Source organism: Rhodococcus sp. NPDC057529, assembly GCF_042802055.1.
In the GTDB taxonomy this organism is placed as follows: Bacteria; Actinomycetota; Actinomycetes; order Mycobacteriales; family Mycobacteriaceae; genus Rhodococcus_F.
Map to the genome: position 1 here is coordinate 204942 of NZ_JBHVEY010000002.1, position 57301 is coordinate 262242.

The following is a 57301-nucleotide window of genomic DNA, read 5'->3' on the forward strand; positions in this document are numbered from 1 at the left end:
AGTCGCCGGTGGCGCTGATCCAGGGATGCTCCTCGTGGGCGACGGGCGGCCATCGCTGCCCGTCATCAACCGATGTCATATCCGAACCATACTATTGGTTAGTAATTTATCCGATGGTATGGGTGGGTTGCTCGTGGAGAAACGGATCATGATGAACAGACGCGAACCGACGATTCCCCGCACCCATCCCCAATTCCGCGCTCACCGCACACGTCGACCAGCTCGAACGCGCTCTCATCACGGGACTGCTGATCAACCAGCCACTCCATGACCGAAGCACTCCACACCGACGACCGCCCCGATGATCCGAAGGCATTGCAGAAAGTCATAGACGTCGTCAACCACACCCAGGGTCCCAACACCATCAGCGAACTCACCCACATCTCCGGAGTCGTTGTGCGCCAACTACAGAACCTCTTCCGCGACCACTACGAGATGAGCCCGTCGGCCTACGTACGCAATGTTCGCCTGGAACGCGTCCGATCCGAGCTATTCACCGCCACCAGTGACGCCACGACTGTCAGCGACGTTGCATACCGGTGGGGCTTCAACAACCTCGGACGCTTCGCCAAGGCCTACCAACAGAAGTTCGGCGAACCGCCATCTCACACACTGCGCCGATGAACCCCAACCACCAGGGTGGCGTGGTGGTGCCAGCCGAGCCAGGAATGGCCCTCGAAATGATTTAGTCCGAGACCGGTTTTCAGTTCTCGGTAGTCGTGCTCGACGCGCCAGCGGACCTTCGCCAGGCGCACAAGTTCGGGCAGCGGAGTGTCCTCGGGAGCGTGGCGAGCCAGTAGTCGGTGGGCTCGTCCGCTCCGGTCGGCCATTCCGCGAGCAACCAGACCGCGGGCAGGGTGCCGTCCTCGGCGCGCGGGATGTCCCGGTTCGCCGGGCGGATCCGCAGCGCGGCGAACTGCGAGCGCATCACCGCAGTGGGGTTGTTCGGGCTGGTTTTGCCGTCCGTAGCGGGGTGTCGGCGGCCGCCCGCGTCCGGTGTACGCCGCGGTCTCAGGGACCGCGTCGTACGGATGGGTCGCTGGTGGCGCCCTTGACGGCGACAACCTAGTCGATGCCCCGGTCGGTCAGTGCGAGCCGGAAGGCGGTGGTGTCGCCGTAGCCGGCATCCGCGACCACCGCCGGCGGGATCCGGCCCCACTCGATCAGCTCGTCGATCATCTCGATCGCCATTTCCCATTTGGGACGGATGCCGCGTCGGTGGCGGCGTGCACGCTGACCGCGATCTGGCAGTTGCCGACCTTGCCGAGGGTGCCCGAGTAATGCTGGGCCACGCCCGGCGCCGGTGGGGCCACAGCACAACGCGGCTGTGCGATCGGGTACCCCGCCGTCCGGTGGCACGGCCCGTCCCGGCCGCTGGACCACGACGAACGCTGGAAGCACGCCACACGGCTGCGGGAGAACCCTACCGCCGACGCTCACCGCAGTTCCCGCGCGATCGCTCTGGCCGCGCGGCGAGCCTGCTTCGCCGCGAACCCGATCTGCGACGGCCTGGGCACGAACCCGATGAAACGCAACCTCTCGGCGGCCGGCTTTTCACCGGTGGAGTGCGGCCAACCTCGCTCGTCCAGTACGCCGAGGTGCCCGACCAGCTTGTCGAGTTCCTGGCGGAACCCCGTCGCGCAGACCATCGCCTCCGGGTCGATTCGCACACCGTCCACCAGCCACACGCTGTCCGCGTCGAGTGACTCGACTCCGCGAACGACCTCGATGGACCTGTCCCGGATCGCGGCGATGAGCTCCTTGTCGACGATCGCCGGTGCCACGCCGAGGCGGGCGCTGCGGGCGAAGATCCCCTCGTCGGGGATCGGCAATCCGAACTCGCGCAGGTCGCCGATGCTCCTCTCCCGGCCGAACCGTGCGATTGCGTCCGCGATAGGGACCGGGGCATGGTAGAGCGGCGTCGCGATGAAGTCTCCCGGTATGCCACCAGGTCCCTGGCGGAGCATGATGTTCGGCGGCGTGCGAGCCGAAAGCCAGACCTTTGCCGCGCCTCCGGTGGCGAGGTCGTAGGCAATTTCCATGCCCGAGCAGCCCGCTCCCACCACGAGGACCCGTTTCCCGTTGTACTGTAGGGGATTCCGGTACTGCGAGGAATGGACCAGTGCACCCCGCCAGTCCCCGCGTCCGGGCCAGTCCGGGACGAAGGGTTCATGATCGAAGCCGGTCGCGACCACCACCTCGGCAGCGTCGACGGAACCGGCAGCGGTGGTCAACCGCCAGTGCCCGCCGGTGAGGTCGAGTCGTTCCACCGGGCAGCCCAGGCGCAGCTCGATCCCGTCCCCGCGCGCGTGCCGCTCGAGATGCTCGATCACCTGTTGCCTCGTGGGAAAGGTCGGTGTGCCCTTGGGGTAGGGGCGGTTCGGTAGGTGGGAGAACTGCCTACCGGTGTTCAGTCGCAGCCGGTCGTAACGAGAGTGCCACGACGAACCGACTTGGTCGGCTCGGTCGATCAGCAACGGGTTGATGCCACGGTCGGCGAGGGCCACCGCCGCCGCGACCCCGGAGGTGCCGGCACCGACGATTGCGACTTGATGCTCGCTCATCGTGTGCTCCTTGGATGTCGTCTTGTTTCATGCGGTTTCGGCGACAATGACGCTCATCGGGCCGGTGAGCGAGCGATGGTCGCGGTAGCGCCAGCCAGTGTCCTGCAGCCAGGCAATGCCTTCTCCGACGCTGTAGACGTCGCCGTGTTCGAGGTGGACCGCGAATTCCCCCGCCATCAAGGCGGCCGCGACCGGCTGGGTGTGGGTGGGGTCGGTCCAGAAGTCGGCAATCAACAGTGTGGCGCCGGGTGCGGCGACGTCGCGAATGCGTTGTAGCAGCACACGATTCTGCTCCGTCGACCAGCAGTGCACCAGGTTCGCGACCAGGAAGGCGTCGTATCCGGCGGGCAGCGGGTCGGCCATCGCGTCGCCGGCGCATACGTCGATTCGCCCCTCCAGCCCGACCGACGCGATGCGGTCCTGCGTGGTCTGGGCAACCGCCGGCAGCTCGAACACGGTCGCGCTCAGTTGCGGGCAGCGGCGCGCCACCGCGATGGACCAGGAGCCGGTGCCGCCGCCGATGTCGAGGAGTCGCTGACTGCCGGACAGATCGACCGTGTCCGGCAGGGCGAGCGAGGGGCCCGCCGAAAACGCCTCGATACCGATCGAGGCGAGGGGTTGCAGGGCGGCGTCGAGGTCGAAGATCTCGCGTTTCGGCCCGCGGGCGAGTGCGCCGGCCAGGTCTTCCCACGCCGGGAAGCTGATCTTGTCCCAGAACCGCAGCAGCGGACGCAGGTCGGCGGGCGATCCGCCGGCGAGGAACATGGCCGCCGTCTCGGTATTGACATACCGTTCGCCTCGGCGTTCGAGCAGACCGAGCGCGACCATGGCGTCGGCGCTGATCCGGGTGGCTCGGACAGTCAGCCCTGTGCGGGCGGCCAGGCCACGCAGGTCGGTGGGGCCCTCGCCCAACGCCTCGAACAAACCGAGTTCGCTGGCGGCGAAGAGGTGTTTGGCGGCCATGAACCCGGACGCCAGCTGCATGATTGGCTCCGGGTTGGGCAGGTCGTGGTCGGTTTCGGCGGAGGTATGGGCTGTCATCGTCATGAAACCAGCGTCGTCGTTGTCGGTTCTGCGTCATATCCCTGAATCCTGGGGAATTCACCCAGATTTCTGGGGTAGGCAGCCCTAACCTGCTGCGATACACTTCGGACATGGCGCAGAGCTTGCTGCCACGCGTCCGCGATCAAATCTCGCGTGCCGCCGCCGACCAGCTGGACTGGGTGGGGTACAGCGCGCGAATGAGCGAGGCCCTGCGCACGGTGATCCCACATGAGCGCTGCTGCTGGCACACCGTCGACCCGGGCACCATCTTGTTCACCGGCAGCGTCAACCGGAACGTTGGGTGTTCCGGATCCTGGTTGGCGCACTACGAATACGAGGTCGAGGACGTCGACAAGTGGGCGTTTCTTGCGCACAGTGGCCGCCTGGCGGGTGCACTGAGTCTCGATACCCACGGAGATTTGTCCCGCAGCGCACGGCACCGTTCGCACGAGGCGTACGGCATCGGCGACGAGCTGCGGGTCTCCCTGGTGTCGGACGGGGTCTATTGGGGTGCAGCGGCATTCCTGCGCGATGCGGGCGCACCGTGGTACACCGCCGAGCACGTCCGCGCACTCGCCGCGCTGGCGCCCGCGCTAGCGACCGGTCTGCGACGGTCGATGCTTCACGAGGTCGAGGCCGCCGTGACGACCGTGGACTACGGCCCCGGCGTGGTGGTCTTCGACGCCGCGGGCAACCCGGAATCGGTCTCACCCGCCGCGGAACGCTGGATCGACGAAATTGTCGAGGTCCCGGCGCCGTCGACGCCGTTCGAATCGAAGGTCGTGCAGGCCATCGCGGCCCGGGCGCGGGCGATCGAACCGGGCACCGATCCGCTGGAACTTGCCGCGCGCTCGCGGGTACGCACGCGATCCGGCGCCTGGCTGTTGCTGTACGGGACCAGGCTTTCCGGCGTCGAAGACGGACGCACCGCCGTCATCATCCAACCCGCGACACCGCATGAGATCGCGCCCGTCATTGCCATGGCCTACGGACTGTCCCAACGCGAATGCCATCTCACTGCGCTGTGCATCCAAGGGCGATCGACAAAGGAGATGGCGCACGCAATGTCGTTATCCGTCTACACAATTCAAGACCACATGAAGTCGATCTTCGACAAGACCGGGGTGCGCAGCCGCGGGGAACTGGTGGGGCAGATATTCCTCGAGCACTACGCGCCGCGCTGGGAGCTTGCGGCATCCCCGCCATCCGGATGGTGGGCGAAGGGCATCAACTGAATTCGCCGAACTCTCAGTTGTGCGTATCTGCTTCACGGCCAATGGTGCGCCAACCAAGAAGGTTCACCGCCCGAACCATTTCCTACATCAGGGCGCACAGCACCACGACGAAGCACAACGGCAGGGTGGCGAAGCGATACGAGGTCGTCTGGTCCGAGCTGGTACGAGACGAACGCCGCTTGTCGGTGCCGTTGGACCCGGCCAAGCCCGAAGATCGCAAGAAGCAGCGCAGCCGCCAGCAGTCGTTCGCCACACGTGAAGCGGCGGAGGCTCGCCGCGACGAGCTGAACGCCGAGCGCAGGCAACCGGGGTGGCATCGTGGTGCCGCGCGACCAGCTATTCGCTCACGCGGCGGAGGCATGGCTGGCCAGCCGCACCGACTTGAAGCCCCGTACTCGCGGTGAGTACGAGAACCTGCTGAAGCCGAAGGCTCGCGCCCGCAAAGACTGCAAGGGCAACAGCACTGCTGAGCTAACTTCGTCGTGCGGATGGTGCTGGCGCAGGCCGTGGTGGACGGCCACCTACACGACAACCCCGCCGACTGCGTGAAGCTCCCGAGTGAGCACAGCGCCCACGGGGGAGCACCGGGCGTCGTGGACGACCCGGACATGTTCCTCACGGCCGAGCAAGTGGGCGCGCTGCGAGCGGCGACGCCTTGGCCGTACTCCAGGATCTCTCTGAGTTGTCCCGCATGATGGGTATCAGCGTCACGCTGTACCTGCCATTCGGGGCAGCATCCGCCTATTGGCTGAGGTGGAGGTACCGAGGAGGTACTGGCTACAGTTGCGGCTACAGCGGCCGAGCGCGAGAACCGCTCTACCTGCGGTAATGGTGGAGCCGATGACGGGAATCGAACCCGCGTATTCAGCTTGGGAAGCTGATGTTCTGCCATTGAACTACATCGGCGCGCACGATATTGGGCGCCCGTAGGCAGGCCCAACACCCTGCGGCGGAAACATTATCAGATGGTGATCCGGACTACGCGCGCACACGCGCGGAGTGTCATACGAGGGGTTTGCCGGTCCGCATTCTGCGTCGGAGGTCGCGCATGAGCAGGATGTAGGGGAGTTCGCGGATGGTGACGGGGATGCGTCGGCTGACGGCGCCGATGGTGCTCATGGTCCGGTCGAAGCGTCGCTGATCCTTGGCGGTCCAGGTGAGGTGCATCTGGTCGCGGAAGAGTGGTGGCAGGAAGCCGGTGGTGAAGAACAGGTTGAGCCGGCCGAACAGTCGGGATACGACGGTGGGCATGAATTCGACCTTGGCGAGGGAGACGAGGTATTCGCGGATGGTGTCGTCGATCGACACGTTGGCGAGCGCTTTCTCCCAGTAGTCGTCGAAGGCGGCCCGGGTGTCGGGCCACATCTCTTTCGGCACCTGGAGGGTGGTGCCGAAGGTGGCGCCCTGCTGGTAGAAGTATTCGCTTTCGGTGGCGGTGAGTTCGCCGTGCATGGAGCGGTGGACGTCTTCGAATCCGCGGTAGATACAGGCGGCGACCCACAGCTGCAGTTCGGGGTCGAACGCGTTGTACTGCACGGGGCTGTCTGGTCCCGACCGCACCTTGGCGTGGGCGCGGTTGACGCCCTTGCGGAACTGGGCTTTTTCTTCCTCGGTGCCGCGTGCGGCGACGACGAGGTAGGTGAGGGTGGTCCGGGTTCGTTTGATGGGGTGCCGGAAGATCTGTCCGCTTTCGACGCGGCTTTCCACGACGCCGTATCCGACGGCGGGGTGGGAGAGCTGCATGATCACGTTTGCTGCGCCGGCGAGCAGGCCGGCGCCGTCCATGACGAGTTCGAGTCGGTCCGGCACCTCGAGAGATGTCGACATGTGCACTCCTGTCGCAAGCGGTGAATTCCTATCTGAATACGACCGTACTCACATATATGTGGCGAGTCCAGAGGCAAGTGCGAAGATGTTTCCATGGCAATCGCGTCGGACAGGGTGTACGGCGGCCAAGAGGGTGACCAGCGTCGATCGGAACGACGCGGCCAGCTCATCGAGGCCGGACTCGACCTGCTCGGCAGCGCGGACGGCGACCACGCCCTGACCGTGCGTGGAGTCTGCAAACAGGCCGGACTCGCCACCCGCTACTTCTACGAGAGCTTCCCCGACCGCGACGCGCTCACCGTCGCCGTCTACGACCACGTCGTGGAACGCATCGCGACCAGCACCTTGGACGCCGTGACGAACGCCGGGCCGGGGGAGCGGGACATCGTCCGGGCCGGGGTCCGCAACATCGTGCGGGAGGTCGCCGAGGATCCGCGGCACGGCCGGCTGATGTTCTCGGTGGCGCAGTCGAGCGCGGTGCTGGCCCAGCGTCGCCTCGACAGCTCGCGACTGTTCGCCGGCCTGGTCACGAAGCAGACGGTCGGGTATTACGAGGTGGCCGAGAGCCCGCGCCTCGACCTCGCCGCGCACTTCATGGTCGGCGGCCTCGCCCAGACCCTGACGGCATGGCTGAACGGGACCGTGACGCTCCCCGAGGAGGAGCTGGTGGATACCTGCACCGAACTGCTGCTCTCGATGGCCATCCACACCCGTTAACCTCTACCTGTGCTCCTCTCCGATCGCGATCTCCGTACCGCAATTTCCACTGGACGTCTGGGCATCGACCCGTTCGACGATTCGATGGTCCAGCCCTCGAGCGTGGATGTGCGCCTCGACAGCCTGTTCCGGGTGTTCAACAACACCCGCTACACGCACATCGACCCAGCTCAGCGGCAGGACGAGCTGACGACGCTGGTCGAGCCGGCGGAGGGGGAGCCGTTCGTTCTGCACCCCGGCGAGTTCGTCCTCGGTTCCACGCTGGAAGTGTGCTCGCTGCCCGACGACCTGGCGGGACGCCTCGAGGGCAAGTCCTCGCTCGGCCGCCTCGGACTGCTCACGCACTCGACGGCCGGATTCATCGACCCGGGTTTCAACGGGCACATCACGCTGGAACTCTCCAACGTCGCCAACCTGCCCATCACGTTGTGGCCGGGGATGAAGATCGGCCAGCTGTGCCTGCTGCGGCTGTCGAGCGCGGCGGAGCACCCGTACGGCAGCTCGGCCGTCGGCTCCAAGTACCAGGGGCAGCGCGGCCCGACGCCGTCGAAGGCCTACCTGAACTTCGCGCAGCGCTGAGCGTCGGCGGCCCGCCGAAAAACTGCAAACCGAGTGGTCCGCTACTCGTGTGAATTGCGGCGAGGAAGAGAAGACTGGGATTCGAAGCCGCCCTCTCCTGGGCGTTCGATCCCGGAGGCCGCCATGAAAGACGTCGTCGTGTTGTTGCCCGGCATCGGCGGGTCGGTCCTCGCCCGTGACGGCAAGGACGTGTGGGCACCGACACCGGGCGTTGCGCTGGCGAGTGTGCTGTCACTGGGCAGGAACATCAAAACACTGAAACTCGACGGCGACGACCCGGACGTCGACGACCTCGGCGACGGCGTCGTGGCCACCCGGCTGGTGCCGGACTTCCACTTCGTTCCCGGGCTGGACTGGAAGATCGACGGCTACACGAAGTTCCGCGACGACCTGGTCCGCCGATTCGAAGCCGTTCCCGGCGACAACTATTTCGAACTGCCCTACGACTGGCGGCGCGACAACCGAGTGGCGGCCCGCACGCTGGCCCGGCGATCCCACGACTGGCTGGCGCGGTGGCGCGAGAAGTCGGGCAACGCGGACGCGAAGCTCGTCCTGGTGTGCCACTCCATGGGCGGAATCGTCGCCCGACTGTTCCTCGAACTGATGGACGGGTGGCGCGACACCCGCACCCTCGTCACGTTCGGCACCCCGTATTCGGGTGCGGTCAACGCGCTCGATTTCCTCGTCAACGGTTTCCGTAAGGGCTGGGGTCCGTTCACCGTCGACCTCGGCGCACTGATCGGGTCGTTCACGTCCGCCTACCAGTTGCTGCCGTCGTATCGGTGCATGGCGGGCGACGACGGGTCGTGGCGCGCGCTCGACGACGGGAAGCTCGACTGGTCGGGCACGGGTCTCGACGCCGGCCGGATGGGGGCCGCGGTGCGCCTGCACCGGGACCTGCGCGACGCCGTCGACGCGCGGCTGAAGTCGGGACCCGAGGGCTACGACATCCGTCCGGTGATCGGCGACTTCCAGCCCACCAAGTGGGCCGCCCGGCTCGCCGGGTCGAAGGTCGAGACGATGACCGTCCGCGGGCCCGGCGAGAGCGGCGGGGACGGTACGGTGCCGAAGCTGTCGGCCACCCCGCACGAACTCATGACGGGGTGGAAGAACGCGGCGTTCTTCAGTCAGCGGCACGGATCCCTGCAGAACGACGACCCGGTGCTCGACCACGTGGGCGGGATTCTGACCACCGCAGTTCTCGCGCCCCCGAACGTGTTTCCGGCGGTGAGCGAATCGGTCGCGCTCGAGGTCGACGACGTCACGACGGCCGAGCCGCTGGTGATCCGCGCGCGAACCGGTGCCGGGGGCGCGCGGCTGGTCGCGTCGGTCGAGCCCGTCGCAGGCGGTCCGGGCAGGCAGCACCCGTTGTCGCCGGCCGTCGACGGCTGGCAGCAGGCAGTCCTCGGCGGGCTACCCGCCCAGGACTACCGGATCACCGTGCGCGCTCCCGGTGTGCACCCGGTCACCGACGTCGCGAGTGTCGTCGACCTCGACGAGATCGCCCGGTCCGTCGACGCCTAGGAGTGCGGAAACATGAGACCCGCAACCAGTTTCGAGGAACTGGAGATCAGTGTCCTCCGGGCGGGCGACCACGTGTGGCTGTCGGCGCAGTCCTGGATGGGCTCGGTGTTCGCGGTGCGGCGCGAGATCCCGGAATGGAAACTGCCGAACGACGTCACGGGAAAGACGATCGACGCGCCGTCCGGATGGCTGACCGACACCGTCCGGCACGCGCGCCCCGACGCCGCGGCCCACGCGCTCGACGTCGGGAAAGTGCTGACGGACCTGGTGTTCGGGATCCCCGACATCGAAACGCTGCTGCAGCAGAGCCGGGGAATCGCCGGGAGGGCGGGAACTCAGCTCCTCGTGCGGATCCTCGCCGCGCCGCAGGAAGTGTGCGCGTGGCCGTGGGAATTGCTGCTGGATCCGCAACGCCCCGACCAGTTCCTCGCCATGGCACGCGACGTCCACGTGGTGCGGTCCGGCCGGTCGCGCACCTACCCGATCCGGCACACGCCGATCGAGCCGCCGCTCAATCTCCTGCTGGTGATGTCGAGTCCGCTGCGGGAGGGCCCCGAGGATTCCGAGGCCCCGTTCGACCTGTATGCCGAGAAACGCAGCCTGCTGTCGGAACTGCGGCCCCTGGTCGACCGTGGTCTGCTCCGGGTGGTGGTCGAGGACCGGCCGTCCGTCGAACGTCTCCGCAGTCGAATGGGCATGCAGAGACGAGGGTTTCACCTCTTCCACTACCTCGGTCACGCCAATCCGGACGGTCTGAAGGTGGAGCGGCGCAACGGCCGCGGGATGCTGCTGCCGAGCCAGGAGTTCGCGTTGCTGTTGCAGCAGCTGCCGGACCTCCGGCTGGCCGTGTTCGCGGGTTGCGAGACGGCCCGCGCGCCGGACGGCGCCACCGACGACGACCCGTGGCCGGGACCGCTGTCCTCGGCCGACATCTGCGTGCGTGATGCGTGTCCGATGGTGATCGGCATGCAGGCGGTGCTGCCGTTCCGGACGGAGCGACTGCTGACGCGCTTCTTCTACGAGGCGCTGACCGCCGGCCAGCCCGTCGCGGAGGCGTTGCGGCTGGCGCGGCTCGCGATCAAGGGCGACGAGAACAGCGGCGACCCCCTGCTCGACTGGGCGGTGCCCTGCCTGTTCGTCGGCGGCAGCGAGCCCGGCGCGATCGTCGACCCGGACGCGAAGGCGCGGCCGGAACCGTCGCCCCGGCGGATCTCGCGGCGGATCGGGATCCGGCAGGGCGAACTCCGCTTCATCTCCCGCCTCGCGGAACTGCGGGAGGGGGTGGACGTGCTGTCGGGGCGGACGTCCGCCCGGTTGCTGCACGTGGTCGGGATGCCCTCCACCGGAAAGACCGCCCTCCTGGACCGCGTGCTCGAGGAACTCGAACCGCAGATCGCGCACCTGTTCGTCAGCGCGAAACGGTTGCTCGCGAAACCCGACCCGCTCCGCGAACTGTCCCGGATCGTCGCCGAGTTGATGGACGACGCCGGGGTCCGTACCGCCCGGCCCGGCCGGCTCGGCGCCGGTGACTGGTGGGAGCGGCTACTCGACGACCTCACCGAAGTTCCCACCGCGATCGTCGTCGACGACGGCGACCTGCTGGTCGGCGACGCCCCCGGCGCCTCGGACCTCCTCGACGCCCTGGTCCTGCTGACACAGCGTCGGGGCGACGCGCGGCTCGCCGTGGCGACCACCGGGGAACTCGCAGGACTGACCGAGTCGCTCCGCGCCGCGGAAGTGCGCACGATCCGCCTCGACGCTCTGTCCTGGCCCGAAGTGTGGCAATGGATCCGGCGCAACCTGCCCACGCTGACGCGCTACCCGGAGCAGGACCTCTCCCGGCTCTACACCGACGTGCGGCACCTGGAACTGTGGGAGCAGCTGGCGGATCTCGCCGCCCAGGACGGCACGTTCGAACCGCGGGACCTGCCGCTGCTCGTCCGGCAACTGGGTGTCGGTGCCGCGAAGCCGGCACCGCCGGCGTCGAACGGGTCCGACTTCTTCGGCGCCGGCTCCGGGGCACCCGAGGCCGAGGCGGCCGCCGCAGCGCCGGTGCGGCACGCACTGCGGTTGGCGGTGGCGGGACCGTTCACCGCCGGTCGTCGTGAGGAGATCGCGGTGGCCGTCACGCAGTGCGCCATCCGGCACGACGTTCCGGGCCGGGTGGTGGCCGGCGAGACGGGGCAGGGCGAATCGGCGCTGGCCGAACTCCTGCCCCAGGAGATGGCCTTCGCGCACGGTGCCCCGTCCGAACGCGACGTCTGCCGGTGGATGGAGGACGCCGCCCTCGCCGACGCGGACATCCTGGTTTTCGATTACGGCAACGCGGTCCCGTCCGACGCGCAGAACGCCGTCATCGCACGACTGGTCGGCGACGGACGACTCGTGATCGTCTCGGGTGACCACTCCGACGAACCGGAGTATCCCGCGTGGAGTGCGGAGGCGTTCGCCGTCGGTGCCGTCGAGGACGACGGCACCCTCACCCACGAAACCCCGTACTTCCCCGACGCGGGCAAACCCGACGTCTACGCGCCGCGGACGATCACCGGGACGACGTGCGAGCGGCTGGTCGACCGGCCGGAGATGGAGGGCACGACCTTCGCCGCGCTGTACGTGGCGGTCGCGGCGATGCTGGTGTGGGCGACCGACCGCGACCTGGCCGCGCGGGACGTCCGGGCGCTGCTGGTCGAGACGGCGACACCGATATCGACTTCGGGGGGTGACACGGCGAAACAACTCGACGTCGACGCGGCACTGGACTGCGCGCGGCGGGAGGTCGTCGTCGGAGCACTCGGATCGGACGCACTCGAACTCGGGCAGTTGCTCGCGGAAATCCCGATCCGCCCGGAATTGGCGGTTCCGCTGCTCGACGCCCTGGTGGCCGACGGCACCCGCATTCGGCGGGTCGTCCGGAACGGCGTCGAACAGTACGAACGCGCCGGCGCCGCGGCCGGACCGAGAAACGAGTAGTCGGCTACGCAAGACCGGTCCGGCCGCTGCGCGAAGGCTGGCAGGCACAGCACCGAGCCGCCGCCTACGTGAGGACCGAGTCATGACCATCGTCGACAACATCGGAGACGGGCAGTCGCAGCGCGCGACGCACGCGGGAACGTTCGAGGCGGAACGGCAACGACAACACGATGCGGCAGAACTGCGCGCGCGGGAACGGGCACCCCAGCGCGGCGAGCACGTGGAGGCACTCAACGGTCCCGGCGGGGTTGCCGCGGCGGATACGCCCGAACGGATCGCGAAGCGGGTGGACCGGCTCGGTCGCTACTACGGCGAAGACGGCTGGACGTCGGACTCTCTCCCGGATCGGGTGCTCGAGAAGATCCTGGGCACAGCCGATTTCGTCGGCGCCCGCTACCTCGATGCCGGCGTCGCCGCCGCCCGGTCCATCGGACGGGTGAACATCCGCGATGCCCGGGGCACCCTGCAGGGCTACGGCACCGGCTTCCTCGTCTCACCGGCCCTGCTGCTGACCAACCACCACGTGCTGCCGGACGCCGACACCGCCCGCAGCAGCGTGATCGAGTTCGACTACCAGGATGGCGTCGACGGAAAACCGCGTCCCGTGCAGATGTTTCCGTTCGATCCGGATCGGTTCTACCTCGCCGACCGGGAACGCGATTTCGCGCTGGTCGCGGTCGGGGCCGAGCCCGGAACGCTCGCACAGTTCGGTTTCAGCCCGTTGATCCAGGCGGAGGGCAAGGCCGTGATCGGTGAGTTCGTGACCATCGTGCAGCATCCCCGCGGCGAGAAGAAGCAGATCGCGCTGCGGGAGAACCGCATCGTCGACATTCCCGAACGGTTCCTGCACTACTCGGCCGACACCGAACCCGGATCGTCGGGTTCACCGGTGTTCAACGACCAGTGGGAGGTGGTCGCCCTGCACCACGCGAGTGTGCGGGCGCCGCAGCACACCGAGTTCGGTGGAGTCCTCAACGAGGGGGTGCGGATCAGCCGCATACTCGAATACGTGCGTGCGCAGAACCTGACCCCGCGGTGGCGGGGCCTCGTCGACGAGGTCCTCGGCGCCGAGCGGGCGGTGCCGGCGGTCCGCCCGGTGCTCGAACAGGAACGGGAGGTGACCGTCCGGGTTTCCCTCGAGATCACGGTGCGCCTCGGATCCGTCGACTCAGCGGCCGCGGCGCCCGAAGCGATCTCGATCGATCCGAACTACGGCACCCGGGGTGGGTACGACGCGAACTTCCTGCAGGTGCCGCTACCACTGCCGCGGCCCGAGGTGCCTGCGGTGGCGTCTCCGGAGTTGAAGTATCACCACTTCAGCGTCGTGATGCACCGCGAGCGGGCGCTGGCCTGGTTCACCGCCGTGAACATCGACGGACGGCAGTCGCAGAGCCCCCGGCGCGACAGCGACAGATGGATACTCGACCCGAGGCTTCCCGCCGATCAGCAGACGGGGGAGGACGTGTACCGCGACAATCCGCTCGACCGAGGGCACCTGGTGCGGCGTCTCGACCCGGCCTGGGGCCCGCTGGCGAAAGCGGCGAACGACGACACGTTCCACTTCACGAATTGCACTCCGCAACACCACAGCTTCAACGCGGGACAGACGCTGTGGCTGGGACTCGAGGACTACGTCCTGAAGAACGCGGACAACGCCGATCTCGCCGTCACCGTCGTGACCGGGCCCGTTCTCGCACCGGACGACCCGAAGTATCGCGGCGTGGCGCTGCCACGGCAGTTCTGGAAGACGGTCGCCATGGTCAAGCAGGACGGCAGCCTCTCGGCCACCGGATACCTGCTCAGCCAGGCCGCCCTGCTCGACGAGTTCGCCGAGGGGGAGGAAGCGTTCTCCTACGGCGCGTACCGCACGTTCCAGGTACCCGTCCGGCGGATCGCCCGGTTGACCGGACTGGGCCTGGACCCCTACATCGCGGCCGACCCGCTCGAACGGATCGAGGCGAGCAGCCTGCCCCGCGAACTGATCCGCCCCCAGGACCTGATCCTCTGAAACCGGAAGGAAACCCGACGTCATGAGCACCAGCGAATCATCTGCCGATCTGCCGACCCGCCGCACGTGCGGGGCGATGGACGTGCACCGCCGGTTGCTGACCGAGTCGGAGTCGTACCGCATCGCCCGCTCGGAGATCGAGAACCAGAGCATCGAACTGGAGCCGTTGCAGTCGATCGCCGCCCGCGGGCCGGTGCGGATTCCGGTGGTCGTGCACGTCGTGTCGAACACCGCGGCGCAGAACATCTCCGACGCACAGGTGGAGAGCCAGATCGCGGTGCTCAACAAGGACTTCCGCGCCGCCAACGACGACATCGACACCGTTCCGCCCGTGTTCGAGCACCTGATCGGCGACGCCGGAATCGAGTTCTTCCTCGCCGACACCGACCCGGCCGGACGGCCGTCGAACGGAATCACCCGCACCACAACCGAAGTCGACTCGTTCGGCCAGAACGACGGCGTGAAGTCCGCGGAGACCGGCGGCGCGGACCCGTGGCCGACGCAGAGATATCTCAACATCTGGGTCTGCGCGCTCGGCGGTGGCCTGCTCGGCTACGCGCAGTTCCCCGGCGGTCCTGTCTCCACCGACGGCGTCGTGATCACCTACACCGCGTTCGGCACGACGGGCACCGCGCGGGCACCGTTCGACCTCGGGCGCACCGCGACCCACGAGATCGGGCACTATTTCAACCTCTTCCACATCTGGGGCGACGACGGCACCGGATGCCGGGGCTCCGACGAGGTCGCCGACACCCCCAATCAGGGCGGGCAGAACGTCGGGATGCCACGATTCCCGCACATCAGTTGCAGGAACGGCCCGCACGGCGACCTGTTCATGGATTACATGGACTACACGGACGACGCGGGAATGGTGATGTTCACCAAGGGCCAGGGCGCCCGGATGGGGGCGTGCCTGGACGGCGTCCGGAAGGCGCTGTGGACCGGGCGGGCCGCGAGTCCGGCCGTCTCCGCACTGGTCGCCCCGGGCGCCGCAGGACGCTGGCAGCATTCCTTCGAGGAAGACCACGACGGCGTCCGGGTGTACCGGCCCGCCGGATTCGACTTCCCGCGCGCGAGGGGGCGGGGCGGGATCGAATTCCGGCCGGACGGCTCGTTCGTCGACTGGGCGATCGGCCGGGGCGACGCCGACGAGCCACGGGAAGGTACCTGGGTGCCCGCGGACGACGACGGACGGCTCGAGGTGACCACGGCGGCGGGCGACACCCGCACTGTTCGGGTGGTCCGGTTCGACGAGGACCGGCTCGAATTGGACGTCGGTGACGCGTCCTGACCCTAGCGGCCGGAGGTACCTGCGGAGATATAATTCTCGGACCTGGTATTCACACTCAGTGACGCGGTTCCGCCGTACTCGGGGAGACGGATTGGCGCGCCCCGAAAGGAATTCCGATGTCTACTCGAAAAGTGCTGGGACGGCTGGGAGCAGTGATCGCCGTCGCGGGCGCACTGTCCTTCGCGGTGCCTGGTGCCGCCTCCGCCGCGCCGTTCGTCCCCGCCTCGATGTCGACGTGCGCTCCCGGAGCCTGGCTCACGTTCAATGCGGAACGCGTCGGACCCGACCGGATCCGGTACACCACCGCCGCGCCGTTTGCGCAGTGGAACGGCGCCGTCGTGCAGTTCACGAACCTCACCACCGGGTTCCGCGGTATCGCGTTCGTCAACGACCCGGTACCGGCCGCGGTGGGATTCGGGCCGGTGCTGAGTGAGATCGCCGGCCTGCTGCCGTGCTTCGTCAGCGCGGGCGTCACCATGTCGTAGCCGCCCTCAGCTGGGGTCGGAGCCGCGGATCGCCGCCCACCACACGGCGACGGCCGCGGCCACACACGTCGCGCCGGCGAACGCCGGAAGCCCGCCGCCCGCGACGTACACCCACAGTGCCCCGGAGAACGGCGCCGCCACCGCGAACTGGGCGTCGAGGAGAAGTCTGCGGGCGGGCCGGACCGCCACCCGGGCGCGCACCGGACCCTCCGGATCCGGACGGGACGGGTTGTCGATCAACCGGCCGGGCGGTTCCGAACGACGCGCTCGTCCGGACGGGAGCAGGCGACGGCCGTCCGACACCACCACGGTGCGGCGGCCCGCGTCGTGCACCGTCGCCGCGGTCGGCGTCGGCAGGGTGATCAGGGCGGGATCGAAGAACACCGGAATCCACAGTGACCCCGGTTTCTCGCGGACCTCGATCCAGGACCTGCTGGTCAGCCGGTGCTGCTGGCGCACCCGGTGCACCGTGGCCGGCCGACCCGGCCCGGAGAGCGCACGGGTGGCCGCGAACCACGTGTAACCGGTGACCCCGAGCACCGCCGCCGCCACGACGACCAGCGCGCTGAGCTGATCGGCGTCGGCGACGACGGCGAACCCGCCGCACACCAGCAGGGCGCCCACGGCGACGGCCACCGGATAGCGCACGGCCGCGAACCCGCTAATTCAGGAAGCCGATCTTGGTGTAGTCGTAGGACGCGAGACCGGCGGCACCGAAGTTCGCCAGGTTGTCGCGCACCGCGACGTTGCCCGGCGCCTGCATCAGCGGCAGCGAGAACCCCTCCTCGAACACTGCGGTGTCGACCTCGTTGGCCAGTTCGATGGCCTTCTGCGGGTCGAGTTCCGAGATGGTCCGCTCGATCAGCGCATTCAGTTCGGGCGAACCGATCCGGCCGTAATTGCCCTGCAGGTCGTCGGGGTTGTACGCGTAGATCTGCGGGAGGCCGCTGAGCGGGAACGGATCACCCACCCAGGAGAATTGGGCGAGGTCGAAGTCGCCGGGCTGGATGACGTCGGTGAAGAACCCGGTGCCGCCGCGGGTGTCGATGTTCAGCTTGGCGCCGATCTGCGCGAGGTTCTGCTGAACGATCTGCGCGATCTGGACCCAGGTGGTCGACTGGTACATCACGTCGCGGATCTCGAGCCGGCGACCGTCCTTCTCCCGGAACTCGCCGTTGAGTTTCCAGCCGAGTTCGTCGAGTCGCCGGGCGGCCTCCTCCGGGTCGTAGGCGACGGCCGCGCTGTTGTCCTGGTAGCCCTGCTGACCGCTGAGGTAGACGTGGTTGTTCAGCGGCTTCGGGTCGTCGACCAGACCGTTCTGGATCGCGGTCGCGATGCCCTGCCGGTCGATGCCCTTCGACAGCGCCACCCGCAATTGCGGATCGGCGAGGATCGATCCGTCCGCGCCGTTGAACGTGATGTGCGAGAACTGGGTTCCCGGCGCCCGGCGGATCGCGATGCCGTCCGATCCCTCCGCCGTCTTCACCTCGTCGATCGTGCCCAGCCCGGACGCGTCGATCTCGTTGTTCTGCAGCGCGGGAATGCGCGCGGAGTCGTCGAGCACGCTGTACGTGATGGTGTCGAGTTTCGGGGTGTTACCCCACCACGCGGGGTTGCGGCCCAACGTGATCCGGTTCTGCGCCCGGTCGATCGACGCGATCGCGAACGGTCCCGACGTCACCGAGATCCCGTCGCGCAGACTCGTGTTGAACGCCTCCGGGGTCGCGGTGGCCGACTTCGGGTAGAGCATCGAATTGCCCGCGAACTGGCCCCGCCATTCGGCGTACGGCTCGGCGAACGTGATCACCGCCTGACGGTCGTCGACGCCGCGCTCGACCCGGTCCACCCGCTCGAACCCGGACGTGTTCGCGATCAGGAATTCCTTGTTCTTCCCACTGAGCGCCGCGGCCTGGGACTGGATGTCCTCCCACGTGATCGGGGTGCCGTCGGACCACACCGCCTTCGGCTCGATCGTGTACGTGACCTGCTGGGGGTCGGTGCCGGTGAGCGCGACGTCGACGAAGTAGTCGTGGTTCACCGACAGCGCTCCCGCGGCGTCGGTGCCGAACGCGCGGGGCATCATCGGCTTCAGCATGCCGCCGATCTCGGAGTCGTTGCCGTCGTTGGACAGCGTGTTGAAGTTCGGGGGGAAACCCGACAACGCCAACCGCAGGTTTCCGCCGTCGCGCAGTTCGCTGGGGTCGTGCGGGTTGATGTCGTTGGTGGTGCCGAGCGACCCGGATCCGGTCCCGGTGCCGCCGGTGTCCGAACCCCCGCAGCCGGCGAGAACGAGGCCGACGGCCAGGAACGATACCGCGAGGCGGGTGCGCGCCGAACGAATCCTCATGGATGTGCCCTTCCTCGAAGTTCGCTGACCCTAGTGTGCCAAATCGGTCGGATCCGGAACGGGGATTGCCGCGAGCAGTGCCCGGGTGTATTCGTGCTGCGGATCCTCGAAAATCGTCTGCGCGGCCCCCGACTCGACGATCCTGCCCCGGTACATCACCGCGACGTCGTGCGCGATGTTGCGGACCACGGACAGGTCGTGGGAGACGAACAGGTACGACATGCCCCGCTGCTCCTGCAGGTCGCGCAGGAGGTTGAGTATCCCGGCCTGGATGGAGACGTCGAGCGAAGACACCGGTTCGTCCAGGAACAGCAGTTCCGGATCGAGGGCGAGCGCCCGGGCGATGCTGATCCGCTGCTTCTGGCCGCCCGAGAAGTCGGCCGGATACCGGTCGGCGTGCTCGCGTCGCAACCCGACCAGGTCGAGCAGTTCCGGTACCCGGCGGCCGATCTCCTCGCGCCCGCGGCCGTCCAGCCGCAGCGGCTCGGCGAGCACGTCGAACACCGGCAGCCGGGGGTCCAGGGACGCCGTCGGATCCTGGAAGACAACGGCCATCTTCCGCCGGAGAGCGCGCCTGCGATGGGCGCTCAGCGCCGCCACGTCGGCACCCAGCACCTCGATCGACCCGGATTCCGGCGCGGACAGGTCGAGGACCTGCGTCAACGTCGTCGACTTGCCCGAGCCGGATTCGCCCACCAACGCCAGCGTGCGGCCGGCACGAATGTCGAACGTGATGCCGTCGACCGCCCGGATCTCGCCGCGCTTGCGGCGGAACACCAGACCGCTGGTGATCGGATACGTCTTCACCAGGTCGGTCACCCGCAGCACCACCCGGTCGTCGGGCGTCCTCGCGGGAGGGGTAGGGGTAGACCGGTCTCGCCGGTACGCCGTGAACAGGTCGCGGGTGCCGGCCTCGTCGACGCGGATGCACGCCGCCCGGTGCGCCGGTCCGGTCGCGACGAGTTCCGGTTCGGCGAGCAGGCAGGCGTCCACGGCGAGCGGGCAGCGCGGCGCGAACGCGCAACCCGGTGGCAGCGAATGCGGTGCCGGCGGGGCGCCGGCGATCGAGACCAGGCGGCTCCGGATCGGCGCGTCCATCCGCGGTACGGACACGAGTAGTCCTGCGGTGTAGGGCATCCGGGGTTCGGCGAACAGTTCCCGCACCGGCGCCGATTCCACCACCCGGCCCGCGTACATCACCACCACGCGGTCGGCGAGGGTCGCCGCGATGCCCATGTCGTGGGTGATCATCACGACGCCGGCGCCGGTGAGATCACGGGCCTTGCGGAGCAGGTTGAGGATCTGCGCCTGCACGGTCACGTCGAGGGCGGTGGTCGGTTCGTCGCAGATGATCAGCGCGGGATCGTTGGCGATCGCGATGGCGATCACCACGCGCTGTCGCATGCCGCCGGAGAACTCGTGGGGAAAGGCCCTGGCGCGCACCGCTGGATCGGGGATCCCGACCAGATCGAGGAGGTCGACGGCGCGCTGCTCGGCGTCCTTCCTGTTGCTCGCCCGGCCGTGGACCAGCAGCGCCTCGGCGATCTGGTCACCGACCCGGTACACCGGCGTCAACGCGGACAGCGGGTCCTGGAACACCATGCTGACCGTCTTCCCGCGCAGCGCCGAGAGTTCCCGGTCTCCCATGCCCAGCAACTCACGGCCCTGCAACCGGATCGAGCCGGTGACGCGCGCGTGCTCGGGCAGCAGACCCATCACGGCGAGGGACGCCACCGACTTGCCCGAGCCCGACTCACCCACGATGGCGAGCACCTCGCCGTCGGAGACGGTGTAGCTGACGTCGCGGACCGCCTCGATCCGGCCTTCCTCGCTGGGAAAGCTGACCCGCAGGTTCTCGATGTCGAGCAGCGGTTGCCCGGTCACCGCTTCGCCTTCCTGCTCTTGCGGGACCGGGCCCGCTTCGAGGTGGGGTCGACTGCATCGCGGAGACCGTCGCCCACCAGGTTGGCAGACAGCACGGTGATCACCAGCAGTCCGCCCGCGAACATGAACAGCCACGGGTAGGTGAGGGCGGATTCGGTGCCGTCGGCGATCAGCGACCCGAGGGAGATGTCCGGTTTCTGCACGCCGAACCCGAGGAAACTGAGCCCGGTCTCGGCGAGGATCGCGGCGCCGACGTTCAGGGTCGCGTCGATGATCAGGATCGACGCGATGTTCGGGACGACGTGGCTGGTGATGATCTTGTGCGTCGGTGCCCCCATGTACCGGGCGGCCTGCACGAATTCCCGCTCGCGCAGACTCAGCGTCATCCCGCGGACCATCCGGGCGGTGATCATCCAGCCGAACACCGCCAGCAGCAGGATCAGCAGGACGATCGAACTCGACGACTTCAGCCGGGGAGTGAACACGGCGATGATGATGAAGCTGGGAACGACGAGCAGCAGATCGACCAGCCACATGATCACCCGATCCGGCCAACCGCCGACATACCCGGCCAGCGCACCGACGAGCGCCGCGATGGCGGTGGAGAAGAGCGCGACGCAGATGCCGATGATCAGCGACTTCTGCAGCCCGCGCAACGTCTGTGCGAGAACGTCCTGCCCGATCTGGTTGGTGCCGAACGGGTGTTCGGCGCTCGGCGGCTGCAGCAGCGCCGTGTAGTCCAGTTGCTGATAGTCGTAGGGGAGCAGGTACGGTCCGACGAAACTGGCGACGAACAGCAACAGCAGGACGCACACCCCGGCGATGGCGGGCTTGTTCCGGAGAAACCGCCGGAACAGCAGGGTCCGGCGACCGACGGCCGACACCGCCGCATCGGTGGACGCGATCTGGATCTCGGTCACCCGACACGCACCCTCGGGTCCAGCGCCGCGTACACGACGTCCGAGAGCAGCCCTGACAACAGCACGATCAGCCCGGTGAACGACGTGATCGCGACGACGATGTTGGTGTCCTGATTGTCGATGCCGATCACGATCCACTCGCCGATGCCGTGCCAGCCGAAGATCTTCTCGGTGAACGTGGCCCCGACGACCAGCGCCCCGAACCCGTAGGCGAACAAGGTCGCCATCGGGATCAGCGCCGTCCGGAGTCCGTGCTTGAGCAGTGCCGCCCGCCGGGTCAGGCCCTTCGCCCGCGCGGTCCGGATGAAGTCGCTCCCCAGGACGTCGAGCATCGCGTTGCGTTGATATCGGCTGTACCCGGCGATGCTGCCCAACGCCAGCGCGATGGTCGGCAGCACCAGATGCTGCACCCGGTCGACGAACTGCGGCCAGAACCCGGTGATCGTGCTGGCCGAGGATTCCCCGGTGTACAGGAAGATCTGGCTGCCGGTGGCCGAGTTGATCTGGAGAGCACCGTATTTCAGCAACGTTGCCACGAGGAACACGGGCGCGCTGAGAATCAGCAGCGACACGACGGTGCTGAAGTAGTCGCTGAACTTGTACTGCCGGATCGCACCGGCGGCACCGATCAACACACCCAGCACCGCCCCGATGACGGAACCGAGGATCAGCAATCGCATGCTCACCAGGATCCGGCGGCCCAACTCGTCCGACACCGGCTGACCCGTGACGGTGGTGCCGAAATCGCCGTGCACGACGCCGCCCAGCCAGTTCGCGTACCGCACCGGGATCGGGTCGTCCAGATGCAGTTCCGCGGCCTTCGCGTCGATCACCGATTGCGGCGGCCGGGGGTTGCGTTGTTCCAGGCTGTCGAGCGGGCGGAAGGTGAGGGAGGTGAGGCTGAACGTCAGGAACGACGCCAGCAGCAACAGCACCACGTAATTGAGCGCTCGTCGTAGCAGGAAGCCGGCCATCGGTCCCCCTCGCAACTAGGGCTCAACGCTACGAAGTATAGGAGCGCGCCGACGGCGGTCGGCCCGACTCGGCGAAACGGGTGCCGGGCCCGAATTCCCCGCCACGCACGTCGCGTCGTCGCTTGTTAGCGTGGGCGGTGTGACAATTCGTGCCGGCGCCGTCGAACCGGTGACGCGGCGCACGGCACACCTCACCGGGTACGACGAACACGCCGTGACGGTCCCGCGGTCCGGCGATCGTGCGGTCGTCGCGGTGCCGCGCGGGGCGACACCGTCGGCGGTCGCGTACTACCTGCACGGGCGGACGGGGGACGAGAGGTCGATCGACGACCGCGCCGGACTGCGGGACGGACTGCTGGACGCCGGATACGTGGTCGCGAGCCCGTACCTGCACGGCGACCTCTGGGGTAACCGGTCGGCGCAGGACGCCGTGGTGGCGCTGGACGCGTGGGTGTCCCGGCGGTGGCCGGTGACAGTGCGGTTCCTGATCGGCGAGTCGATGGGCGGCAACGCCGCCGCGAACGCCGTGCGCCTGCGCGAGGCGCCGTGGGACGGTGCGGTGTTCATCGCCCCGTCGCTGTCGCTGCGCGCGGTGTGGGAACGAGGTGAGCACGGACGCGACACCGTGCGGGACGCGTTCGACCTGTCCGCGGACGGGCACGACCTGGAATCGAAGACCGAGCACTGGGACGCCGTCCGGCACCGGCCGGGAGATTATGTGGGAATACCCATTCGGGTGTACGCCTCGCGGGAGGACGAGGTCGCGAACATCGCCGGGGTCACGGGACCGTGGGTCGAGATGATCCGCCGCGGCTCGGACGCCGTCGAGTTCGTCGAGGTGAGCGGCCCGCACGTGTCGGACGACCACTTCCGGGCCGCGGAGATCGTGGAGTTCTTCGGGACGCTCCGGTGAACGCGGGGAGACCTTCGCGGCGAAGGCCTCCCCGCCCGTTCACGCCTCGGTGCGGTGCGTGGTGTCGAGGCGGAAGATGTTGGTGAAGAAATCCTTGACGGCCTGGATCTTCTCGTTGGTCAGGTCGATGGCGTGGCGACGCGATTCTTCGAGCGCGGTGGGCATGGAGGCTTCCTTTCGTCGAGGGGGCACAGCATGGCGATCGACAGTCTGCCCCAACATGCTGACGCCCGCATGACGAACTGGTGTCGCGCATGCAACTCGAACAGCAAGCGAGGGAGCGTGTTCGGTTAACCTGGCACGATGACGACGAGCAGCGCGGACGGCCGGGTCGCGATCACCTACTGCACCCAGTGCCAATGGTTGTTGCGTGCAGCATGGATGGCGCAGGAACTACTCGGAACGTTCGGTCAGGAACTCGGCGAGGTCGCACTCGTCCCCGGCACCGGAGGGATCTTCCGCATCACCGTCGACGACGACCTGATCTGGGACCGCAAAGAGCAGGGCGGCTTCCCGGACATCGTCGTCCTCAAGCAGCTGGTCCGCGACCGGGTCGCGCCCGACCGCCACCTCGGGCACAGCGACCGGAAGACCCCCTGACGTCAGATCCCGACAGCCCGCTCCAGCACGCGCAGCTCGTGTCCGAGCCGGGCCGGGATCGACTTCAGGTCGGGCACGGCGCTGCGGCAACCGGTGACACCGAACGAGATGATGTCGTCGTTGCTGGTGCACGTGATGTTCAGTCCCTGGCCGTCGACCGGAACCGACAGCGGGTAGATGGCGTCGAGCCGCGCACCGTTCCAGTACAGCGGTGAGCTGGGGCCGGGAACGTTGGAGATGATGAGGTTGAACGGCGGGCGCACCCGCGAGTTGTGCCCGAACAGCATGCTCGCGCCGATCGGTGCCGCCCCGAGCGCGCTCATCGCGAGGATCTGCGTGGCGGTCATCGAGCCATAGGCTTCCTTACCCTCGCGCATGGAGGTCCGGATGGTCTCGAGCCGATCCGCCGGCTCGCGCAGGTGGGTGCCGAGGTTGCACATGAGCACCCCGATGTTGTTGCCGGTCGCCGCCTCACGCTGACTCTTCAGCGACACCGGCACCATCGCGATCAACGGCTCGGCGGGCAGGGCGTTCTGATCCTCGAGGTAGCTGCGGAGCGCCCCCGACGACATCGCGAGCACGACGTCGTTGATGGTGCTGTCGGACAGCTTGGCGACCAGGCGGAGACGTTCGAGCGGCCACGACTGCGCCGCGAACTGGCGGGCGCCGGTGATCGGCACGTTGAACGGGGTCTTCGGTGCGGACAGGGCGAGCGGACCGCCCTGGTCGCGGAAGGCGCGGGAAACGGTGCCGGCGAGTGCGGGCACGAGACCGGCGACCTCACCGACCGTCTCACGGGCGGTGCGGATGGTGGAACCGGCGAGACCCGACAGGCTGAACCCCTTCGACGGCGTCCGCTGCGGGCGGGGACCGCGCGGCTGCCACGGAGCGGGCACGTCCCGATCGTCGGAATTCTCGCTGAGCGCGTTGCGCAGCATCTTCATCGCGGTGACGCCGTCGGCGACCGCATGGTGGATCTTGGTGTAGACGGCGAACCGTCCGTCGCTCAGTCCCTCGATCAGGTGCATCTCCCACAGCGGGCGGCTGCGGTCGAGCAGCGATCCGTGCAGCCGTGAGCACAGGGCCATCAGCTCGGCCTCGCCGCCGGGGGCGGGCAGTGCGTCGTGCCGGATGTGATGGCCGAGGTCGATGTCGTCGACGGTCTCCCAGCTCCACTGACCCAGAGACGAGAAGGACCGGCGGGCCCGCTTGGCGAGCCGGGGTGTGACGATGCCGTCGCCCTCGGCGAGCGCGCGGTCGAGCATCGCGCGCATGTCGTAGGTGTCGGCGCCTTCCGGAAGCTGGAAGATCTCCACGCCACCGACATGCATCGGGTGCTCTCGGGACTCGCCGAGAAGGAACATCGAGTCGAGGGGGGACATGGGGAGCGGCATCTATTGCCCTTTCCATCCCGAAGACGACTTCCCGGATCGCAGGAGGGCTCGTCTGTGGTCTGAGGTAACGGGAGATGGTGACGTTCCGTTTGTCAGGGACCACCACCGGATAACTAATTGATATGGGACAGGTCACGAAAGCGTGACGCTCGTATTTCTACAGGTTTCCCGTGAGCCATGCCACTAGACAAGCGTCCAGTTCGGCTGCTGTCATTCGGCCGATGTACACCGAAAGTGAACTCCGTGTGAACATCCCAATTTTGTGCACTCAGTGCGGAATTCGCGTTTCCGAAACTGCCTAGGGCCGAAAGTCCCTACTCGGTAGCCAATGTGGCGTGAACAAGCCGTGTGTAGTTGTAAAGCGCGTGTCGTTCAAAGGACCGGCTCTCGTCGGAACTCTGCTGGCGGAGAGTGGTTTTCGCTCCGGCGAGTCCCGCACTTACCGAGCGTTCGAACCGCCGGCCGCTCGGCCTCGTGGTGATGGGCGGTCCGACGGGGCGCCGTCGACGACGTTACCCACCCGCAACCTCCGGGAGAGCGAAACTTCATCAAAAAAATTTCGGACGCCGGTCTCCCGGTGCTCGGGATCTGCCACGGCGCGCAACTTCTCGCCGCCTCCTTCGGCGGCGCGATCCGGTGCCGTCGGCGCCGTGGTGCGGAACCTGATCGGTTCGATCCTCGACCTCGCCGAGAGCTGACAGAATCGGGCGCGCGGTCGCCGATGAGTTTTGCGCACCGCCGTGGTCTGTATCGATGACTTCCGCACTGGGCGGAACCCGAGAAGGAGAATCACATGTCCCGGATGCTCTTCGTGAACCTGCCGATCAAGAACCTCGACGCGACCAAGCAGTTCTTCGGCGGACTCGGCTTCGAGTTCAACGCCACGTTCAGCGACGACTCCTGCACCGCCATGGTGATCAACGAGTCCACGTCGGTGATGCTCCTCGTCGAGTCCCGGTTCAAGGACTTCATCGAAGGCGGCATCTGCGACACCTCGAAGGCCGTCGAGGCGCTGCTGTGTATCTCGGCCGACAGCCGCGAGGAGGTCGACAGCCTCGTCGACAAGGCCCTCGCCTCCGGTGGCTCGGCGTGGGGCAAGCTCCAGGACGAGGGCTTCATGTACGGCCGCGCGTTCCGTGACCTGGACGGCCACGTCTGGGAGGTCATGTGGATGGATCCGGCCGCCGTGCCGGCGTAGGAGTCAGGCGGGCGGGGTCTCCGGCAGTCCGAACTTCTCGAACAGATCGACGTCGAAGAAGCAGACGACGTGGGAGACCCCGCCGGCCGTCACGTCCAGAACGTGCAGCTGAAACGGACGATGGACCCCGTCCTCCCCGCGCATGTACAGGCCGAGCGCCGGCTGTCCGTTGGCCACCGTCGGCACCAGTCGCATGTCGCCTCCAGCCTTGGCCGGGCACTTCTCGCTGACCAGGGTGCCGATCGCGGTCCCGCCGCGGTACCAGCCCTCGAACGGCGGCATCTCCCAGACGGCGTCCTTGGTGAACAGTTCGACGATCCCGTCGATGTCGTAGTTCTCGAACGCGGCCACGTAGCGGTCGAGCAGTTCGCGTTCCTCGGGGGACTCCGGTTCGACGAGCGTGTCCGCCGACGGCGTGGCCAGTTCGAGTTGCGTCCGGGCACGCTGCAGCAGGCTGTTGACCGCCGTCGTGGTGGTACCGAGGGCCGTCGCGACCTCCGACGCCTTCCACTGCAACACGTCGCGCAGGACGAGAACGGCGCGCTGACGTGCAGGAAGATGCTGAAGGGCCGCGATGAACGCCAACCGCACCGACTCGCGCGACGTCACGACGGTGGCGGGATCACCGGCGTCGTCGTCGATGAGGCGGTTGGGGAGCGGCCCGAGCCACGGCACCTCGTGTCGCTCGACGAGTTCGGCGGTCGGATCGGAGTCGGGAGCGCCCAGACCGCTCGGCAGCGGACGCTTCGACCTGTTCTGCAACGCCGTCAGGCAGGTGTTGGTGGCGATCTTGTACAGCCACGTCCGCAGCGATGCCTGCTGCTGGTAGCCCTCGTATCCGCGCCACGCCCGGATGAACGTCTCCTGCATCTGGTCTTCGGCGTCGTGAAGTGAGCCCATCATGCGATAACAATGGGCGAGCAACTCGCGCCGGTAAGGGTCGGCGAGTGCGAGGAATTCCCCGTCGAGCGACTGCGCAGCCGTCATGGTTGGAGCTTACTGCGACCGTCTGACAGATGTCGGGCCCTCACGCTCGCCGACCCGGTGTTCAGCCCCAGTTCACCATCGGCTGACCCGTCTCGAGCAGCGTCTTCATTCCGCTCAGCACCTCGTTCCAGCCGCCGCCGGCGCCCTCGGGTTCGTGCCTGCCCGCGACCATCTCCGCCAGGCCCGGCGCATTGGTGAGGTCGTGTGTGACAGTCAGTTTCGCGACTCCGGGCCTGCTCGACTGCACGATCTCGTAGGTCAGCGTGGTGAAACCCTCCACGTTGTCGGCGTCCATCAGCATCCGCCACGTCTGGACCAGCTTCTTCGGCGGATCGGATTCGATCACCTCGCCGTCGACGATCACGTCCGGAACGCCGGGGTATTCCTTCATCGCGTCGTCCGCGCGCGTGCGGAACGACCCGCCCGCGCGGAGGTCGTAGTCGACGAGGCCGCCGTACCCGTACTGCTGCGACCACTCGGGTTTCGTGATGGCCTCCCAGATGGCCTCCGGGGTCGCCTTGATGTAGACGGCGTAGATCTGGATCGTGTCGGCGGTAGTCATTTCTCTTCCTCCAGTTCGGATTTCAGCTGAGCGAGCGCCGAGGTGTGACGCTCGGTGTACTTGTCGATCCACCGGTTGTGGATCAGCTGTATCGGCACAGGATTGAGGTAGTGAAGTTTCTCCCGGCCGGAGCGGCGCGTGACGACGAGTCCCGCGTCTTCGAGCACACGCAGATGCTTCATGACACCGAATCGCGTCATTTCGACGTGCGACTCGAGTTCGGTGAGCGTCTGACCGTCCTGGGCGAACAATCGGTCGAGTATCAGGCGGCGGGTCGGATCGGCCAGCGCCTTGAAGACGTGATCGTCGTCCATGGATCGAGAATAGGTGACCATTTAGTCACATGTCAACGGTTGTGCGGCTTCGCCACCTGTGAGTACTTGTTAACCGCGGGCGGTTAACAAGTACTCACAGGGGAAGTTCGCACGTGGTTCACGCGCCCGCCACGGTGCGTCCACGAAGCCGGGCACCGCGGTACCTACCGTCCTGAGGATCCGGTTCGTCACCATGGAGGTTTCAGACAGTGTCCACTGCACCACTCAACCGCCGCGGATTCCTCGGTCGCACCGCGCTCACCGGACTCGGTGTGGCACTCGCCGGAAGCGTCGACGCCCTCGTCCGGCCGGCGTTCGCGTCCGCGGCACCGGGACAGGCGATCGGCTACGGACCGCTCGTGCCGGACCCGAACCGCATTCTGTCGCTCCCGGTGGGCTTTTCGTACACCATCGTCGCCCGGTCGGGCGAGATGCAGTTGGACGGTGGCGTGCCCGTGCCGAGCGATCCCGACGCCATCGGGGTGTTCGCGCGACCCGGCGGTTCCACGCTCGTCACCAATCACGAGATCGGCAGCGACGAACCGTTCGGCGTGCCCGCTCTCGACGGATTGACGTACGACACGGGCGCGCGCGGCGGCACGACCACGACCGCGGTCGGCGCCGACGGCGCACGGCAGGGCCAGTACGTCAGCGTCGCGGGCACCGTGAACAACTGCGCGGGCGGCATCACCCCGTGGGGAACGTGGTTGACCTGCGAGGAGACGGAGGCTCGCGCGGGGGAGGGTGGGTTCCTGCTCGACCACGGTTACGTCTTCGAGGTCGACCCCGCGAGCCAGGAGGCAAACAGGGACAAAAGTCCTGTGCCGCTGAAGTTTCTGGGCCGGTACGCGCACGAGGCGGTGGCGGTGGATCCGGCGTCGAGCACCATCTATCTGACGGAGGACGCGTCGGGGCCGAACGGACTGTACTACCGGTGGACGCCGCCGCACGGCTTCCGGGGCGGGCCGAACGCGCTGCGCGAACTCGCCCAGTCCCCGGGCGGCGACACCGCAGGCGCACTCCAGGCGATGGCCTGCTTCCAGGGCGGAACGCACGTCCCCGACCTGTCGCAGGCCACCGAGCCGGGCACCGTGTACTCCGTGCAGTGGGTCGGTGTGCCGGACCGCGACGCGACGAGCACGTCGGTGCGTAAGCAGTTCGGGGACGATGTCGTCACCCGGAGCCGCAAGCTGGAGGGGCAGTGGTGGGGCGACGGCGGCGCCTACTTCGTCGCGAGCTACGCACGGACCAGCGACGGCAGCGTCGCCGAGCACGACGGCCAGGTGTGGTTCTTCGACCCGGCGAAACAGACGGTCACCTTGAAGATCCTGTTCGGGGTCAATCCCGATCCCGCCGTCGACACCGGGAACTACGACGGGCCCGACAACATCACGGTCTCGCCGTACGGCGGTGTGATTCTCGCGGAGGACGGCGAAGGAATCAGCCACCTCGTCGGTGTCACGGCGGAGGGGGAGCCGTTCGCGATGGCCCGGAACGAGTTGAACGACAGCGAATTCTGCGGTCCGGCATTCAGCGCCGACGGGAGGACCCTGTTTGTGAACATTCAGTCACCGGGGCTGACACTGGCGATCACCGGTCCGTGGCACCGCCCCCTGCTGTGAGTACTTGTTAACCGCCCGCGGTTAACAAGTACTCACAGGCCGGAGGCAAAAACCCAGCCGCGGAGGGCGAGGAACCGCAGGCCGCCGACCACGGCGCTGACGGCGACGACGAGCGCGACCTGCACGAGGCCGTCGGCGCCGGGGAAGAGCGTGTGCAGGACGGCGAGCGCGAGGGAACTGACGGCCAGCCCGATCAGCGCGAGCGTTCCGCCCTCCCACTGTGCGACGAACCAGCGGACGCGATCCGCGGCGCGGAACGTGAGCCGCCGGTGGAGTTCGTTGGCCAACATCGAACTGGTCACCACGCCGACCAGGTTGGCGACGAACGACCCGTACACGTCGAGGGTGAAGAACGCGAGAGCGTAGAGCACATTGCTCGACGTGCCCACCAGGGTGAACCGGGTCAACTGAGCGAACACGCCGCCGGCCCGCCCACGTAGAGGGGGATACGTGGGCGAGCCGACGGCGTCGTGGAACTGAACGATCATCTCATTCAGCGGATGAGGGCACCGTTGCCGGTGTCCGTCACGTGGCCGCCACCGAGGACGCCGGCCACTTGCTCTTCACTCAGTCCCAGCTCGCGCAGGCGATCCCAGACCTCGTCGAATTCGACGAGCTTCGCATTGAGATCGTTACGCAGCCGGTTGACCTCGTCGCGGATCTTCTCCGCTTCGTCGATCGCTTCCAGCGTCCGCTCCGGCTGGGGCAGGAGCATGGACAGGAGACGGTCCCGGGCGTCGGCGCTCAGCCCGGCGAAGGGCTGATGCTGATCGGCGGGAGCCTCGTGCCTGCCGCCGCGGACGTCGGACGACGGGATCGGCGCCGTGTCGGATTCGAGTGCGTACTCCGGGACGGGGGCGTACTCGGGTTCCTGGACGGGCTCCTGCTCGCTCGACAGGTCGATGGTGCGACGCAGCGGGCGGTTGGGGATCAGGATGACGGCGATCAGGGTGACGACGGCGACGACGGCGGCGATCAGGAAGATCCGCCCCGTCGCGTCGCCGTATGCGGCGCGGATGACTTCCAGGACGGGGGCGGGCATGGACGTCAGGTCCAGGCTTCCGCCGCTGCTCGATCCGGTCGGGATGCCGAGCTTGGCGAAACCGTCGGCCGACAGGTCGGCGACGCGGGTGGCCAGCACCGAACCGAGAACCGAGACGCCGATCGCGCCACCGAAGGTCCGGAAGAAGGCGACCGAGCTGGATGCCGCACCGATGTTCTGGACGCTGACGGTGTTCTGCACCGCGAGGACCAGGTTCTGCATCAGCATGCCCATGCCGAGACCGACGATCGCGATGTACGTGCCGACGAGGGTCAGGTTGGTTTCGTGATCGATGGTGCCGAGCAGTCCGAAGCCTGCGATCATCAGGACGGCGCCGCCGACGACGAACGGCTTCCACTTGCCGAAGCGGGTGATGAGCTGTCCGGATCCGACCGTGCCGAGGAGCATGCCTGCGACCATCGGGATGGTGAGCACTCCGGCCATGGTGGGGGTGTAGCCCCGCGAGGTCTGGAAGTACTGGCCGAGGAACGTGGTGGAGCCGAACATTCCGACACCGACGGCGACGGACGCGATGATCGCGAGTCCGGTGGTCTTCTCCGTGACGATCTTGAGCGGGATGATCGGCGACTTGGCCTTGGCCTCGACGAGGATCGTCGCGGCCAGCAGCAGCACACCGGATCCGACGTACAGTGCCGTCTCCCGGGAGAACCACTCGTAGTAGCCCGCCTTGCCGGCGAACGAGACCCAGATCAGCAGGATGGACACACCGGCGGTCAGCAGGAGGGCGCCGAGCCAGTCGATGGAGACGTCGTCCTTCTTCTCGGTCGCGAGGTGCAGCGTGCGCTGCAGCAGGAACAGTGCGATGACGGCGAGCGGGACGCACACGAAGAAGCACCAGCGCCAGCCGAGGGGGCTGTCGACGATGACGCCGCCGAGGATCGGGCCACCCGACATGGACACGGCCATGACGGCGCCCATGTAGCCGGAGTACCGGCCGCGTTCACGGGGCGAGACGATGGTGCCGATGATGGCGACGACGAGTGCCGTCAGGCCACCCATGCCGATGCCCTGGATGACACGCGCGGTCAGCAGGATCGGCACGTTGTGGGCGAATCCTGCGATCACCGAGCCGATGACGAAGATGACGATCGCGCTCTGGACCAGGACCTTCTTGTTGAACAGGTCGGCGAGCTTGCCCCAGATGGGGGTCGAGGCGGCATTTGCGAGCAGTGCGCTGGTGATGACCCAGGCGTACGCGGTCTGGGTGCCCTTGAGGTCGCCGATGATCGTCGGGAGTGCGGTGGCGACGATCGTGCTGCTCAGCAGTGCGGTGAACAGTGCTGCGAGCAGGCCTGTGAGGGCTTCGAGGATTTGGCGGTGCGTCATGGCCGTCGTTTCTTCAACCGGCGGCCGAGTCTGTGTTTCGGTCATACGCTTTGTGTTCCAATCGGGTTCGAGCTCGTGACGATCCGGTGTTCTGGATCGAAGAGTGTTTCCTTCAGGTGCCGGATGGATTCGAGTGCGGTTGCTGCCTCGGTTTCGTTCCACCCCGTCAACAATTTCTGCATTCGCGCGGCACGTTGCGTTCTCACGTGCTTGACGTACGCCATTCCCTCCTCCGAGACGCGTATTCGGAATGCGCGCCCGTCGGCGGGGTCCGGGTGGCGGCTGACGTAGCCGGCCTCCACCAGGTCGGTGATCTGGCGACTGAGTGACGACTGGCCGACGCACAACTCGGTGGCGAGTTCGTTCTGCCGGCATTCCCCCCGGGCCGCGAGGACGAGGAGGACCCCCGTGAGCGCGCGTGGAATGTGGCCGTCGGCTTCCGACATCAGGGCGTCGCGAAGCACTCGGCCGAAGAGGAAGACCTCGTCGATGAGTGCTTCGGTGGTGCCCAGGGATACGGAAGGCACTGACGTGACGGACATGGCAACCCCTGAAGGACGACTTACTTGATGCAAGCAACTATATACATCGTTAGTGCAAGCAAGTAAGTCTTTTCGGTGTCTGGTGCATCACAACCTCGAGTGACCTATTATCTGCGTATGAATGCAGATAAGCGCGTTTGCCGGCGCAGACTCGACGACGACCAGGTCGGGCTGGTGGTCGAGGTATTCCGCATGCTGGCCGACGCCACCCGGGTGCAGGTGCTGTGGCAGCTGGTGGGCGGCGAACTGTCGGTGAACGAGCTGGCCGAACGGGTCGGAAAGCCGGCGCCGTCCGTCTCGCAGCACCTCGCGAAACTCCGGATGGCCCGCCTCGTGCACACCCGGCGGGAGGGCACGTCCATCTACTACAGCGTCGCCAACGAGCACGTGCAGCAGCTGGTGACCGACGCCGTGTTCAACGCCGAGCACGCAGGCCCCGGCATCCCCGGGCACCATCGCGCGTCGGGGGATCTGCAGGTCCTCCACGACGGTGCCGATCTGGCCGCAGAGGAAGGTGCGTCGTGAAAGGCCACGGCCACGGACACGGACACGGCCACGGGCATTCGGGCGGCGTCCGCGGGGCGATCCGCGAGATCTTCGCCCCGCACAGTCACGACTCCGCGGACAGCGTCGACGACGCGCTCGAGGCCAGCGAGATCGGCATCCGGGCGGTGAAGATCAGCCTGGTGGTGCTGGGCGTCACCGCGCTGGCCCAGATGGTCGTGGTGGTGCTGTCCGGTTCGGTCGCGCTCGCCGCCGACACGATCCACAACTTCTCGGACGCGCTGACGGCGGTCCCGCTGTGGATCGCGTTCGCCCTCGGACGGCGGGCGGCCACGCGGCGGTTCACGTACGGCTACGGCCGGGCCGAAGACCTCGCCGGGTTGTTCGTCGTGGTGATGATCGCGTTGTCCGCGGTCGTCGCGGGTGTGGAGGCCACCCGGCGCCTGCTCGATTCCGTGCCCATCCAGCATCTCGGGTGGGTGGCGCTCGCCGGGATCATCGGTTTCGCCGGCAACGAGTGGGTGGCGCTGTATCGCATCCGGATCGGCCGCCGGATCGGTTCCGCGGCCCTCGTGGCGGACGGACTGCACGCGCGGACCGACGGATTCACCTCTCTCGCCGTGGTATTGGGCGCAGGCGGTGTCGCAGCCGGGATTCCCCTCGCCGATCCACTGGTGGGTCTGGTGATCACGGCCGCGATCCTGCTGGTGCTGCGGACCGCCGCCCGCGACGTGTTCCGGCGACTGATGGACGGCGTCGACCCCGGGTTGGTCGACGCCGCCGAACGGGCCCTCGCGGCCGAACCGGGAGTGGTCGGGGTGCGGAGCGTGAAGATGCGCTGGATCGGGCACCGCCTGCACGCGGACGCCGAACTCGACGTCGACCCCTCGACCAGCCTCGGCGACGCGCACCGCGTCGCGCACACCGCGGAACACACGCTCACCCACGCGGTCCCGAAGCTGAGCACCGCCCTCATCCACGCCTACCCGGCGCACGACGTGGAGGCGGCAGGCCGGGCGGGGTGACCCGCCGCTACCGCGGGTCGGGGCCGGTGGCGACGGGACGTCCGGGATCGGACGACCACTGCGACCACGACCCCGGGTACAGGGCGGCATCGATGCCGGCGAGGGCGAGCGCCGCGACCTGATGGGCCGCCGTCACACCCGATCCGCAGTAGACGCCGACCGGACGTCCGGGCTCGGCGCCGACCGCGGCGAACCGTGCGCGCAGCGCGTCCGCCGGCGCGAACCGTCCGTCGGGTCCGAGGTTCTCGGCCGTCGGGGCGCTGTGGGCGCCGGGAATGTGCCCGGCGCGGGGGTCGACAGGTTCGGTCGCCCCCGAATACCGCTCGGCGGCACGGGCATCGAGAAGCCGGCCGTGGGCGGCGAAGTCGGCGGCCTCGTCCGCGGTCAACGTCGGCAGGTGGCCCGCGGTGAGCACGACGTCGCCGGGGACTCGCGCCTGCTCGTCGCCGGACCGGACGGGGCGGCCCGACGACGTCCACGCGCCGAGGCCGCCGTCGAGCATGCTGACGTCGGCGACACCCGCCCAGCGCAGCAGCCACCACGCTCGCGCGGCGGCGAGGTTCCCCGTGGCGTCGTAGACCACGACCGTGCTGCCCGCCCGGACACCCCACCGGCGCGCGGCGTCCTGGAGGTCCGTCACCGCCGGAAGCGGATGCCTGCCGAGTTCCGGGCGTCCCGGTGCGGCGAGTTCGGTGTCGAGGTCCACGAACACGGCCCCCGGAATGTGCGCGTCGAGGTAATGCTGCCTGCCCTCGGTGTCGCCGAGGGCCCACCGCACGTCCAGCAGAACCGGGGGAGCGTCGCTGCGCAACAGCGCCGCCAACTCGTCGATCGTCACCACAGGGCTCATCGCACCACTGTCGCACACGGTGGATTCGGGGTGCCGTTGACGCGAGAACCTGGCACCCTGGCACGCATGACGGGACGTCGCACGACGGCGCTGCTGCTTGCGGCCGCGCTGTTCGGGCTGACCGGGTGCGGAACGGCCGAACCGGCGAAGACGCCGTCGCCGGTGCCGCGGGTGCAGGCGTCCGCGTCCGGGCTGACCCTCGACGGCCGGCCGTGGTGGCCCGCCGGGCTGAACGCCTATCAGCTGGCCACCGACTGGTCCGTCAACCGCGGGTGCGGCGCCGAGGTGGATCTGGACGGCTTCTTCGGCGGCCTGCCGGAGGGGTCGCTCACCCGGTTCAACGCGTTCCAGTGGCTGGCGATCGACAAGGTGACCGGCGCGCTGGACTTCACGGGCATCGACAACGTCTTCCGGGCGGCCGAGGCGCACCGCCAGCTGGTGATCCCGGTGCTCGCCGCACAGGACGGATCGTGTGGTGACGAGATCTTCAAGTCGAGTGAGTGGTACGACGGCGGTTGGCGCAGCGTCGCCCCCGGTTCGGTGCTCAGCTACGAGGACTGGGTCGCGACGGCGGTGAAGCGGTGGCGGGATTCCCCGTCGCTGGCGATGTGGGAGCTGATGGGGGAGCCCGAACCGCTGACCCCGTTCCACAGCTGCACGGACACCGCGGGTGAGACACTGCGGGTGTTCGTCGACGAGGCCGGCGGCCTGGTCCGCAGCCTCGACGACCGGCACCCGATCACGCTCGGGATGATCGGCGGCGGCCAGTGCGGCACGGCGGGAACGGATTACGAGTTCGTGGGCGCGTCGCCCGCACTCGACGTCCTGCAGTACCACGACTACGGCGCCGACGGTGTTCCGCTGCCCGGCGACCGCTACAACGGTCTCGCCCTGCACATCGAGCAGGCCGAACACCTGCGCAAACCGATCCTCGTCGCGGAGATCGGACAGTATTCGGGGGCGGGATGCGTCTCCGTCGTGGAGCGGGCCCGGGAAGTGGCCGTGAAGATCGACGGCCAGCGTGCGGCCGGGACCGCGGGCGCGCTGCTGTGGGCGTTCGTGCCCGACCCGCGTCACGGCGAGTGCACGTACGACATCGGACCCGACGACCCGGTGCGGGGAGTGCTGCGCGAACGCAACGGCACCCGCTGAGCGTCACAGCACCCGGTACAGCCGCCACGTGGGCTGGTCCTGGCCGTCGTTCGGGATCTCGAGTTCCAGCGTCGCGATGTCCGCGCCGGTCTCGTACAGCGTCGGGTACCGCCGGTTGACGGCATCGGACTCGCCGCGACCGGTGTTGGGGACGGCGAGGACGTACTGGATGCCGTGATCGGCGGGCCGGTTGACGATCGACGTGAAGTCCTGGTCGGACGGGATGACGAACGTGCGCGGGTTGTCGGTCGCGGTGTAGACGGCGAACCCGTAGACGGTGTCCATGAGCACCGACCCCTCGGGCAGATTCATCGAGTCGATGTGGCGGGCCAGTTCCCGTTCGGTGCGGAACGAGGCGATGATCCGCCGCTCGGTGCGCCGCTTGTCGGACGTGTCGTCCGGCGCGGGGAACACCACGGACTCCAGCGCGTACTGCTGATCCGACAGGGTGGGGGACACCATCAGCGCACCGGTGGCGACGGGAGTGAAGACGACGAGGGCCACGGCGAGGGCCGCCGGAACGGAACGGGAGCCGACGACGAGGCGACGGGTGAATCCGTGCGGACCGTGCCGCCGCTCCACCAGCGCCCCACCCGGCGGGACGAGTTGGAACGCGAGCACCGCCATCAGCGGAAGCGCGCAGATGTAGAACCGCAGGAACGGGAACGTCAGTCCGCGCATGTAGCTGAGCGTGGCGAACGCGATCACCGACGCGAGCACCGCCACGGCCGCCACCACCTCGAGGTCGCGGCGACGCCAGGCCAGCACCGCGACGATCGGGACCAGCAGCGGGAGCACTGGCCCGAGCACGACGGTCTCCGCGATCGAGAAGACCAAGGCGTATCCGGGGTCGGTGGATCCGCCGCCGCTCTGGGCGAGGATGCTCGCGTTGCCGTACGTCGACGAGAACTGCTGCAGGGCCTCACCCGTGATGAGCCAGCTGGTGGCCGCCCACGCCAGGAACGCCACCCCGGTGGGAAGTGCCACCAGCACGGCGTCGAGGGCCGCGGGAAACAGCAGTTCCCGCTTGTTCTTCCACCCCTGCCGCAGCAGGGTCGTCGCGAACACGAACACGGTCACGGCCAGTCCGGCGGCCAGCGCGTCGTACCGGGTCAGGTAGGCGAGGCCCAGCGCGACCGCGACGGCGACGAGGTCGTGGATGTCGTCGGTGGTGCACCAGCGGATCAACCGGCGGGTGGCCCAGCACATCAGCAGCAGGAACGGCGCCTCGCTCATCCCGTTGCCGCCGTAGAACACGATCATCGGGTTCAGCGCGAACAGGGCGGTGACCGCCCAGATCAGCCACGTCGGGCAGCCGCGATCGGTGCCGATCTTGAAGATCTGCACCACCGCGCCCGCCATGAACGGCGCGGACATCACCACCCCCGTCACACCCCAGGTGGTGAGACCGGGCCACCAGTGGCTGAGCAGCACCGTCGGCAATTGCACCACCGCCGTCAGGGGCGTGAACACGAAACCGATCGCGGCGAGATGCGGGTCGCGGCTGAACAGGACGCTGCGTGCGGCGGAAATGCGACTGAGCGCATCACCCATCAGAAATCCGTGCCCGACAGTCAGATACAGCCCGACCATCACGTACAGCGCGGTGCAGCCCCAGAACAGCCAGCGTGCCGGCCTCACGGTGCGGCCCCCGAATTCGACTTCGCCGCATCCGATTCGGCCGCGGTCGGTGTGCTCGCTCCGCTCAGCCCGTGGAACGTCTTCTCCCAGTACGACGGGTTCCGGATCAACTGGTACGTGCCCTTGATCGCCGCGATGCTCATCATCACCCAGTACAGCGGTGTGGTCAGTCCCGCGATCAGCAGCGCCGAGTTCCGGGTCTCCCGGCACGCGATCAGATTCATGTAGAGCACGGCGACGTTGCCGAACAGCAGCGAGATGAGCGCCGGGAAGTACACGTACGCGGGAAACTCTTCCTGGATGACGTGCGGCTGGCCCAGGATCCAGGCCAGGCTGATCAGCCAGAACACCATGTTGAGGCACGCGATCAGCGGCGTCCCCGCCATGAGGGCCGTGAACCGGAAGAACCCGACGGCGCCGAGACCCCGCCACAGGCCGACGGGTCTGCGCATGTGCACCAGCCACGTCTGCAGGTAGCCCTTGTACCAGCGGGACCGCTGCCGGATCCAGTTGATGGCGTCGCTGTTCGCTTCCTCCAGTGTCGTGGAGTCGAGGACGGCGGTGCGGTATCCCGATTCGGCGATGCGCACCCCCAGGTCCGCGTCCTCGGTGACGTTGAACGGATCCCAGGACCCGATCTCGTCGAGCACGCTGCGCCGCAGATGATTCGACGTGCCGCCGAGCGGGATAGGCGAATCGCTGCGCATCAGTCCGGGCAGGATGAACCCGAACCACAACGCGTAGTCGGCGGTGAACCACGCGGTGAGCAGATTCTGGGTCCCGTTGTGGAACGCCAACTTCGCCTGCACGCACGCGGTGTTGTCGGGGAGCCGGTCGAACGCCGCGACGACCCGCCGCAGTTGCAGCGGGTCCGGGTGATCCTCGGCGTCGTAGATGGTGACGATCTCGCCGGTGGAGAAGTGCAGTCCGTAGTTGCAGGCCTTCGGTTTGGTCCGCGGATCGGCGGGCGGTACGAGGAGGATGGTGACCACGTCGCCGACTCCGGCGGCGTTCGCGGCGTCGATGGTGACGTCGTCGTCCTCCTCGAGGAGCAGGAGCACCTGCAGTTTCTCCTCGGGGTAACTCAGTGCCCGCATGGCCGCGATGAGATCGGCCACCACTTCCGGTTCGTTGTAGGCGGGGACCAGGATCGTGTACGGCGGCAACCGGTCGTCGGTCAGTGCGAGGGCGTCCTCGTCGGAGATGCTGACGATGGTGCTGCCGTCCAGGCCGCGGAAGAACAGGATCAGCCGGTCGGCCAGCGTCCAGACGTACGCGATGGTGCAGAAGAGGGTGACCGCCACCAGCGTGGGAATCGGGAAGAAGTACGCACACACGATCCCGACGGCCAGCAGGGCGAGCAGCAGGTTGCGCTGCCACGGGTAGAACGCGACCGAGGCGGACGACATCGGATGCTTCTCGCGCAGGCCGTTGACGGCGTCGTGGAGGGCGGCGGCCTTGAACTCGGTGTCGTACGTGTCGTCTTCGCGGGTCACCACTGCTGCGCCTCCACGATCTCGCGTGCCAGGGTTTCGAGCATCTCCCGGTCCTTGTACTCCGGTTCCGTGTCGGAGACCGCGGTCTTGCCCCGCAGCAGGACGGCCAGCGAGTTGGCGCCGTTGGACGCCATCGACGGCGCCGGTTCCGGGAACAGCGCGTCGGGTTCGTGGTTGTCGACGGTGATGAGGCTGACCCGCTGGGTGAGACCCGGACCCCGCACCCACACGAAGTTGAGATTGCTCCAGGTGAGCAGGAGGTCGTCGTCGACGACGGTGTACATCTCCGCGGTCACCCCGCGGCCGACGTCGACGAAAACCTTCGAGCTGACGCGGGCGTTCTGCAGTCGGTATTGGGTGTGGCTGGGGTACACCTCGAGTGTCGTGGGCCTGCGCACCGACAGCGTGTCCACCTGCACGGTGCGGGGGCGGTTCTGCACGTCCCACGCCGGGTTGGGTTCGGTGGTGCGGATGGTCTGCCGGGTGAGCCGCGACGTGGAACCGAAGTACTTGCGCGGCCAGCTGTACTCGGTGTAATCCAGTTCCTGCCAGCCGCCCGGCACGACGATCCCCGCGTGCGCGGCGGGAGAGGGGCCGGGCGAGACAGGGGTGAGGTTCTGGTCGGGCAGCGGCGTCACGAACAACGCCGCGGCGACCACGAACACCGCGACGAACGTGAAGCCGCTGTTGATGGTGGTGGGGCGGCGGACGGGGCGGTCGAACGGTGCCAGGCTGCCGCCGCGCCGCTTGTACACGTAGAAGCAGGCTCCGACGATGATCGAGGTGGCCAGGGCCGGACCGAGTTGGGTGGCGAACGTGGGCGCCGTCGGGAACATCCTGATCGTCACGTACAACGCGACGCTGCCCAGTGTCACCGAGCAGGCGAAACCGACGGCCGCGCGGCGGTTGCTCCGGCTGACGGCGATGGCGGTGGCGCCGGAGGCGAGGACGACCATGATCAGGCCGTAGTGGAAACGCTGGCCGCCGAGCAGGATCGCCAGCGAACGGTACGTCAGCGGACCGAGCGCCAGCGCGAGCACCCACACCGGCCAGAACCGGCACACCGGGCGGAGCCCGAAGACGAGGACCGCGGAGCTGAACACGAACACCCACGCCGCGACGACGTCGATGTGCATCAACTGGTAGTCCTCGGCGAACCGGGGCAGGAGCAGCACCTGGATCGCCAGGGTGACGAGCAGCCCGATACCGCCCACGATCTTGTCGGTCTGGCGGTCGTGGATGGGGAGTTCGCCCTCCCGCCGCAGCGAGATGCCGATCGCCGCGCAGATGCACAGTGCCGGGACGACGAAGACGTAGCCGATGGCGGTGCCCTCGGTGGTACTGCGCCACACGTCCTGCCACGTCTTCCAGAACGCGAAGACCGTCGCCGCCACGATGAGGACCCACCGGGCGGTGAGCCGGATCGCGGCGTCGAGGGCGACGTTGCCGATGATCATGGGGAGCCGCTCAGCGTGGCAGCGGACGGGTCCGGCGATGACGCATCACGACCGCCGCCGCGATCACGATTCCCACCAGCAGCAGGATCCCGGCGACGCCGAGCACCCACCCGACCGTCGTGGAGACACCGGACGTGCTCGCACCGCCCGCGGTGTCCGGTATCGACAGTTCGACGGGGTCGCGGTTCGCGGCGGTGAAGAGGATGTCACCGTTCAGGCTCGCCCAGCGATCCGGTGTCGCCCGAAGCCATTCGAGTGTCCGGTCGAGTTCGCCGGGCACACCGGTGGATCCGGCGACCACCACCTGCCGGGTGCCGTCGAACGCGGTCTGCAGTGACGCGAAGTCGATCGGTGCGCCGAACGTGACGGTGGTGGAGCCGTCGGTCCCCGGATCGGTCAGTTCGAACGTGGAGTCCTCGGTGCTCGACAGGGGCAACGGGACGTCGTCCGGGAGATTCCCGTCGGCGGCGATGAGGATGGCGGGCGACTCCGAGCCCACGGCCTCGTCGATCGACACCCAGTGGGGGTCGAGTTCGACGGTGGTCAGCGATTGCAGTCCCGTCACCACGGCCACGGCGCGTGCTGTGTCGTCGAATCCGCCGACGGTGCCCGCGACGTCGACGCTCGGCAGCAACGACTGCGGCAGCGACTCGAACCCACCCGGATGCGGGGTGCCCGACGGTTCGCTGGTGACCTCGCTGTCCGGGTCGATCGACAGGGTGACCGGTTGTTCGAGTCCGCACTGGTTGGTGGCGCCCGTGGTCTGCAGGGCGACGGTGAGCGTGGTGACCCGGCGCAGCGCATCGTTCGGCACGTCGATCCAACGGTCGATCGCACCACTGGGTTCGGCGGCCCAGCTGGCCACCTGCCGATCGCCGGCGGAGACGGAGATCAGACCGTTCTGATTGCTCGGCAGCGGTGTGTACGTGCCCTGCAGGTTGACTCGCACGGTGTCCGAGGCCCGGCCGAGCCGCGTCTGGTCGAGTCCGAGGGCCACCTCGACGCGGCCGTGCGCGGTGGCGTCGAGGTTGGTCTGGCCGAGCCCGCGCAGCGTCGTGGACGTGGGGGCGAGGATCGGCGGGTTGTCCATCGAACCGGCCGTCGCACGGGCCTCCACCGCAATGCTCGCCACCTGGCTGGTGATCAGCCGGCTCTGGTTCTCCAGCGTGCGGTCGTCGCCGGTCAGGCGCAGCGCCGGCGGACCGCTCGGTGCCGGGATCAACTCGGTCGCGGCGGTGCCGCTCTCGCGGATCACCACGGAACGCTCGAACGGGCTGTCGGCGGACGTCGGCGTCGACTGCCCGTTGGGAAGCCGCCGCACGTCCACCCGCACCGGTTGCGCGCCGTAATAGGCGACGACGGCCGCGCCGAGGTCGACCGCCGCCGCGCTCTCCGCCGAACTGGGATCGCCGGGAACGTAGAGGTGCAACTGCTGCAGGACCGGCGGCAGGAAGTCCGCGACGACCGTCGGGTTCGCAGGCGTCCCGCTGTACGCGGCCCGGACGTCGCGGAAGGTCAGGCTGCGTCCCGTCCAGTCCTGGGGGCAAATGTTGTCCAGCGGCACCAGCGTGGTCCTCAGCGTGACCGCGACCGCCTGATCGGTCAGCTCGGCGCCCGCGAGGGGAATCGACACCGGCGCACTCTGGGCAGGCGCTCCCGGCAGATCCACCCGGCCGAGCGAGCGGCCCGCGGACTCGACGTCGATCCACGCGCGCCCGACATTGCCGGGAAGGTCGACCACCCCGTCGAGCGACGTCGGCGTGAGTCCCTGCGGGACCGGCACGGTGATCGTCACCTCGTCGTGATTGCCGCGGAACGGCACCGCCTCACCGAACCCCAGCGTCCGCGAATCCAGCGAAACAGCGCCACTGGGCTGCGGCTCGATCTCCGTGGTCACCGGATCCTGCGCATGCGCCACCGGGAGCGACAACAGTGCCAGCCCACACACCGCGAGCACGGCGAGAAGGCGGGGAGTGTGTGAGCGGACAGGTGCGGCAACGGGCATCGGCAGAATCTTTCGGTGCGGCGTGGCGGGCGAAGTCTGGAATCGGCACAAATGGGACGGTCGTGCCTGACGCTACAAGGGAAAGCGCTGGGATGTGTGCCGAACGACCATGGCGACTGGGTTACCGCGTGGTGCGGGCACAAATTTGGTCTAAGGCATCCACGACATTTTCCAATTTGTCCCGGCCGTAGGGGGACTCAGGTCTCTGACTCGCGTGCGATAGTCTGCGGCAAGTTCGTAGTACTTGTCTGCAGTACGTGACAGTTGATGTCCCAACACGGCAATCGTGATCGGGAGGATCGAGAGTGTTGCGGCAAACCAGGTCTCAGGAGCGTCTCCGCTGAAGTACCAGAGCAGGGCAGCCCCGGTCAGGGATCCCGCGACTAATTCGACGAGCTTGCCAGTGAGTCGACGATAGTGAGCTCGTCGTTCTGCAGCGCGGGCGTACTTCCTCGCGATTGCATAGCGTCCGACGTATGACGGGATGTCCCAGTCGCCGCCAAAACGCATGAGGAAGTCGCCCTGTTCATCGACCGCCGCTGCTCCCGTCAGGGCATCGGGGAACAGCGTCGTGGCGGCGTTTTCCCGGGCTGCCGAGAAGGCAACGGACTGCTGGCGGAACAGCATCACAGTCACTGCAGAGGACATGCCGATCAGTGACGAGACCATAATTGAGTCGTTCGTGATCTCTACACTCAGCCTCGCAACGAGTAGAACAAGATTCGTGATCGCGAGATTTCTGGCGTACCGGCTTCTCACGAACTGGTGGAGTAGTCGTCCGTGCGACGTGTGTGGTGTGTAGATCGGAATCCAATTCAGCGTCCATGCTGTCCCGAGGAAGGCGAATACGGCCAACACCTGGAAAAACCACAGGGAATAGCCAGCGATATCGATGGCGGCTTGGGAGACCACGGCACCGCTCCAGGCGAGTACCACGCATAGTGTGACAACCCAAAGCGAAAGAACCGCGACGGCATACACGGCGTGCATTGCGAAAAGTGCTCGGAAGTAGTGCCGGGGCAGCGACCAACGCTGCCCCGTTCGTAACGTGAACAATCGGATCCCCCCGAGTTCGTCGTGTGAACAGTGGTGTGGGATCAGACAGTAGACGGGGGCACTGACACGAAGGGAATTAGTCCGCGCTGGAGTTTGGATGCCGGCGTCGGAATCCTGGATTGTGCCCGGCTCAGCCGCCGCGACGCGCGGGCGCCCGGCCGTACGGTTGCCGTACGGCCGTGGTGTTCGGCGGATCCGGGATCGGTCGTGTCACCGGGAAGGTGTCGAGAGTGAACCGGTTTCCGTGATGGGCGAGCTCGACCGGTTCGCCCGACAGCAGGCGGTAGGTTGCGGTCCTGGCGCGGATGTCCACGTGGATCTGGCTGCCCCGCACCGTCATCCGGAACGACAGGTTGACCAGCTGTGGTGGTATCCGGGGCGCGAAGGAGATGTCGCCGTCGTGGTCGCGCATCCCGCCGAACCCCGCCACACATGCCATCCACGTCCCGGCCAGTGAAGCGATGTGCAAACCGTTCTCCACGTTGGAGTGGAGGTCGTGGAGATCGGTCAGCGCCGCCTCGGCGAGGTAGTCGTAGGCGAGTTGGAGTTGGCCGACCTCCGCTGCCATCACGGACTGCACACACGCCGACAGCGACGAGTCCCGCACCGTCAGGGCCTCGTAATAGGCGAAATTGGCGATCTTCTGCTCGTCGGTGAAGGCGTCCCCGCGAAGATACATCGCCAGCACCAGGTCGGCCTGCTTCACCACCTGCTTGCGGTAGAGGTCGAAGTACGGGTAGTGGAGCAGCAGCGGATAATGTTCGGGCGGGGTGCTTTCGAAGTCCCACTCGGCATGGTGCGTGAAGGCGTCGGACTGCTGGTGCACGCCGAGTGCGTCGTCGAACGGAATGCGCATGTGCTCGGCGGCATCTCGCCAGAGTGCTGTTTCCTCGTCGTCGACGCCGAGTTCGCGCGCCAGTCCGGGGCGTCTTTCGCACGCGGCCGCCGCGTCGCGCAGATTCTTCTGCGCCATGAGATTGGTGAATACGTTGTTGTCGGCCACGGCGGTGTACTCGTCCGGCCCGGTGACGCCGTCGAGCCGGAACTCGCCCTGCGCATTGTGATGACCGAGCGACGTCCACAACCGGGCGGTCTCCACCAGCAGTTCGACGCCGCATTCGGCCTCGAAATCCTCGTCCTCGGTCGCGGCCAGATACCGGGACGTCGCGGCGGCGACGTCGGCACCCACGTGGAACGCCGCGGTGCCGGCGGGCCAATAGCCGGAGCACTCCTCGCCGTTGATGGAGCGCCACGGGAACACGGCGCCGGCCTGCCCCAGCTGGACCGCGCGGATCTTCGCCTTGTCCAGCGTGGAATGCCGCCAGCGCAGTGCGTCGCGCGCCGAATCCGGCACCGTGTACGTGAGCAGGGGAAGCACGAACGTCTCGGTGTCCCAGAACGCGTGCCCGTCGTAGCCGGGGCCGGTCAGGCCCTTCGCGGGGATCGCGCGCGACTCACCACGAGCACCCGCCTGCAGCACGTGGAACAGGGCGAACCGCACCGCCTGCTGAAGTTCCGCGTCACCGTCGATCTCGACGTCCGCCGTCGCCCAGAAGATGTCGAGGTACTCCCGCTGCCGTTTCAGCAAGGTGTCCCAGCCGGTTTCGAGTGCTCCGGCGAGCGCTCCCTCGACCTGGCCGCGCAGGGCCGGCGTCGACCGCCGCGCCGACCACCCGTAGGCCAGGTACTTCGTCACCTTCAACCGTTCACCCTGCGGAATGTCGACGGCCACGGTGAGCCGGGCGAGATCCTCTTCCGTCTCGATGCTGCACCGCCCGCCGCCGGGATACTCGATCTCGTGGTCCATACCCGCGGCCATCCGCAGTCCCGAGGCCCTCGTGTGGTGGGCGAGTACCGCGCGGTAGTCGTGGGCGGCCGCGAAATCGGGCACCAGCGGACGGTCCAGGGCGGCCGCCACTCTCGGATCGTCCGTGCGGGTCGGGATCTGCTCGTTGGCGAGCAGATCCGATTGCAGGACGAGTTCGATGTCGCCGTCGAGCGGCTCGACCTCGTAGTGGATGGCGGCGACCGCGCGGGAGGTGAAGGACACGAGCCGCTCCGAATGGATCCGGACCCGGCGTCCCGTCGGTGACGTCCATTCGGTGGTGCGGCGCAGGGTGCCCGAGCGGAAGTCGAGGACGCGTTCGTGCGCCGGTGCGCTGCCGTACCGCATGTCCATGGGCTCGTCTTCCACGAGCAGGCGGATGATGCTGCCGTCGGTCACGTTGACGACGGTCTGCCCGTCCTCGGGATAGCCGTAGCCTGCCTCCGCATACGGCAGGGGGCGCTGCTCGTAGAACCCGTTGAGATAGGTGCCGGGGAGACCGCGTGGTTCACCCTCCTCGAACGTGCCACGAATCCCGATGTGCCCGTTGGACAGTGCGAACGTGGATTCGGTGGCGTGCAGTGCCTCCAGATCCAGTCCGCGCCATTTCAGCTGCCACGGCGAGATCTCGTAGCCCTTGTCGTCCATGCTCACCTCTCCAGGAGTTCGGCCAGGTCGTTCACCACCACGTCGGCACCGTGCTCGCGAAGCGCTTCGGCCTGATCGCCCCGGTTCACTCCGACGACGTAACCGAATTCGCCTGCGCGCCCCGATTCCACTCCGGACAGGGCGTCCTCGAACACGGCGGCCTGGTCGGGGTGCACGTGGAGTGCGCGGGCGGCCGCGAGATACGAGTCCGGCGCCGGTTTTCCGCGGAGACCCTGCTCCCGGATCACCACGCCGTCGATGCGGACATGGACGTAGCGGCTGAGGTCGGCGGCGTCGAGTACGGCCTTCCCGTTGGCGGACGAGGTGACCACGGCGATCTTCAGGCCCGCGTCGTAGGCCGCGCTGATGTAGCGAATCGAGCCGGGGTACGGGCTGGGGCCCTCCTCGTCGACGACCTTGAGCAGCAGCCGGTTTTTGCTGTTCCCGACACCGTTCACGGTCTCGGCGCCGGGCGGATCGTCCGGCGACCCCTCCGGCAACGTGATGCTGCGGGAGGCGAGGAAGGTGCGGACCCCGTCGGCGCGGGGCCGTCCGTCGACGTAGTCGTAGTAGTCCTGGTCGGTGAACGGGTGGAAGTTCGCGCCCTCCCGGTGCTTCAGGAACTCGTCGAATGTGCGTTTCCACGCCTTCCGGTGCAGTACCGCCGTTGCCGTGAGCACACCGTCGAGATCGAACAAGCAGGCCGAGATCGCATCAGGCAGTCCCATCACCTCCCCGACGGTACCGCCGTCGACCGCGGATTTGCTGAGGCGCGCGCAAATCCTGCACGTGCTTCGGCCGTTGACTTCCGGTCGACGGCGGTCGAATACTGAGAGTTCCAACCGACTGTTGCGGAGTGCACCGTGAACGTGGAGGAACCGGTCCCGTCGGACCACGTGAAATCTCTCGCTGTCCGGTCGATCGAGATCATGGCGAACGGAAGCCGCGCCGATTTCGACGCCGTCGTCCACCCGGACGCATTCAACCGGGAGAGTGCGACCGAACCCCCGCGGACGCGAGGACGCGGACCCGACGCGTTCTACGCCACCGCCGAATGGCTGCGCACCGCCTTCTCCGAGCTGCGATTCGACATCGAGGACGTCGTGGTCGAAGGCGACCTCGCCGTCGTCTACACGATCATGAAGGGCAGGCACTCCGGCCCCTTCGTCGTGTACGACGAGCGCGGATCGATCGACCAGGTGTTCGCGCCCACCGGGCGAGTGCTCGCGGTCCAGCAGTCGCACTGGTTGCGCGTCGCAGACGGCCGCGTCGTCGAGCACTGGGCAACGCGGGACGACCTCGGCCAGGCAGTCCAGCTGGGCTGGGTGCCGCCGACCCCGCTGTCGCTGGTGCGCAACGCCTGGGCCAAGAGGACGGCGCGGAAGGCCGCGGGCATGTGAGTGCCGATGCGTGTCCGAGCACGTTTTCCCGCTCACGTTCCCACTGGCCTGGAGGCACCGTATGGCACGCATCCTGTTCGTGACCTGGGACGGCGGCGGCAACGTGCCACCCGCTCTCGGCATCGCGGCGGAGGCACGCAGTCGCGGTCATCAGGTCCGATTTCTCGGACACGCCCAGCAACGCGGGCGTATCGAAAGTCACGGTTTCCCGTTCACGCCCTATACCCATGCACGACCCTGGCAGTCGACGACCAGGCATCCCGGTATCGCGGGCATCTACCAATCGCTGGCTGTGTTCACCGATGCCGGGCCCGGAATCGATCTACTCGACTCCGTCGCGCGCGAGCCGACCGACGTGGTGGTGGTCGATTGCTTTCTGTATGGAGCCCTGCAGGCCGCCGACGACGCGCACCTGACGCGTGTGACGCTGGTGCACACCTACTACGAGTTCATGTATCGAGGCGTGACACGTGGTGTGACGCCCGTGATGGCCCGTCTGAAAGGTCAGCGGCCTCTGAGGCTGTGGACGTCGTCGGACCTGGCGCTGGTGACCACCGACAAGGACCTCGATCCGGCGTCCCGCCGAAGTCTGCCGGATTCCGTCCACTACACCGGGGTGGTGCGACATCCGATGCCGTCCATGTTGACGCCCGTGTCCGAACGCGATCCGCTGATTCTGGTCAGCCTCAGCAGCCTCAACTTCGACGGCCAGCAGCGGGCGCTGCGGAACATTCTCGAGGCCGTCGGTGGACTGCCCGCCCGTACCGTGGTCACGACCGGACCGTCCGTCGACCCGGCAACCTTCTCGGCGGCCCCGAACATCGAAATACACGGCTACGTTCCGCACGATCAGATCCTGCCGACCGCCACCCTCCTCATCGGACACGGTGGCCACGACACCACCATGCGCGCCCTCGCGCACGACCTGCCCCTGGTCGTTCTGCCGATCCACCCCGCGCTCGATCAGAAGATGATCGGCCGCAGTCTGGAGCAGCGCGGCGTCGCCCGCTGCCTCCGCAAGACGGCCGCGCCCGGGCGCATCCGGTCGGCGGTCGGCGAGCTGCTCGTGGCCGGACCGCACAGGACGACCGCAGCGACTCTGGGCGCGCGAATCCGTGCCCATGACGGTGCCGTTCATGCCGCAGACCTCATCGATCGGCTGCCGATCCGAGATCGACGGAGGGGAGTGCGATGACTGGCGGGCGTCGAGCGGGGGATCAGTCCGAGATGCCGTTGACGCGATCGGCGAGAAGCTCGCAGTAGGTGCGGTCGGTTCCCGGCGCGATGCGGACCCAGTAGCTGGTGTGGTCGCCCCGGAACAGGTAACCGTTCACGTCGTCGATGGCCTCGGAGTACTGCTGCCACACCGTCCAGGGGCGCCACCAGTTCAGGATCACCGCCTGCCACCTTCTGGTGCGGAGCCGGTCGAGGAGGTCCACCACCCACGCCCTCGGGTCGGCGAGTGAGAAGGCCGCCGACTGGTCCGCGAACGTCCGCAGCGGCGAGTTGCCCGGACAGCAGCAGATGGCGTCCAGCGGGTCGGCGATCTGCCACACGGGCATCCCCGTGATCGGGCGTTGCCCCGCAATGCCCCAGCCCGGCAGGTCCGGAGATGCAGGCCGCAGCGGGTCGGCGATCAGTCCGACCCCGCGCACGTCCAGGGTGGGGTGCTGCCCCCGTCCCACCTCGGCCGCCACGTTGCCGGCGAGCGCAGCGCCTCCCGAGTAGCCGAGCAGAACAACGGGATTCGGGTCGTCGGCGATCATCCGCAACAGGAGTGTCCGTCCTTCGGACAAAGCCTTGTCGAACGCTGATCCACCCGGATCGGGCACCGGTCCGTAGCTTGCCTCCCACGGAACCTGCTTGACGACGAATCGTGCGGGATCCAAGAGTTGTGTGGTGTTGGCGAGCATGTTGACGTCGAGATCCTCACCGATGCCGCGACAGCACAGAACCGTGATCATGCCACCTCCCAGGTGAGTGCCGATGCGTGCCCGAGCACACTTTCCCACTCACGTGGGGCGGTGTCCCCCGATCGGGGGAGCCGGGATTCATCCGAGGCACCGCCCTATCGGCGGACAGACGTGCGCGGCCACTCGCGACAGAGTTGTTCCGTACCGGGATCAGCCGTTCACGTGGACAGGAACCAACGTCATGTCACCCATCTCCAGTATCGATGTCGCCCGAGCCCGCCGGTCTCGCCGGGTGCTGTTCGTCGGCAATCCGACCCGCTACAACGACGTGTCGCAGTGGGCGATGGTTCGGCAATGGGTGGCACTCCACGGGCTGGAGCCGATCCGCGAGTTCGACGGGGATGTGCTCTGTGTCATCGTCACCGAGGACATCCTGGACGGGCGTTGCTCGGCGAAGGAATCGGCCGCCGTCGAGCGCGCCCGTGCACTCGGCGTGCCGTGTATCAGCGTTCACGACACGACACGGATCTGGCAGGTTACCGCGCGCGTGCGGTCGCGGATCGGCCGGACGCCGGTGGCTCGATAACGGCGGGCAATCCACAAAACTGTTACTCGAGTTCGTCACCGGCTCGGAAAGTTGCATCCATTCGCGGCGGCGGGATCGAATACGTCTGACGACAGCCGACTTCGAGTATGTATCGAGGGTCATTGTCCGCACCACGGCTCCGTTCAGGTGTATCTCCGCAGACCCGATCGGCCGAAAATCGTTCCGCCTCAGCACTTGTGGTCAGTTTGCCGAAACTGACTGTGTGCAAGCCAATTATGCGAGTGGATATCCGCAGCTCAGTGGTGGTTTACCGCAGACCGCGCGGTCTGGTGTCGGCTGTGAAGATGCGACAGAACCGAATTGCGCTGCTAGGTTCGACACTCGTTGTGAATGTTCGATGTCGTCCAGCCACATGGCGGTGCTCGGGGCAGTTTGGATCGTTACTCGTAGGGCATGAGTCGCTTTCGTGTAATGGCCGCACGGCACGCAAGGCGTTGCGCCATGGGTGACGGCGGCACTGTTGTACGTCCTGAAATCCGCTGTCGCGTTGCGGCCGACTCGACCATCACTCTACCGGCGATCGGTTCGACAGTGGAGGGGATGCATGGCGACGTTCAACTCGACTGTGGAGCGAGCGTCGGTCGTACGCGGCGTCGGGGCAGTTCCCGTGCAGCGCGGTGTCGCACGGCGGCACTGGCTCGCCGTGTACCTGAGGCGAATCCTCCTCACCGACACGCTCGTCGTCGTGGCAGCGGTCGCTTTGGCCCAATGGGTGCGCTTCGGCGGCTACGGGACCCTTGTCGACTCGCGCACGCTGAGCAATGTGAGCTACGGTCTGATCTCCGTCGCCCTCGTGACCTCGTGGCTCGGCATACTCGCCGTTTTCCACGTGCGGTCCCCACGGGTGGTCGGGAGCGGCCCGGAGGAGTATCGGCGCATCGCCACCGCGACGCTACGACTGTTCGGGCTCATCGCGATCGCGGCACTACTTCTGCATGTGGAATTGGCACGGTTGTACCTGGCGATCGCATTCCCCACCGGCCTGATCGGTCTCCTGCTGACCCGCTGGATGTGGCGCCGAGTCCTCGCCCGCAAGCGAGCGCACGGTCTGTGTCAGACGTCCGTCCTGGTCGTCGGAGCCGAACACTCCGTGCGCAACCTCGCGCGGACATTCGACCGTGGCACGGCCGACGGATACACCGTGGTGGGTGTCTGTATCCCGGCGCACCACCGCGCGACCGAGGACACGATCGACGTGGACGGACGGCGGATACCGATACTCGGCGACGAGCACGACGTCGTCGACGCGATCGAGCGATCCGGGGCCGATACCGTCGCGGTCACGGCAACCGAGCATCTCGGCCATCACGGGCTTCGCGAAATGGTGTGGGATCTCGAACAGTTGAACGTCGACATGGTCGTCGCTCCCGGAATGATGGATGTTTCGGGGCCGCGCCTCGAGATGCGGCCCGTCGCAGGGCTGCCCCTGATCCACGTGGAGAAGCCGCGCTACCACGGCGCCAAGCGCTTCGGGAAGACGTCGTTCGATCTGATCTTTGCGATCGTGGCGCTCGTATTGGTCAGTCCTCTGATGCTGATCGCGGCCGTCGCCGTCAAACTGACGAGTCGGGGTCCTGTGTTCTACAAATCGGAGCGAATGGGATTGGACGGCACACCGTTCCCGATGCTGAAGTTTCGGTCGATGGTGGACGAAGCAGACCGGCACCGTGCCACCTTGAGCGGCCCCAACGAGGGCGCCGGCGTGATGTTCAAACTACGAGACGATCCGCGTGTCACCCGTGTGGGCCGCGTCATGCGCAAGTTCAGCATCGACGAATTGCCACAGTTCATCAACGTGCTGCGCCGAGAAATGAGCGTGGTGGGACCGAGGCCTCCGCTGCGTGTCGAGGTCGAGTCGTACGAGAACGAGGTGCACCGCCGGCTCCTGGTGCGGCCGGGTGTCACCGGACTGTGGCAGGTGAGCGGGCGCTCGGACCTGTCGTGGGAGGACTCGGTGCGTCTCGACCTGTCGTACGTCGAGAACTGGTCCATGGTCGGCGACATGTTGATCATCGCGAAGACCTTGAAGGCAGTGGTGGGGGGTGACGGTGCGTACTGAAGGTAGGGGTCCGGCCCGCACCGTGAGACGTCGGAAGAAGCTTGTCGCTGTGCATCCCTCCGACGAGATGTACGGGGCCGACAAAGTGTTCTTGGAAACGCTGACCGAAATCCCGAGCGACTGGGACGTGGAGGTGTGGCTTCCGACCGACGTCGACTATCCCGGCAACGAGCTGTCCACTGCGCTGATCGCGTTGGGACATACGGTACGGAGGGTTCCACTTCCCGTCATCCGACGGTCGTATCTCCGGCTCGGAGCGCTCCCCGGCCTGGTCGGCCGATTCCTGCGGACGGTGGTCGCCGTCGTGCGTGCGCGGCCCTCGAAGATGTACGTCAACACGTCGGCGCTGGTCTTGATGCTGCCGTTGGCGCGACTGACCGGTGCAGCGACGGTGCTCCATCTCCATGAGTTCCTGGACCGCAAGACAGCACTTTTCGTGACTCCGTTCCTGTCGTTCGCGCAGCGGATCGTGTGCGTGAGCGACGCCGTCCGCCGCCCGCTGGCCGAGAGGCTCGTCCGCCGATCGGTGGTGGTCTACAACGGTTTCGAGCTTCCGGAGCCGACCCCGATCGTCGCCGGCGAGCGGCTGGTGTGCGTCGTGGCGAGCAGGTGGAACACGTGGAAGGGGCACGATGTACTCCTCGACGCGTGGGACGGCCTCGACCGCACCGACATCGAGCTCATCGTCTTGGGGGCACCGCCCCTGAACGGCGAGTCCGTCGACGTGATCGATCGTGTGGAAAGGCTCGAACGACCGGACAGCGTGTCGATCGTGGGGCAGACCGGCAACGTCCGCAAATACCTCGATGCGGCGCATCTGGTGCTGGTGCCGAGTATCAAACCCGATCCGTTGCCGACCATCGCCATCGAGGCAATGGCGGCCGGACGCGCCGTGATGGCCAGTGACAGTGGCGGACTGCCGGAGATCATCGGCGACGACGTGGGATGCCTCGTACCCACGGGTGACGTGGCGGCGTGGCGGCAAGCTCTCGAGGAGTTCTCCATCGAGGACGCAACCGAACGCGCGAACCAGGCGCGGCGGAGGTTCGATGCGCAGTTCGGTGTGCGTCGGTTCCGTGACGAGATCGGCAAGGAGATGTGGACATGAGCGCACCAGAAGAGGCGCGCGGGGACGAGTGCAAGATCTCGGTCGTGATCGTGACGTACAACAGCGCGTCGGTCATCGAGCAGTGCATGACGGTCCTGGGGGCCGACCCCGATCTGGACATCATTGTCGTCGACAACAATTCGACCGACGACACGATCGCCCGGGTGTCCGAGGTGTCTCCGAACGCACGGGTGATCCGGAGCGAAGAAAACCTCGGTTTCGCCGGGGGCGTCAACTGGGGAGTGTCGGAGGCACGCGGCGAACACATGCTGTTGCTCAATCCCGACGCCGTGGTCGACGCGGAGAGCATTTTCGCGTTGAGTCGAATCCTCGATGCGGACAGAAGTATCGGTATCGTCGCCCCGGTTCTCGACAAACCGGGGGAACGGCTCGCGATCCGAGAGTGTGGCAGGAAGCCGAACCTGTGGCGCGTCCTCTGCCACTATTCCGGCCTTTCACGACTGGCCGGACGCTCAGCCATGGTCGAAGGGTTGTATCTCCTCAAACGGCACTCGTCGGTGGACATGCGGGATGTGGACTGGGTGTCCGGCGCGTGCATGCTCGTGCGACGTGACACCTGGACGCGAACGGGCGGGCTGAGCCGGCGGTGGTTCATGTACGCGGAAGACATCGAGTTCTGTCTTCGGGTCAAAGAATCGGGCGAGCGGGTCGTCACGGTGCCTTCCGTGACGGGGATTCACCTGATCGGAGAGAGCTCGACGGCGCCGACGGTGTCGCGGGCGCCCAACTCGGCCTGGGTGGTCAACATGTACGACCTGTACAAGTGGCGCCTGTCCCGGACACGGTTGCAGAACATCGGCTGGAAATGGGCAGTCGCGGGTGGACTGTTCGCGCGTTCCGCCGCCTACAGATTGCGAGCACGGCCGGATGTCGACCAGGCGAACGACTGGGATGCCGAATCGGTGAAGTTCCGTGTGTTCGCTCAGGACCTTCTCGCGGTGTCGTCCGCTCGGATCACAGCGGAGACCGACAACAAGGCTTCGCTGTGACGAGTGGGCCGGACCAGAAGGTGCTGGCGCAGGACCTGGTCGGGGCACCTCACCGCCGCAACGACCGGGTGACACTTCTCTTGGTGTTCGCGGTTGTCGCCGGATCGTTTCTCGGCCGCTACTCGTTCGATCTCGCGGGTTTCACCGTCCGCTGGGAGCAGGTGGCGCCCGTGGTGTTCGTGGGCTGGTTGCTCGTTCAGCCAGGCTCCAGACTCGACCTCCTCCGGACATTGCGACATCCTGTTGTGCTGACGTTCCTCGCGTTCCTCGCCTGGAACGCGGTGGCGACAATGCTGTTTTCGCCCAGTCTGGGCAAGAGTGCGGCGATCCTGGGCTGGCTCACCATCGATTTGTTGCTGCTGGCTGGCCTGATGTCGCTCGGTGCCCGCGCAGTGTGGGCCGAGAACATCGGGATCCGCTTCGTCGTTCCCTGGGCTCTGGCGGGTTTCGTGATGTATCTCGTTGCCAACCGCACCGCCGGTGACCTTTCGTGGGGAACCAACCTCGATTCTCTCTACGACGTCTACGTCGCACGCCTGTCGGCGACGGAGGCGAACATCTACGCGTCGATTCTCGTCTTCTGGACGCTGTTGCTGGTCGCTCGGAAGGGCAGCGACCGGCGATGGATGATCGCGGTGGCGGTGACCGTGCCGCTGGGACTGATCGCATCCCAGACCCGCACCGCGGTGTTCTGCATGGTGATGGGGCTGGCCGTCTACGTCTCCTACGAACTTGTTCGCCGCCGCCGGAACCCGACTCCACTGAGGGCATTCGCCTTCGGGCCGGCCGCTGTCGTCGTGGGCGTTCTGGTTGCCTACGGTGCCACGACCGCGCTTCCGGATGTCGGTGTGCAGCAGTCGGCGCCGCAGATCCGTGACGAGACCACGCCCGAGGTCCGCAGCGACACGGCGCGCCCCGCTCAGGACAAGTTGGGCGATATCGACTTCACCGGTGGAACGGTCGGGTTTCGGATGGCAGTCGCGCGCGAGGCGGCGGAGGACCTCCGGGGAGTTCACCTCTGGTTGGGCAACGGCACCAATACCTTCGGCCTTCGACACGAACAGCCGGGATCACCCGGTGTATCGGGCCACATCATCATGCTGCCGGTTCAGATCGTGTACGACGCAGGAATTGTCGGCCTGGTGCTACTGGGTGCATTCGGGATGGCGGTGTGGCGCCACGTGCCGTGGCGTCGTCGGCCGATCGCGGCCGCTGTTGCTGCCACGTTCGTCGCGGCAGCGACCCTCACGAGCATGTTCTGGTTCAGCATCGTCTGGATCGTGGTGGCGTCACTGCTTCGTCCGCTGTCTCGGGACGAGTGCGAAACAGGAAGCGGAGCGCAGCAGAACGAGGTCGAAGAACACCCGTCCGCGCTCGAGACGACAGGAATCGAGGAAAGAGCATGACAAATTCGGTCGCAATCATCGGAACCCGGGGTTATCCCAGCTACTACGGAGGGTTCGAAACTCTGGTGCGGGTGTTGGCTCCCTACTTGGCCGACGAAGGCTGGGACGTCACCGTGTACGGGCGAACGGGCAGCACCGAGCCGGATGATCCGTTCAGGGACTACCGGATCGAGTCTGTGACGACCAAAGGTGTCGAGTCCAAGTCGCTCAGCACTCTGTCCTACGGTCTGACGTCGTGCCTCGACGCGTCCCGCCGGCGCCCCGACGTCGCCTTGGTGATGAATGTGGCGAACGGGTACTGGCTGCCGATCCTGAAGGCGCGTGGGATCCCGACGGTGGTGAACGTCGACGGAATCGAGTGGGAGCGCGAGAAGTGGGGGAAGGCAGCGAAAGCCGCGTTCAGGACCGGCGCCCGACTGACTGCCCGGTTCGGCGACCAGCTCGTGTACGACTCTCATGAAATCGGGCGACGTTGGCGCGACGGGTTCGGTCGCTCGGGCGAGTTCATCCCGTACGGCGGTACCTTGCCCGACGACCTGGATCCGGTCGACGGATTCCCGCACCGCTCCTACGCGTTGATGGTGGCGCGGTTCGTGCCGGAGAACACCGTGGGTGAATTCTTCGATGCGGCACGGGAGTTGAGTGAGCGCTGGGATGTGGTGATCGTCGGATCCTCCGGATACGGCGGTGACTTCGACCTTCGGGCGGAGAGTTTGGCCGCAACCAGCAATCGGATCCACTGGTTGGGTCACCTCAGCGACGACGAGAAGCTCTTCGCGCTGTGGCAGCACGCCGGCGCATACTTTCACGGGCACAGCGTCGGTGGTACCAACCCGGCCTTGGTTCAGGCGATGGCGTGCGGGTCGCCGATCGTCGCGCGGGACACCGTGTACAACCGTGAAGTGCTCCAGGATTCCGCGACCTTCGTCGAGCCGGATTCTCGTGAAATCGCATATGAGCTCGACCGAGTGCTCTCCGACCATGCCTTGATGGACGAACTGAGTGTCGCAGCCGAACGGCGCCAGCGAACCCATTACACGTGGGAACAGGTGTGCCAGAGCTATTCGAAGGTGTTGTACGGTGCTCTGTGACGCGGAAGCTCGTGTGCTCGAGTGATGCCGGACCAGACCTCGCCACGAGTCCGAGAAGGTGCGGGGAGATCAGTGACACCACCGAACGTGGTCAGTGTCGGCGCATTCGACCGATTCAATTACGGCGACCTCTTGTTCCCGTTGGTGTTGGAGAGTCG

Annotated in this window: 52 protein-coding genes, 1 tRNA gene and 1 pseudogene (2 of these 54 only partly in view); 26 read left to right on the forward strand and 28 right to left on the reverse strand. The window is 67.2% G+C overall.

All coding sequences use genetic code 11. The features are described 5' to 3' along the window. Nucleotides 1-79, reverse strand: the 5' end (the start) of a protein-coding gene (locus ACFU5V_RS04140) for a Fic family protein (RefSeq protein ID WP_378697094.1). 1121 nt of this gene lie to the left of the window's left edge; the window shows 79 of its 1200 coding nt (coding positions 1-79); the start codon lies at nt 77-79; the stop codon falls past the left edge of the window. 188 nt (nt 80-267) lie between these two features. On the opposite strand from ACFU5V_RS04140, the gene ACFU5V_RS04145 reads away from it, so the two are divergent. Next, on the forward strand, nt 268-624 hold the full coding sequence (locus ACFU5V_RS04145) for a helix-turn-helix domain-containing protein (protein WP_378697096.1): 357 nt from the start codon (nt 268-270) through the stop codon (nt 622-624). Here the strand turns inward: ACFU5V_RS04145 and ACFU5V_RS04150 are convergent. From ACFU5V_RS04150 to ACFU5V_RS04160, 3 genes and pseudogenes are all read right to left on the reverse strand, one after another. Continuing rightward, nucleotides 606-1301, reverse strand: a pseudogene (locus tag ACFU5V_RS04150) (IS701 family transposase); the annotation flags it as partial. The gene ACFU5V_RS04145 and the pseudogene ACFU5V_RS04150 overlap by 19 nt on opposite strands. Before the next feature lie 135 nt (nt 1302-1436). Continuing rightward, nucleotides 1437-2564 carry a flavin-containing monooxygenase gene (locus ACFU5V_RS04155; RefSeq protein WP_378440123.1) on the reverse strand — a complete coding sequence of 376 codons (1128 nt, stop codon included), beginning with the start codon at nt 2562-2564 and terminating at the stop codon, nt 1437-1439. A gap of 27 nt (nt 2565-2591) precedes the next feature. Beyond that, the gene (locus ACFU5V_RS04160; RefSeq protein ID WP_378697098.1) at nt 2592-3611 is read right to left on the reverse strand and encodes a methyltransferase; all 1020 of its coding nucleotides are present in this window, start codon (nt 3609-3611) and stop codon (nt 2592-2594) included. Nucleotides 3612-3718: 107 nt separating this feature from the next. On the opposite strand from ACFU5V_RS04160, the gene ACFU5V_RS04165 reads away from it, so the two are divergent. Continuing rightward, complete coding sequence (locus ACFU5V_RS04165; RefSeq protein ID WP_378697100.1) at nt 3719-4843, forward strand: helix-turn-helix transcriptional regulator; 1125 nt, start codon at nt 3719-3721, stop codon at nt 4841-4843. An 832-nt stretch (nt 4844-5675) separates the two neighbouring features. Here ACFU5V_RS04165 and ACFU5V_RS04170 read toward each other — a convergent pair. After that, nucleotides 5676-5749, reverse strand: a tRNA-Gly gene (locus ACFU5V_RS04170). Between the two features lie 96 nt (nt 5750-5845). After that, complete coding sequence (locus ACFU5V_RS04175) at nt 5846-6670, reverse strand: oxygenase MpaB family protein (RefSeq protein ID WP_378441452.1); 825 nt, start codon at nt 6668-6670, stop codon at nt 5846-5848. Between the two features lie 93 nt (nt 6671-6763). Between ACFU5V_RS04175 and ACFU5V_RS04180 the strand changes: the two genes are divergently transcribed. The 7 genes from ACFU5V_RS04180 to ACFU5V_RS04210 all read left to right on the forward strand — a co-directional run bounded on the left by ACFU5V_RS04180 (nt 6764) and on the right by ACFU5V_RS04210 (nt 16244). Continuing rightward, nucleotides 6764-7387 (forward strand): TetR/AcrR family transcriptional regulator, encoded by a 624-nt coding sequence (locus ACFU5V_RS04180; protein WP_378697102.1) that lies wholly within the window; start codon nt 6764-6766, stop codon nt 7385-7387. Between the two features lie 9 nt (nt 7388-7396). Further along, the gene (gene dcd / locus ACFU5V_RS04185) at nt 7397-7966 is read left to right on the forward strand and encodes a dCTP deaminase (protein ID WP_072937534.1); all 570 of its coding nucleotides are present in this window, start codon (nt 7397-7399) and stop codon (nt 7964-7966) included. A gap of 123 nt (nt 7967-8089) precedes the next feature. Beyond that, the gene (locus ACFU5V_RS04190) at nt 8090-9490 is read left to right on the forward strand and encodes a hypothetical protein (protein WP_378697104.1); all 1401 of its coding nucleotides are present in this window, start codon (nt 8090-8092) and stop codon (nt 9488-9490) included. 12 nt (nt 9491-9502) lie between these two features. After that, complete coding sequence (locus ACFU5V_RS04195; protein WP_378697106.1) at nt 9503-12460, forward strand: CHAT domain-containing protein; 2958 nt, start codon at nt 9503-9505, stop codon at nt 12458-12460. 82 nt (nt 12461-12542) lie between these two features. Further along, nucleotides 12543-14468 (forward strand): DNA/RNA non-specific endonuclease, encoded by a 1926-nt coding sequence (locus ACFU5V_RS04200; protein WP_378697108.1) that lies wholly within the window; start codon nt 12543-12545, stop codon nt 14466-14468. 22 nt (nt 14469-14490) lie between these two features. After that, entirely contained in the window at nt 14491-15759 is a 1269-nt protein-coding gene (locus ACFU5V_RS04205) for a zinc metalloprotease (protein ID WP_378697110.1), read from the forward strand. Between the two features lie 116 nt (nt 15760-15875). Next, nucleotides 15876-16244 carry a hypothetical protein gene (locus ACFU5V_RS04210; RefSeq protein ID WP_378697112.1) on the forward strand — a complete coding sequence of 123 codons (369 nt, stop codon included), beginning with the start codon at nt 15876-15878 and terminating at the stop codon, nt 16242-16244. A 6-nt stretch (nt 16245-16250) separates the two neighbouring features. Here ACFU5V_RS04210 and ACFU5V_RS04215 read toward each other — a convergent pair whose 3' ends face one another. Genes ACFU5V_RS04215 through ACFU5V_RS04235 form a run of 5 tightly spaced genes read right to left on the reverse strand, consistent with a single transcriptional unit; the run spans nt 16251 to nt 22369 of the window. Continuing rightward, nucleotides 16251-16856 (reverse strand): hypothetical protein, encoded by a 606-nt coding sequence (locus ACFU5V_RS04215; RefSeq protein ID WP_378697575.1) that lies wholly within the window; start codon nt 16854-16856, stop codon nt 16251-16253. A 49-nt stretch (nt 16857-16905) separates the two neighbouring features. Beyond that, complete coding sequence (locus ACFU5V_RS04220; RefSeq protein WP_378697114.1) at nt 16906-18591, reverse strand: ABC transporter family substrate-binding protein; 1686 nt, start codon at nt 18589-18591, stop codon at nt 16906-16908. A gap of 30 nt (nt 18592-18621) precedes the next feature. Further along, nucleotides 18622-20475, reverse strand: a complete 1854-nt coding sequence (locus ACFU5V_RS04225) for a dipeptide ABC transporter ATP-binding protein (protein WP_378697116.1) — start codon at nt 20473-20475, stop codon at nt 18622-18624. Further along, the gene (locus tag ACFU5V_RS04230; protein ID WP_378697118.1) at nt 20472-21395 is read right to left on the reverse strand and encodes an ABC transporter permease; all 924 of its coding nucleotides are present in this window, start codon (nt 21393-21395) and stop codon (nt 20472-20474) included. The genes ACFU5V_RS04225 and ACFU5V_RS04230 overlap by 4 nt, the downstream gene beginning before the upstream one ends. Beyond that, nucleotides 21392-22369 carry an ABC transporter permease gene (locus tag ACFU5V_RS04235; protein ID WP_378697120.1) on the reverse strand — a complete coding sequence of 326 codons (978 nt, stop codon included), beginning with the start codon at nt 22367-22369 and terminating at the stop codon, nt 21392-21394. The genes ACFU5V_RS04230 and ACFU5V_RS04235 overlap by 4 nt, the downstream gene beginning before the upstream one ends. A 139-nt stretch (nt 22370-22508) precedes the next feature. Between ACFU5V_RS04235 and ACFU5V_RS04240 the strand changes: the two genes are divergently transcribed. Next, the gene (locus ACFU5V_RS04240; RefSeq protein WP_378697122.1) at nt 22509-23282 is read left to right on the forward strand and encodes a serine aminopeptidase domain-containing protein; all 774 of its coding nucleotides are present in this window, start codon (nt 22509-22511) and stop codon (nt 23280-23282) included. Between the two features lie 39 nt (nt 23283-23321). Here ACFU5V_RS04240 and ACFU5V_RS04245 read toward each other — a convergent pair whose 3' ends face one another. Next, nucleotides 23322-23447, reverse strand: a complete 126-nt coding sequence (locus ACFU5V_RS04245; protein WP_255314952.1) for a hypothetical protein — start codon at nt 23445-23447, stop codon at nt 23322-23324. A gap of 138 nt (nt 23448-23585) precedes the next feature. On the opposite strand from ACFU5V_RS04245, the gene ACFU5V_RS04250 reads away from it, so the two are divergent. Next, a complete protein-coding gene (locus ACFU5V_RS04250) occupies nt 23586-23882 on the forward strand; it encodes a SelT/SelW/SelH family protein (protein ID WP_378697124.1) in 297 nt (98 codons plus the stop codon). Between the two features lie 2 nt (nt 23883-23884). On the opposite strand, the gene ACFU5V_RS04255 is transcribed toward ACFU5V_RS04250, so the two are convergent. After that, the gene (locus ACFU5V_RS04255) at nt 23885-25276 is read right to left on the reverse strand and encodes a wax ester/triacylglycerol synthase family O-acyltransferase (RefSeq protein ID WP_378436883.1); all 1392 of its coding nucleotides are present in this window, start codon (nt 25274-25276) and stop codon (nt 23885-23887) included. A gap of 577 nt (nt 25277-25853) precedes the next feature. Between ACFU5V_RS04255 and ACFU5V_RS04260 the strand changes: the two genes are divergently transcribed. Both ACFU5V_RS04260 and ACFU5V_RS04265 read left to right on the forward strand, forming a co-directional pair. Next, entirely contained in the window at nt 25854-26033 is a 180-nt protein-coding gene (locus ACFU5V_RS04260) for a hypothetical protein (RefSeq protein WP_378436881.1), read from the forward strand. Nucleotides 26034-26069: 36 nt separating this feature from the next. Further along, the gene (locus ACFU5V_RS04265) at nt 26070-26474 is read left to right on the forward strand and encodes a VOC family protein (RefSeq protein ID WP_015889204.1); all 405 of its coding nucleotides are present in this window, start codon (nt 26070-26072) and stop codon (nt 26472-26474) included. A gap of 3 nt (nt 26475-26477) precedes the next feature. Here ACFU5V_RS04265 and ACFU5V_RS04270 read toward each other — a convergent pair whose 3' ends face one another. From ACFU5V_RS04270 to ACFU5V_RS04280, 3 genes are all read right to left on the reverse strand, one after another. Continuing rightward, nucleotides 26478-27461, reverse strand: coding sequence for a sigma-70 family RNA polymerase sigma factor (locus ACFU5V_RS04270; RefSeq protein ID WP_378697126.1), 984 nt, complete (start codon nt 27459-27461; stop codon nt 26478-26480). A gap of 61 nt (nt 27462-27522) precedes the next feature. Then, nucleotides 27523-28023: an SRPBCC family protein gene (locus tag ACFU5V_RS04275; RefSeq protein WP_378697128.1), complete on the reverse strand. Its 501-nt coding sequence runs from the start codon at nt 28021-28023 to the stop codon at nt 27523-27525. Then, nucleotides 28020-28337, reverse strand: a complete 318-nt coding sequence (locus tag ACFU5V_RS04280) for a helix-turn-helix transcriptional regulator (protein ID WP_174705445.1) — start codon at nt 28335-28337, stop codon at nt 28020-28022. The genes ACFU5V_RS04275 and ACFU5V_RS04280 overlap by 4 nt, the downstream gene beginning before the upstream one ends. A gap of 209 nt (nt 28338-28546) precedes the next feature. On the opposite strand from ACFU5V_RS04280, the gene ACFU5V_RS04285 reads away from it, so the two are divergent. Then, complete coding sequence (locus tag ACFU5V_RS04285; protein WP_378697130.1) at nt 28547-29959, forward strand: alkaline phosphatase PhoX; 1413 nt, start codon at nt 28547-28549, stop codon at nt 29957-29959. Nucleotides 29960-29991: 32 nt separating this feature from the next. Here ACFU5V_RS04285 and ACFU5V_RS04290 read toward each other — a convergent pair whose 3' ends face one another. The 3 genes from ACFU5V_RS04290 to ACFU5V_RS04300 are packed head-to-tail and all read right to left on the reverse strand — an operon-like array spanning nt 29992 to nt 32890. Next, the gene (locus ACFU5V_RS04290; RefSeq protein WP_378436873.1) at nt 29992-30447 is read right to left on the reverse strand and encodes a GtrA family protein; all 456 of its coding nucleotides are present in this window, start codon (nt 30445-30447) and stop codon (nt 29992-29994) included. A 5-nt stretch (nt 30448-30452) separates the two neighbouring features. After that, nucleotides 30453-32393 (reverse strand): MFS transporter, encoded by a 1941-nt coding sequence (locus ACFU5V_RS04295; RefSeq protein ID WP_378697132.1) that lies wholly within the window; start codon nt 32391-32393, stop codon nt 30453-30455. Further along, the gene (locus ACFU5V_RS04300; protein ID WP_378697134.1) at nt 32390-32890 is read right to left on the reverse strand and encodes a MarR family winged helix-turn-helix transcriptional regulator; all 501 of its coding nucleotides are present in this window, start codon (nt 32888-32890) and stop codon (nt 32390-32392) included. The genes ACFU5V_RS04295 and ACFU5V_RS04300 overlap by 4 nt, the downstream gene beginning before the upstream one ends. Before the next feature lie 117 nt (nt 32891-33007). Here ACFU5V_RS04300 and ACFU5V_RS04305 point away from each other — a divergent pair, with 117 nt between their 5' ends. Further along, nucleotides 33008-33415, forward strand: a complete 408-nt coding sequence (locus ACFU5V_RS04305; protein ID WP_124391956.1) for a metalloregulator ArsR/SmtB family transcription factor — start codon at nt 33008-33010, stop codon at nt 33413-33415. Then, a complete protein-coding gene (locus ACFU5V_RS04310) occupies nt 33412-34419 on the forward strand; it encodes a cation diffusion facilitator family transporter (RefSeq protein ID WP_378697137.1) in 1008 nt (335 codons plus the stop codon). Before ACFU5V_RS04305 ends, ACFU5V_RS04310 begins: the two co-directional genes overlap by 4 nt. 7 nt (nt 34420-34426) lie before the next feature. On the opposite strand, the gene ACFU5V_RS04315 is transcribed toward ACFU5V_RS04310, so the two are convergent. Further along, complete coding sequence (locus tag ACFU5V_RS04315; protein ID WP_378697577.1) at nt 34427-35260, reverse strand: sulfurtransferase; 834 nt, start codon at nt 35258-35260, stop codon at nt 34427-34429. Between the two features lie 75 nt (nt 35261-35335). Between ACFU5V_RS04315 and ACFU5V_RS04320 the strand changes: the two genes are divergently transcribed. After that, nucleotides 35336-36421, forward strand: a complete 1086-nt coding sequence (locus tag ACFU5V_RS04320; protein ID WP_378697139.1) for a beta-mannosidase — start codon at nt 35336-35338, stop codon at nt 36419-36421. Between the two features lie 3 nt (nt 36422-36424). Here ACFU5V_RS04320 and ACFU5V_RS04325 read toward each other — a convergent pair whose 3' ends face one another. The 7 genes from ACFU5V_RS04325 to ACFU5V_RS04355 all read right to left on the reverse strand — a co-directional run bounded on the left by ACFU5V_RS04325 (nt 36425) and on the right by ACFU5V_RS04355 (nt 47277). Continuing rightward, nucleotides 36425-38014 (reverse strand): ArnT family glycosyltransferase, encoded by a 1590-nt coding sequence (locus tag ACFU5V_RS04325; protein ID WP_378697579.1) that lies wholly within the window; start codon nt 38012-38014, stop codon nt 36425-36427. A 44-nt stretch (nt 38015-38058) separates the two neighbouring features. Then, a complete protein-coding gene (locus ACFU5V_RS04330; protein ID WP_378697581.1) occupies nt 38059-39558 on the reverse strand; it encodes a glycosyltransferase in 1500 nt (499 codons plus the stop codon). Beyond that, nucleotides 39555-41015 (reverse strand): hypothetical protein, encoded by a 1461-nt coding sequence (locus tag ACFU5V_RS04335; RefSeq protein WP_378697141.1) that lies wholly within the window; start codon nt 41013-41015, stop codon nt 39555-39557. The genes ACFU5V_RS04330 and ACFU5V_RS04335 overlap by 4 nt, the downstream gene beginning before the upstream one ends. A gap of 10 nt (nt 41016-41025) precedes the next feature. Next, nucleotides 41026-43020, reverse strand: a complete 1995-nt coding sequence (locus tag ACFU5V_RS04340; protein ID WP_378697143.1) for a hypothetical protein — start codon at nt 43018-43020, stop codon at nt 41026-41028. 150 nt (nt 43021-43170) lie between these two features. Then, entirely contained in the window at nt 43171-43932 is a 762-nt protein-coding gene (locus ACFU5V_RS04345) for a hypothetical protein (RefSeq protein ID WP_378697145.1), read from the reverse strand. Nucleotides 43933-44206: 274 nt separating this feature from the next. Beyond that, nucleotides 44207-46549, reverse strand: a complete 2343-nt coding sequence (locus ACFU5V_RS04350) for a glycoside hydrolase family 65 protein (protein ID WP_378697147.1) — start codon at nt 46547-46549, stop codon at nt 44207-44209. A gap of 2 nt (nt 46550-46551) precedes the next feature. Further along, nucleotides 46552-47277: an HAD family hydrolase gene (locus ACFU5V_RS04355; RefSeq protein ID WP_378697584.1), complete on the reverse strand. Its 726-nt coding sequence runs from the start codon at nt 47275-47277 to the stop codon at nt 46552-46554. Nucleotides 47278-47412: 135 nt separating this feature from the next. Between ACFU5V_RS04355 and ACFU5V_RS04360 the strand changes: the two genes are divergently transcribed. Both ACFU5V_RS04360 and ACFU5V_RS04365 read left to right on the forward strand, forming a co-directional pair. Further along, nucleotides 47413-47949 carry an ester cyclase gene (locus ACFU5V_RS04360; RefSeq protein WP_378697149.1) on the forward strand — a complete coding sequence of 179 codons (537 nt, stop codon included), beginning with the start codon at nt 47413-47415 and terminating at the stop codon, nt 47947-47949. Nucleotides 47950-48010: 61 nt separating this feature from the next. Then, a complete protein-coding gene (locus tag ACFU5V_RS04365) occupies nt 48011-49144 on the forward strand; it encodes a glycosyltransferase (protein WP_378697151.1) in 1134 nt (377 codons plus the stop codon). Nucleotides 49145-49166: 22 nt separating this feature from the next. Here ACFU5V_RS04365 and ACFU5V_RS04370 read toward each other — a convergent pair whose 3' ends face one another. Beyond that, complete coding sequence (locus tag ACFU5V_RS04370; RefSeq protein WP_378697153.1) at nt 49167-49913, reverse strand: hypothetical protein; 747 nt, start codon at nt 49911-49913, stop codon at nt 49167-49169. A gap of 190 nt (nt 49914-50103) precedes the next feature. On the opposite strand from ACFU5V_RS04370, the gene ACFU5V_RS04375 reads away from it, so the two are divergent. The 7 genes from ACFU5V_RS04375 to ACFU5V_RS04405 form a co-directional block, all read left to right on the forward strand. Beyond that, nucleotides 50104-50448 carry a hypothetical protein gene (locus tag ACFU5V_RS04375; protein ID WP_378697155.1) on the forward strand — a complete coding sequence of 115 codons (345 nt, stop codon included), beginning with the start codon at nt 50104-50106 and terminating at the stop codon, nt 50446-50448. Nucleotides 50449-51013: 565 nt separating this feature from the next. Continuing rightward, the gene (locus ACFU5V_RS04380) at nt 51014-52528 is read left to right on the forward strand and encodes a sugar transferase (RefSeq protein ID WP_378697157.1); all 1515 of its coding nucleotides are present in this window, start codon (nt 51014-51016) and stop codon (nt 52526-52528) included. 49 nt (nt 52529-52577) lie between these two features. Further along, entirely contained in the window at nt 52578-53636 is a 1059-nt protein-coding gene (locus ACFU5V_RS04385; protein WP_378697159.1) for a glycosyltransferase family 4 protein, read from the forward strand. After that, nucleotides 53633-54646 carry a glycosyltransferase family 2 protein gene (locus ACFU5V_RS04390; protein ID WP_378697161.1) on the forward strand — a complete coding sequence of 338 codons (1014 nt, stop codon included), beginning with the start codon at nt 53633-53635 and terminating at the stop codon, nt 54644-54646. The genes ACFU5V_RS04385 and ACFU5V_RS04390 overlap by 4 nt, the downstream gene beginning before the upstream one ends. Further along, a complete protein-coding gene (locus ACFU5V_RS04395) occupies nt 54643-56052 on the forward strand; it encodes an O-antigen ligase family protein (protein WP_378697163.1) in 1410 nt (469 codons plus the stop codon). Before ACFU5V_RS04390 ends, ACFU5V_RS04395 begins: the two co-directional genes overlap by 4 nt. Further along, complete coding sequence (locus ACFU5V_RS04400; RefSeq protein ID WP_378697165.1) at nt 56049-57143, forward strand: glycosyltransferase; 1095 nt, start codon at nt 56049-56051, stop codon at nt 57141-57143. The genes ACFU5V_RS04395 and ACFU5V_RS04400 overlap by 4 nt, the downstream gene beginning before the upstream one ends. Nucleotides 57144-57215: 72 nt before the next feature. Continuing rightward, nucleotides 57216-57301: the beginning of a polysaccharide pyruvyl transferase family protein gene (locus tag ACFU5V_RS04405; RefSeq protein WP_378697167.1), read on the forward strand. The gene runs 1072 nt beyond the window's last position; only the first 86 of its 1158 coding nucleotides appear in the window; the start codon lies at nt 57216-57218; its stop codon lies beyond the right edge, outside the window.

Coding starts and splice junctions, on each gene's coding strand:
- ACFU5V_RS04145 (WP_378697096.1), top strand. CDS start 268: ATGACCGAAGCACTCCACACCGACGACCGCCCCGATGATCCGAAGGCA.
- ACFU5V_RS04155 (WP_378440123.1), bottom strand. CDS start 2,564: ATGAGCGAGCATCAAGTCGCAATCGTCGGTGCCGGCACCTCCGGGGTC.
- ACFU5V_RS04160 (WP_378697098.1), bottom strand. CDS start 3,611: ATGACGATGACAGCCCATACCTCCGCCGAAACCGACCACGACCTGCCC.
- ACFU5V_RS04165 (WP_378697100.1), top strand. CDS start 3,719: ATGGCGCAGAGCTTGCTGCCACGCGTCCGCGATCAAATCTCGCGTGCC.
- ACFU5V_RS04175 (WP_378441452.1), bottom strand. CDS start 6,670: ATGTCGACATCTCTCGAGGTGCCGGACCGACTCGAACTCGTCATGGAC.
- ACFU5V_RS04180 (WP_378697102.1), top strand. CDS start 6,764: ATGGCAATCGCGTCGGACAGGGTGTACGGCGGCCAAGAGGGTGACCAG.
- ACFU5V_RS04190 (WP_378697104.1), top strand. CDS start 8,090: ATGAAAGACGTCGTCGTGTTGTTGCCCGGCATCGGCGGGTCGGTCCTC.
- ACFU5V_RS04195 (WP_378697106.1), top strand. CDS start 9,503: ATGAGACCCGCAACCAGTTTCGAGGAACTGGAGATCAGTGTCCTCCGG.
- ACFU5V_RS04200 (WP_378697108.1), top strand. CDS start 12,543: ATGACCATCGTCGACAACATCGGAGACGGGCAGTCGCAGCGCGCGACG.
- ACFU5V_RS04205 (WP_378697110.1), top strand. CDS start 14,491: ATGAGCACCAGCGAATCATCTGCCGATCTGCCGACCCGCCGCACGTGC.
- ACFU5V_RS04210 (WP_378697112.1), top strand. CDS start 15,876: ATGTCTACTCGAAAAGTGCTGGGACGGCTGGGAGCAGTGATCGCCGTC.
- ACFU5V_RS04220 (WP_378697114.1), bottom strand. CDS start 18,591: ATGAGGATTCGTTCGGCGCGCACCCGCCTCGCGGTATCGTTCCTGGCC.
- ACFU5V_RS04235 (WP_378697120.1), bottom strand. CDS start 22,369: ATGGCCGGCTTCCTGCTACGACGAGCGCTCAATTACGTGGTGCTGTTG.
- ACFU5V_RS04245 (WP_255314952.1), bottom strand. CDS start 23,447: ATGCCCACCGCGCTCGAAGAATCGCGTCGCCACGCCATCGACCTGACC.
- ACFU5V_RS04250 (WP_378697124.1), top strand. CDS start 23,586: ATGACGACGAGCAGCGCGGACGGCCGGGTCGCGATCACCTACTGCACC.
- ACFU5V_RS04255 (WP_378436883.1), bottom strand. CDS start 25,276: ATGCCGCTCCCCATGTCCCCCCTCGACTCGATGTTCCTTCTCGGCGAG.
- ACFU5V_RS04265 (WP_015889204.1), top strand. CDS start 26,070: ATGTCCCGGATGCTCTTCGTGAACCTGCCGATCAAGAACCTCGACGCG.
- ACFU5V_RS04270 (WP_378697126.1), bottom strand. CDS start 27,461: ATGACGGCTGCGCAGTCGCTCGACGGGGAATTCCTCGCACTCGCCGAC.
- ACFU5V_RS04275 (WP_378697128.1), bottom strand. CDS start 28,023: ATGACTACCGCCGACACGATCCAGATCTACGCCGTCTACATCAAGGCG.
- ACFU5V_RS04280 (WP_174705445.1), bottom strand. CDS start 28,337: ATGGACGACGATCACGTCTTCAAGGCGCTGGCCGATCCGACCCGCCGC.
- ACFU5V_RS04290 (WP_378436873.1), bottom strand. CDS start 30,447: ATGATCGTTCAGTTCCACGACGCCGTCGGCTCGCCCACGTATCCCCCT.
- ACFU5V_RS04295 (WP_378697132.1), bottom strand. CDS start 32,393: ATGACCGAAACACAGACTCGGCCGCCGGTTGAAGAAACGACGGCCATG.
- ACFU5V_RS04300 (WP_378697134.1), bottom strand. CDS start 32,890: ATGTCCGTCACGTCAGTGCCTTCCGTATCCCTGGGCACCACCGAAGCA.
- ACFU5V_RS04305 (WP_124391956.1), top strand. CDS start 33,008: ATGAATGCAGATAAGCGCGTTTGCCGGCGCAGACTCGACGACGACCAG.
- ACFU5V_RS04320 (WP_378697139.1), top strand. CDS start 35,336: ATGACGGGACGTCGCACGACGGCGCTGCTGCTTGCGGCCGCGCTGTTC.
- ACFU5V_RS04325 (WP_378697579.1), bottom strand. CDS start 38,014: ATGGTCGGGCTGTATCTGACTGTCGGGCACGGATTTCTGATGGGTGAT.
- ACFU5V_RS04335 (WP_378697141.1), bottom strand. CDS start 41,015: ATGATCATCGGCAACGTCGCCCTCGACGCCGCGATCCGGCTCACCGCC.
- ACFU5V_RS04340 (WP_378697143.1), bottom strand. CDS start 43,020: ATGCCCGTTGCCGCACCTGTCCGCTCACACACTCCCCGCCTTCTCGCC.
- ACFU5V_RS04350 (WP_378697147.1), bottom strand. CDS start 46,549: ATGGACGACAAGGGCTACGAGATCTCGCCGTGGCAGCTGAAATGGCGC.
- ACFU5V_RS04355 (WP_378697584.1), bottom strand. CDS start 47,277: ATGGGACTGCCTGATGCGATCTCGGCCTGCTTGTTCGATCTCGACGGT.
- ACFU5V_RS04365 (WP_378697151.1), top strand. CDS start 48,011: ATGGCACGCATCCTGTTCGTGACCTGGGACGGCGGCGGCAACGTGCCA.
- ACFU5V_RS04370 (WP_378697153.1), bottom strand. CDS start 49,913: ATGATCACGGTTCTGTGCTGTCGCGGCATCGGTGAGGATCTCGACGTC.
- ACFU5V_RS04375 (WP_378697155.1), top strand. CDS start 50,104: ATGTCACCCATCTCCAGTATCGATGTCGCCCGAGCCCGCCGGTCTCGC.
- ACFU5V_RS04380 (WP_378697157.1), top strand. CDS start 51,014: ATGGCGACGTTCAACTCGACTGTGGAGCGAGCGTCGGTCGTACGCGGC.
- ACFU5V_RS04390 (WP_378697161.1), top strand. CDS start 53,633: ATGAGCGCACCAGAAGAGGCGCGCGGGGACGAGTGCAAGATCTCGGTC.
- ACFU5V_RS04400 (WP_378697165.1), top strand. CDS start 56,049: ATGACAAATTCGGTCGCAATCATCGGAACCCGGGGTTATCCCAGCTAC.